Raw genomic sequence first — 55,591 nt, 5'->3', positions numbered from 1 at the left:
GCCGCTCATGCCTTCATCCACCCCGGCGTAGTCGCGGTATTCCTGGTAGCTCTTGGCGCGCGGGTCGGTGTCTTTCAGGTTCTGGCCGTCGTAGACCTTCATCTTGCTGTAGAGGCTGGAATTCTCGGGTTCGTGCAGGCGCGTGAGCACCGAGAACTGTGCCATCATTTTGAGCGTGCCCGGCGCGCACACCGCCTGCGCAAGCGACGATTCCCGTATCAATTTTTCGTAGATCTTGATCTCTTCGGAGACGCGCAGGCAGTAGGGCACCTTGACGATGTAGATGCGGTCGAGAAAGGCCTCGTTGTTCTTGTTGTTGCGAAACGCCTTCCACTCGCTCTCGTTGCTGTGCGCGAGCACGATGCCGTCGAACGGTATCGCGCCAAAGCCCTCGGTGCCCTTGTAGTTGCCTTCCTGCGTGGCGGTGAGCAGCGGGTGCAGCACCTTGATCGGGGCCTTGAACATCTCGACGAATTCGAGCAGCCCCTGGTTGGCCAGGCACAGGCCGCCGGAGTAGCTGTAGGCGTCGGTGTCGTCCTGGGCAAAATTTTCCAGCTGGCGGATATCGACCTTGCCCACCAGGCTGGAGATGTCCTGGTTGTTCTCGTCGCCCGGCTCGGTCTTGGCGATGCCGATCTGCTTGAGCACATTGGGGTAGCGCTTGACGACGCGAAACTTGCGGATGTCGCCGCCGAATTCTTCCAGGCGCTTGACGGCCCAGGGCGAGAGCACGCGTTGCAGGTAGCGCTGCGGAATGCCGAACTGCTCCTGCAGGATGGGCCCGTCTTCCTGCGGATCAAACAGGCCCAGCGGCGATTCGTTCACCGGCGAACCCTTGAGCGCGTAGAACGGCACCTTCTGCATCAGCGCCTTCAGGCGCTCGGCGATCGAGCTCTTGCCGCCGCCCACGGGACCCAGCAGGTAGAGGATCTGCTTGCGCTCTTCCAGCCCCTGCGCCGCGTGGCGAAAGAAGCTCACCACCTGTTCAATGGCATCTTCCATGCCGTAGAACTCGGCAAAGGCCGGGTAGCGGCGGATCACCTTGTTGGCGAACAGGCGCGAAAGCGTCGGATCGTCGCGCGTGTCGACCATCGTGGGCTCGCCGATCGCCGCCAGCATGCGCTCGGAAGCCGTGGCATGGGCGCCAGGATCGCGCCCGCACAGTTGCAGATAGTCGTCGATCGACATCTCCTCTTCACGTTCGCGTGCGTAGCGTGCGGCGAAGTTGCTGATGGCGTCCATATGACCTCCTGTGACAAACCCTTCTTTTGGGAGTCGGGCCGCGCTGCAAAGTTGCAGCGCCATGGGTGCGTTGTAGCACCAACTGCGTGCGCCCGACGGGGCAATAGCGCACTTCGCAACACTCTTTTTCCAGGATCGCCCAGGGTCGCCCAATGCGTGTTACGGTCTGTCCTTTCCCTGTTCCCATGCTTCAGACGTCGCCCGTACCCAGAGCCATCGACCGGATCACGCCGCGCCGCTGGCTGCAGGTCTCCGTCGTGGTCGCCGTGCTCACCATCGTCCTCAAGACGCTGGCGTGGTGGGTCACCGGTTCCGTCAGTCTGCTGTCGGATGCGCTGGAATCGTTCGTGAACCTGGCGGGCGCCATGTTCGCCCTCGCGATGGTTACCGTCGCTGCGCGCCCGGCCGATGCCGAGCATCCGTTCGGGCACCACAAGGCCGAATATTTTTCCTCGGGCTTTGAAGGCATTCTGGTGGTCGGCGCGGCGGTGGCCATCGTCTGGGCCGCCATCGTCCGGCTCATGCATCCGCAGCCGCTGGAGCAGCTTTCCTGGGGCCTGGGCCTGTCGGTGATCAGCTCGGTGTTCAATGGCCTGCTCGCCTGGGGCATGCTGCGTGCGGCGCGGTCGCGCCGCTCGGTCGCGCTGGAGGGTGATGCGCGCCATCTGTTCACCGATGTGTGGACCTCCGCCGGCGTGGTGCTGGGCCTGTTGCTCGCGGGTGCCACGGGATGGCACTGGCTGGACCCGGTGGTGGCGCTGGCCGTGGCGCTCAACATCCTGAAGGAAGGCGGCTCGCTGGTGTGGCAGGCCTCGCAGGGGCTGATGGACGAGGCGCTGTCGCCCGAATTGCTGGCGCGGGTTCAGGCGGCGCTGGAGCGGCATGCCCAGGCGAGCCAGGGTGCCGTCCGGTTTGACAACCTGGGGTCTCGTCGCGCAGGCAGCCGCAGTTTCGTGCAGCTGCACATGCATGTGCCCGAGGGCTGGACCCTGGGGCATGCCGCGGCGCAGCGCGCCGCGGTCGAGGCCGAGCTGATGGCCGCCGTGCCGGGACTGGTGGCGGTCATCGAGCTGCTGCCCGCAGGCGCCAGCACGGTATTCGAGCAAACAGAAGGCGAAGGCGCCCCTCCGGGGCTTGCGTCCCAAGGCTGACGCGGCTGCGGCGCGGTGCGCCGCGCAGGCTCATCCGCCGGCGGCATTGGCCGCGAACTCGGGCATGCCCTGCATCTGCGCATACAGCGGCGTGAAGTCCCGGGCTGTCATTTCGAACAGCTGCTCGAAGCTGTCGATCACGAAGTAGGTCTGCTGGTAGCTGTCGATCTTGTAGCGCGTGCGCATGGTGCGCAGAAGGTCGAGCGGCCGGCGCTGCGGCTCGGGGCTTTGCACCGAATAAGGCAGCTCGCCCGCCGAGCTCAGGATACCGGCGCCATAGGCCCGCAGATTCCCGGCTTCACGGATCAGGCCAAATTCAATCGTGTACCAGTACAGGCGCGAGAGCATCTCGCACGAACCCAGGCGAGCCGCCTTCAGACCGCCTTCGCCGTAGTTCTGCATGTAGTCCGCGATGTGCGGGTTGAACAGCATGGGCACGTGGCCGTAGAGGTCGTGGAACACGTCGGGCTCGACGATGTATTCGAACTCCTCGGGCTTGCGGATCCAGTCGGTGACCGGGAATTTGCGGTGGGCCAGCAGCGAGAAGAAGGGTTCTTCCGGAATCAGGCCGGGCACCGCGACGAGCTCCCAGCGCGTGGCCTTGTGGAGCTGTTCGTTGATGTCGTCAAAACGCGGGATGCGTTCCTTGGCGCCCAGACGCGGCAGGGCGTCGATGAAGGCCTGGCTGGCCAGCCCCGGCAATTGCGCGCTCTGGCGCTCGTACAGACGCCGGTAGGTGTCGTGATCCTGCTCGGTGTACGCAGCCCAGTCCTGCGCGCAGGTGTAGTCGTCATTGGCGCGGGCGTAGTCGCCGCGCGGCGGGCGCGTGCCCTCGCCATAGACCACGGGTTGGACGGCCATCTCAGGCCTCCTTGCCGCCGACCACGCCGCGCTGCACCTGGTCGCGCTCGATCGATTCGAACAGTGCCTTGAAATTGCCCTCGCCAAAGCCCTCGTCGCCCTTGCGCTGGATGAATTCGAAGAACACCGGGCCCATGATGGGGGTGGAGAAAATCTGCAGCAGCAGGCGCGGCTGGCCGTCGGCGGTGGTGCCGTCCAGCAGGATGCCGCGCGATTGCAGCTCGGCCACCGGCTGGCCATGGCCGGGCAGGCGCGTGGCCAGCATGTCGTAATAGGCCTGGTTGGGCGCGGGCGGCGTGGGCACGCCGGCCATCTGCAGGCGGTCCACCACCTCGATCAGGTTGTCGCAGCTCATCGCGATGTGCTGTATGCCTTCGCCGTTGAACTGCATCAGGAATTCTTCGATCTGGCCGCCGCCCTGGCGCGCTTCCTCGTTCAGCGGGATGCGGATTTTGCCGTCGGGCGCGGTCATGGCCTTCGATGTAAGGCCGGTGTATTCGCCCTTGATGTCGAAATAGCGGATTTCCCGGAAGTTGAACAAGTGCTCGTAGTACCTGGCCCAGAAGCCCATGCGCCCGCGATACACGTTGTGCGTGAGGTGGTCGATTTCCCTGAGGCCGTGGCCGCGTGGATGCGGGTCGGCGCCGGGCAGCCATTCAAAGTCGATGTCGTAAATCGTCTCGCCGTCGCGGAAGCGGTCAATCAGGTACAGCGGCGCGCCGCCTATGCCCTTGATCGCCGGCAGGCGCAGTTCCATCGGGCCGGTGGGGATGTCTATGGGCTGCGCGCCCAGCTCCAGCGCGCGCTTGTAGGCATACGGTGCGTTTTCCACCCGGAACGCCATGCCGCAGGGGGACGGCCCGTGCTCGGAGGCAAAGTAGGCGGCCTGGCTGCTCTTTTCGCGGTTCAGGATGAAGTTGATGCCGCCCTGGCGGTACAGCACCACGTCCTTGGAGCGGTGCCTGGCCACGGGGCTGAACCCGAGCTTTTCAAACAGGGGCTCGATGACGCCGGCGGTGGGTGAGGCGAACTCGACGAACTCGAAGCCCATCAGCCCCATGGGGTTTTCGCGGCTGGCGGTTTCGTGGATGGTGCTGGCGGGCATGGCGGCGGTCATGACGGGTGTCTCCTGTCTGCGTGAAGAAATGAATGCCGTGTACTGTAGGTGCGTGTTGGCTCAGGATTCAGGTGAATTTTTTATCAATCGTGCAGTTTTCCGCAGGAATCTTGTCCGGCAGGGCGTCCCGCAGATACTGCCGGAAGGCGCTCAGCGGCAGCGGCCGGGCGTAGAAATAGCCTTGGGCGTACTGCACACCGTGGGCGCGCAGCTGTTCCACCTGGCGCAGGTTCTCCACCCCTTCGGCGATCAGCTGCGCGCCTATGGCGTGGGCGATGCCCACGATCTCGGGGATCAGGCTGGAGCGGATGGAGGCATCCTCCATGTCATAGACGAAGGATTTATCGATCTTCAGGTAGTTCGGCGCGATGCGCTTGATGCTGCCCAGGTTGGAATATCCGGTGCCGAAATCGTCCACCGACACTTGGTAGCCCGCGGCGCGGCATTGGTCCACTTCGGCGATCACGTTGCGGTCGTAGTTGTATTCCGTCACTTCCAGGTCGATTTGGATGCCGGCCTCGGCGATCCGGTGCTGCAGTGGTGCCAGCAGCGCGTGGATCTCGGCGAAGCGGATGTTCTGCGGGAACAGGTTGAATGCCACCTTGAAGCCGCCCGGCGGCAGCGTGCAGGTCAGCAGCTCGGCCAGGCCCTGGCGCATCACGCTGGCGTCGAGCTGCCAGGTCAGGCCGCCCCGCATGATGGCGGGGATGGTGGTGTCGGGCATCAGCGTCTCGGCGCCGTCCTGGATGCGCATCAGCACCTCGCAGCCCACCGGCCTGCCGGTGTGGATGTCCACGATGGGCTGGTACACGCAGCGCAGGTGGGTCGGGTCGAGCAGCGTGCGGATGCGCGCGTTCAGCGAGCCCAGATGCAGCAGGCGCTGCAGTGCCACCACGCCCGACAGGACGCCCAGCAGCGCGGAAAATCCCAGCAGCATCAGCAGGGTCGGTGCCTGCTCGTGCAGCGCATGGGCCAGCGGGGTGTGGGTCTGCGCGGCGATCCGGCTGCGAAGCGAGAGGCTTGTGCCCACGAACGTCCCTTCGCGCCAGGCGTAGTAGGCCTGCGGCTGCCCGGTCGCTGCCAGTGCGTCGCGTTGCAGCAGCGTGCGCAGGGCCGCGGGCGGCTGCGGCTTCTCCGGGCCTACCGGGGTGACGCTGCCGTCAGTTTCGAGAAACCAGAGCATCTGGGCGCCCCGCCGGTAGAGATCGCCCAGGACAAAGGGGTCGATTACCACGTTGAAGCGGCCTTGCCAGGCGATCGTCGCTGGCAGCCGTTCGCCGCCGACACGGGTGGGCATGTCGAATATGAATTGGCGCGTGCGGCCGTCGGGCAGGCGCAGCGTGTGCAGCTTTTCAGGCGGCGGCAGATACGGGCGTTCCCAGCGTCCGAAGCCGGTGGTGCAGAAAACGGCGCCATGCTCGCTGAGCAGCCCGATGTCGCGCAGGAACCGGGTTTCGAACAACAGGTTGCGCAGCTCCACCAGGTGGGTGGTCGTGCAGTCGGGAGCGTACTTTTCGTTCAGCCGGTCGAGCAGGCTGCCGGCTTCCTCGGCGACGGCATCGAGGCGTTCCACCAGCGCGGCCTGAGACGTGGCGATGGCCTGCAGTTGCACCCGAGCCACGAGGGCCAGCGTTCCCAGCATGCCGAGCAGGAACACTCCCATGCCGATTCCGGTGGCGTAGGGCCTGGCGTGACCGCTCAGGTGCTTGCGAATCCGGTTCATTGCGTGAGCCGCCTCTGTGTCGGTGGTACGGTGCGGGAGCGGTCATCCCGGGCGTGGCTGCGACAGTGCATCTTGCGGCATTGTGCGCCAGACACCCCGGATTGCGCAGGATTGCGGTAGGCATGGATCGAGATTGCCGATTTTTCATAAAATCCTGCGCCATGATTGGCTCCGGCACACTCGACAAGCTTGATCTGGCCATCCTGCGCCGTTTGCAGGAGAACGGCCGCGAAACCTATGACCTGATAGGTGAGCAGGTAGGCCTGTCCCCCAGCGCCGTGCTGCGCCGTGTCAAGCGCCTGGAGGAGAGCGGCACGATTGCGCGCTACGTGGCGCTGGTGCGCCCCGAGGCCGTGGGCCTGGGACTCACGGCCTACCTCAACGTGCGGCTCGAAAAGAACACCGAGACGCACAAGCGCAATCCCATGGACGTCTTTCGCGCCGCGGTGCAGAGCTGGCCCGAGGTGGTGGAGTGCGCATCGCTCACCGGCGAGATGGACTACCTGCTGCGCGTGGTGGTGCGCGACATGGCGCACTACAGCCGCTTCGTGATGGAAACCCTGCTCAAGCACCCGAGCGTGCAGGATTGCAAGACCAGCTTCGTGCTCGATACCGTCAAGAGCACGACGGCGATGCCGGTGTAGCGTGCCGGCCGATCCGCTATCCTTGTCTTCCCATCGACTTTTGCACGCCCACGTGTCCGACCCCAACCCTGCGCAGGCTCCTGAAAAGGACGACAAGCGCACGCTGCTGCAGCGCCTGGTGGAATTTCTCCACCCCCGCCCCGAAACCACCGACGAGCTGATTGCCACGCTGGCCGAGGCGGAGGACAACGCGGTCATCCACACCGATTCGCGCGTCATGCTCGAACGCGTGCTGCAGATGGCGGAGATGACGGCGGCGGACATCCTCGTGGCCGCGCCGCGCATGGACGTGCTGGACATAGACACCGACCGCGAAGCCTTGGTGATGCAGGTCATCCGCACCGCGCATTCGCGCTTTCCGGTGGTGCAGGGCGCGCGCGACAACATCGTCGGCATTCTGCTGGCCAAGGACCTGCTCAAGCTGCAGCGCTCGCCCGATCTCAATCTGCGTACGCTGGTGCGCCCGGCGCTGTTCGTGCCCGAGAACAAGGATTTGCAGGCGCTGCTGCGCGAGTTCCGCGCCACGCGCAACCACATGGCCATCGTGGTGGACGAGTTTGGCCGCACCGCGGGTCTCGTCACTTTCGAGGATGTGATCGAGCAGATCGTCGGCGAGATCGAGGATGAGTTCGATACCGAGGACGAGCCCGAGGGCGACATCTTCGCGCTGGCCGACGACAGCTGGCGTGTGAGCGGCGACACGCCGATCGAACGCGTGGCCGAGAGTTTCGAGTGCGAGGTCAAGGGCTCCGATCCGGATGAGGCGTTCGACACCATCGGCGGCCTGATCGCGCACGAGCTCGGCCATATGCCGCGCCGGGGTGAATCGCTGCGGCTTGGCGGCCTGCTGTTCACCGTGCTGCACAACAAGGGTGGGGCGGTGCGCTGGTTCAAGGTCACGCGTGTCGCCGAGGACGCGGCAGCCGACGCAGCGCAGGACGGATGAAGGCGCTGCTCGCGGCGCTGCTGGCCGGATTGGCGCAGGCGGCATCGATCGCCCTCCCTGGCAGCGGCGCGCCCTCGTGGTGGCTGCAGATCGCCTCGCTGGCGCTGCTGGTACATCTGCTGCGCACGGCGCCGGGCTGGTGCGCCGCCGCCCTGCGCGGCTGGGTGTTTGCGACGGCCTGGCTGACGGGTGTGTTCTGGTGGCTGTTCATCTCCATGCACACCTACGGCGGCCTGGCGGCGCCGCTGGCGGCACTGGCGGTGCTGGGGCTGGCGATTTTTCTTGGCAGCTATTACGCCGTGGTTTCTGGCTATTTTCATGCTGTAGCGCCCGCCCATAAAGCGCTGGCAGCTCTTGTTTTTGCATTCTTGTGGCTGCTGGCGGAGCTGGCGCGGGGGCAGTGGTGGACGGGCTTTCCCTGGGGGGCGGGCGGCTATGCGCAGATTGATGGCCCGCTGGCCCGGCTGGCGCCCACGGTGGGGGTGTATGGCATCACCGCGGCGGCGGCGGGGCTGGCCGCACTGCTGGCACGGGTGCGGGCAGCCGATGCGCGCCGGCCGCGCTGGTGGGGCGGCGTCGCGGTCGTGGCGCTGCTCTGGCAGCTGGCCGGGTGGGTCCAGAACGCGATGGACGCGCGCATCGAGGTGCATGCACCGATCACGCTGGCACTGCTGCAGGGCAATATTCCGCAGGACGAAAAATTTCAGCCCGGCAGCGGGGTGCCGCTGGCGCTGGCCTGGTATGGCGAGCACATCCGTTCGGCCACGGCGCAGCTGGTGGTGGCGCCCGAGACCGCGATCCCGCTGCTGCCACAGGAACTGGAGCCCGGCTATCTGGAGGGTGTGACGGCGCGCTACCGTGAAGGCCAACAGGCCTTGCTCGTGGGCATTGCGCTCGGCAATCCGAATGCGGGCTACACCAATTCCGTGCTCGGCTTTGCCGCCGGCCGGCAGGCGCCGTATGAGTACGACAAGCACCATCTGGTGCCGTTCGGCGAGTTCATCCCGCCGTTCTTTCGCTGGTTCACCGAGCTCATGCACATTCCGCTCGGAGACTTCAACCGGGGGGCCGTGGGCCAGTCGCCGTTGGCGTGGGCGGGCGAGCGCATTGCTCCCAACATCTGCTACGAGGATCTTTTCGGCGAAGAACTGGCGCGGCGCTTTCTTGATCCGGCGCTGGCGCCGACGATCATGGTCAATTTCAGCAACATCGGCTGGTTTGGCGACACGGTGGCGATCGCGCAGCACCTGTCCATCAGCCGCATGCGCACGCTGGAATTCCAGCGGCCTATGGTGCGCGCGACCAACACGGGAGCGACGGCCGTCGTTGACCATCGCGGCCGTGTGACCGCGCGGTTGCCCTCCATGACACGGGCGGTGCTCGGCTCGGCGGTAGAGGGGGTGTCGGGTGGCGCCACGTTCTATGCCCGTTGGGCCGGGCGCTGGGGTCTGGCGCCGCTGTGGGCGCTGGGCCTGGTCGCGGCGCTGGCCGCCTGGGGTTCGCGCCGCCGCGGCAAGGCGCCGTAGTTCGCTTGCGCCAGCCGCACGCGGGCGCAGGTGTGAGGAAAAAACCACGCCCGGGATGCAGCTTGCATGTGATAGGCATCGGCTAATGGGCGGCGATCGTTATTCGGCAATAGAATAACCATTGATAATTTGTAACTGGAGAACCCGATGCAGTACCGTCATGCCCTGAGCACACTTGCCGTCTTGGCCGCAGCCATCACCAGCAGCGCGGCATTTGCCCAATCCAACGTCACGCTGTATGGCATTGCGGACGCAGCGATGGGCAAGGTCGCCGGTGGAAAGTTCGGCATGATCAGCGGCAGCGGCCTGATGGCCAACACCCCCAGCCGCGTCGGCGTGCGCGGAACCGAAGATCTGGGCGGCGGTCTGAAGGTAGGCTTCCAACTGGAGACCGGCATCAACCTGAAGGACGGTGCGCAGCAGAGCATAGGCCCGACATTCTGGGGTCGCCAGTCGCACATGTGGCTGTCCGGCGGCTGGGGTACCTTCGACATGGGCCGCACGTTCGCACCGACGTTCTCGGCGATCTCCGCGTGGGAGCTGACGAGCATGGCCAACTATTCGGCGGTTCGCAAAACCTATGGAGACATCGGCGGATCGCGCAACAGCAACCAGTTCAGCTACTCCACGCCCAATTTCAGCGGATTGACGGCAACCGGTGGGTACATCCTCAAGAACGACAATGCCGGCAAGGCCAAATGGGATGTCAACGTCATCTACCGCCAGGGGCCGTTGACCGCCTCGCTGGGTGTCAACAAGCAGCAGACCGAAAAAACCGGTTACGTCGTCGGCGGCCGTTACAACTTTGGCAACTATGCCATCGTGGCCTCTTACAGCGACAACCACGGCAAGCGCGCTGGACTCTCGATCGGCGGGCAAATGCGTCTGAACGCCTGGACCCTGACGGCCGACCTGGTTCGTGACACCAAGAACAACGTGGCCCCCAAGAAGTACACCAATGGCCTCTTGGAAGCCAAATACGCGTTGTCCAAGCGCACGTTCATGTACGCGGCCTACCTGCGTCTTGATGGCGGCAACAACTACGGCCTGGGCCTGCGCCACAACTTCTGACGGCAAGCGAGATCGATGGCATGGCGCCAGTACCGGGCCATGCGCCTGAAGGAGTGCGGGACGCAAGTGGCTTGGGTGGGGTGGCTACTACACTAGTGGCTCTGCGAGACGGATGCAAGCGCAGATAATCTGCGATTGACCATTGCACCGCGTATACGCCCCTCAGAATTACCATGGCCGAATCCTTCTCATACGACCAGCTCATCGCCTCGGGCGAAGGGCGTCTCTTTGGCCCCGATGCCGGACGCCTGCCGCTGCCGCCGATGCTGATGTTCGACCGCATCACGCATATCGACAACGAAGGCGGCGTGCACAACCAGGGGAAAATCGTGGCCGAGCTGGACGTGCGGCCCGACCTCTGGTTCTTCGACTGCCATTTCCGCGGCGATCCGGTGATGCCGGGCTGCCTCGGGCTGGACGCGATGTGGCAGCTCATTGGCTTCTACCTCACCTGGCTGCGACTGCCGGGGCGTGGCCGTGCGTTGGGCGCGGGCGAGGTGAAGTTCACCGGCGAGGTCGGTCCCGACGTGAAGCTGGTCACCTACGAGATCGACATCAAGCGGGTGATCAAGCGCAAGCTGAACATGGCGATCGGCGATGCGCGCCTGCTGGCCGACGGCAAGGAAATTTACGCCGCCCACGATCTGCGCGTCGGCTTGTTTCTGCGCAACGGAGGCGACAAGGACGCAGCATGAACAAAAAGCGCGTGGTGATCACCGGCGCGGGCATTGTCTCGTGCATTGGCAACGATCTGGCGACGGTCGAGGCCGCGCTGCGCGAGGGCCGCTCGGGTATCAAGGCGGCGCCCCAGTTCGCCGAACTGGGCCTGCGCAGCCAGGTCGCCGGCGCGCCCGAGATCGACCTCGAAGCGCGCATCGACCGCAAGCGGCTGCGCTTCATGGGCGATGCCGCGGCCTACGCCCAGATCGCGCTGGAAGACGCGATCAAGCAAGCAGGCCTCGCGCCCGGGCAGATCAGCCACCCGCGCACCGGCCTCATCATGGGCTCGGGCGGCGGCTCGCCGGCCAACCAGATCGAAGCCGCCGACACCCTGCGCAGCAAGGGCATTCGCCGCGTCGGGCCCTACCAGGTCACGCGCTGCATGGGCTCGACGGTGTCGGCCAACCTGGCGACCAACTTCCGCATCAAGGGCATCAACTACTCCATCACCTCGGCCTGCTCCACCTCGGCGCACTGCATCGGCGCGGCGGCGCAGCAGATCGCCTGGGGCACGCAGGATGTGATGTTCGCCGGTGGCGGCGAGGAGCTGTCCTGGGGCCTGGCGCTGCTGTTCGACGGCATGGGCGCCATGTCCAGCAAGTACAACGCCACGCCCGACAAGGCCTCGCGCCCGTATGACCTCAACCGCGACGGCTTCGTCATCGCCGGCGGCGGCGGCGCGCTGGTGCTGGAGAGCCTGGAGCACGCCGAGCAGCGCGGTGCGGCCATCCTGGCCGAGGTGGTGGGTTTCGGCATCTCTTCCGACGGCGAGGACATGGTGGCCCCGTCCGGCGACGGCGCCGTGGCCTGCATGCGCCAGGCCATCGAGGGCCTGGCCGAGCCGATCGACTACATCAACACCCACGGCACCTCCACCCCGGTGGGCGACGTGCCCGAACTGCACGCCATCCGCAAGGTGTTCGGCAGCCGCATCCCGCCGTTTTCCAGCACCAAGTCGCTGGCCGGCCACTCGCAGGGCGCCACCGGCGTGCAAGAAGCCATTTTCAGCCTGATCATGCTGATGAAGGGCTTCATCGCCGGCTCGGCCAACGTCGAGACGCCCGACCCGGCCGTCGGCGACATGCCGCTGGTGACCCAGGCGCGCGAGGCCACGCTGCGCCAGGTGCTGTCCAACAGCTTCGGCTTTGGCGGCACCAACGCCTGCCTGGTGCTGCGCCGCTGGGGCGGCTGAGCGGGGCCGGTTCAACCCTCGGTTTCGCCGAGGCCGATCGGGCTCGGCGCGATGCGTACGATGCGGTGAAACAGCCGCTCGTACTCGGGTGAGAGTTCGGCACCCTTCGCCAGTGGGTCGCGGTTCCTGGCAAACGCGGCATCGATGGCGACCCAGTCATCGGCGGTGAAGACCTTGAGCGCAGCGGGGATGATCAGGGTTTCTTCCAGCCGCATGTGTTCCAGGTAGAAAGTGATGTAGCTGGTGAGGTTCTTGGTGAACACCTCGCGCCGCCCCTCGCCCATCAACTCCCAGGCCAGCAGCTGGTGCTGCAGCTCGCGCACCGCGCGCTCGCCGTTGGCGTGCTCGCGTTCCAGATGCTGAAGCACCTGAGCATGCTCCGACATGCGCTCCAGCACCGGCTTGAACAGCAGCTCGGTTTCCTTGGGGTGGTGCTCTTTTTCCGGCACCTCGTCGATGTAGAACAGCATCGCCCGCATGGCGTCGAAAAACGGCTGCGGGTCATCTCCCGGGCCGCGCTGCAGCATCAGGCGCAGCGAGCGCAGTACGGCGGCGATGGAAAAGTGTTCTTCGCGAATGATGCGCAGGGCGGTCGATTCCATGGTCAGGCCCCAAAGGATTTTTACAGGCTGCGAGCGTGACAGCATCGATGGCCGGCGTCCATGATCCAGGTCAAGAAGCGCTTGCATTGCATTGGCTGCGACCGGATGCGCCAGCGCCTGGTGTCCGCGTCTGCATGCTGGGGCCGCCGCCGTCATGACGCTGTCACAAAGCGCTTCTAGAGTAGGCAGCGTTGTTCAACTCTGCACGCTTCGTGCTTTTCATGATGCAATCGATGCGACTGATTCTGGTTTGGGCCATGGCGACGGCCGGGATGGCTTCTCCGGCACTGGCACAGCAGGAGGCCACCGGCGCTGGCGCGAGTTTCCCGGCGCCGCTGTACGCCAAGTGGGCGGCGGATTACCACAAGGCCACGGGCGTGAAGATCAATTACCAATCCGTGGGCTCGGGCGCGGGCCTGCGCCAGATCGAGGCCAAGACGGTGGATTTTGGCGCGTCCGATGCGCCGCTCAAGGACGCAGACCTGGCCGCCAAGGGTCTGGTGCAATTTCCCACGGTGATTGGCGGCGTGGTACCCGTGGTCAACATCAAGGGCATTGCCCCGGGGCAACTCAAGCTCAGCGGCCCCGTGCTGGGGGACATCTATCTGGGCAAGATCACCAAGTGGAATGACGCGGCGATTACCGCGCTCAACCCCGGGGTCGCCCTGCCCGATGCCGATATCGCCCCCGTGCGCCGCGCCGATGGCTCGGGCACGAGTTTCATCTTCACCAATTACCTGAGCAAGGTGAATGCCGAGTGGAAAGCCAAGGTGGGTGAGGGCACGGCGGTGAACTGGCCGCTGGGCGCGGGCGGCAAGGGCAATGAAGGCGTGGCGGCGTTCGTGGGCCGCCTGGCGAATTCGATCGGCTACGTCGAGTACGCCTACGTCAAGCAGAACAGGATGACCTTCGTGCAGATGCAAAACGCCGAAGGCCAGTTCGTCGCGCCGGAGGACGAGGCATTCAAGGCCGCGGCTGCCGGTGCCGACTGGAACAAGAGCTTCTACCAGATTCTGACCAATCAAGGTGGCAAGGCCGCCTGGCCCATCACCGGCGCCACCTTCATCCTGATGCACAAGGTGCAGGACAAGCCGCAGCAGGCGGCCACCGCGCTTCAATTCTTCGAATGGGCCTACAAGGGCGGCGACAAGACGGCGGCCGATCTGGACTACGTGCCCATGCCCGAAACGGTAAAGGGGCAGATCGCCAAGTCCTGGGGGCAGATTGTGGACGGTGCGGGCAAGCCGATTGAACTGAAATAATCGAGCGCTTGTTGCTTCCCCGCCTCCACCCCCTCCCGCGCGCGGGAGAGGGCGGGGGCGGCTCCTCGCCATGCATCAAAGAAGCCCGACTGTGTCCACTACCTTGACTTCCGCGGCGCCGTCCCGGGTGCAGCCGGTGCGCCCGCCTGGGTCGCGCCCCTGGCTGCCCGCGCAGTGGGCGGATCGTTTGTTTGCGCTCTCGGCCCGTGGCGCCGCGCTGCTGACCCTGGCGCTGCTGCTGGGCGTGCTGGTCTCGCTCGTCATCGGCGCCTGGCCTTCCATCGCGCATTACGGCCTGGGCTTTTTGACCAGCGCCACCTGGGACCCGGTGCAGAACGATTACGGCGGCCTGGTGATGATCTACGGCACGCTGATGACCTCGGCCATCGCCCTGGTGATCGCGGTGCCGGTGAGCTTCGGCATCGCGCTGTTCCTGACCGAACTCTCGCCCGCCTGGCTCAAGCGTCCGCTGGGCACGGCCATCGAGCTGCTGGCCGCCGTGCCGTCCATCGTCTATGGCATGTGGGGGCTGATGGTGTTCGGCCCCATCCTGGCCGCCTGGGTGCAGCAGCCGCTGCAGGCGCTGTTCAAGGGCGTGCCCTTGCTGGGTGCGCTGGTGTCCGGCCCGCCGGTGGGCATCGGCATTTTGTCGGCGGGCATCATTCTGGCGATCATGGTGATCCCCTTCATCGCCTCGGTCATGCGCGACGTGTTCGAGGTCACGCCCGCGCTGCTCAAGGAATCGGCCTACGGCCTGGGGGCGACCACCTGGGAGGTGGTGTGGAAGGTGGTGCTGCCCTACACCAAGACGGGCGTGCTCGGCGGCGTGATGCTGGGCCTGGGCCGCGCGCTGGGCGAGACCATGGCCGTGACCTTCGTCATCGGCAACATGAACCAGCTGAACTCGCTCTCGTTGTTCGAGGCCGCCAACAGCATCACCTCGGCGCTGGCCAATGAATTCGCCGAGGCCGGCGAGGGCCTGCACCAGGCCTCGCTGATCTACCTGGGGTTGGTGCTGTTTGGCATCACCTTTATCGTGCTGTCGCTGTCCAAGCTGCTGCTGAGCCGCCTGCAAAAGGGCGAGGGAGCGCGCGCATGACGACCTCGCAAAAACTCATTTCGGCCGCCGAACTGGCGCGCACCCGCCAGGCCCGCTTTGCGGCGCGCAAGCGGATGAACCAGATCGCGCTGGCCCTGTCGCTCGCCGCCATGGCCTTCGGCGTGTTCTGGCTGGTGTGGATTTTGTGGGAGACGATACGCCTTGGCATCGGCGGCCTGTCGCTGTCGCTGTTCACCGAGATGACGCCGCCGCCCAACGACGCTGGCGGCTTGGCCAATGCGATCTGGGGCTCGTTCATCATGGTGCTGCTCGCGACCTTCGTCGGCACGCCGATCGGCATCCTCGCCGGCGTCTATCTGGCCGAATACGGGCGCCAGGGCGCTCTCGCGGCCAGCACGCGCTTTGTCAACGACATCCTGCTGTCCGCGCCCTCCATCGTGCTGGGCCTGTTCGTCTACACCGTGGTGGTGGCGCGTTTCAAGAGCTTCTCCGGCTGGGCGGGCGCTCTGGCGCTGGCGCTGATCGTCATTCCGGTGGTGATCCGCACGACGGAAAACATGCTGCTGCTGGTGCCCGCCAGCCTGCGCGAAGCCGCCTACGCCCTGGGAGCGCCCAAGTGGAAGGTCATCACCCTGGTGACGCTGCGGGCCGCGCGCGCCGGGGTCATCACCGGCGTGCTGCTGGCCGTGGCGCGCATTGCGGGCGAGACGGCACCGCTGTTGTTCACGTCGCTGAACAACCAGTTCTGGAACGGCGACCTGGACAAGCCCATGGCCAGTCTGCCGGTGACCATCTTCAAATTTGCCATGAGCCCGTACGAGAACTGGCAGCAGCTCGCCTGGGCCGCCGTCTTCCTCATCACCGCCGCGGTGCTGGGCCTGAACATCCTGGCGCGCGTGCTGACACGCCAAAAATGACACCATGACCACCGTATCACCCCCTCCCGCCATGCCTGCCAAGCTCGCCGTGCGCGACCTGAACTTCTACTATGGCAAGTTCCACGCCTTGAAGGGCATCAACCTCGACATTCCGGCCAACCAGGTCACGGCCTTCATCGGCCCCTCGGGTTGCGGCAAATCGACGCTGCTGCGCACCTTCAACCGCATGTTCGAGCTCTACCCGGAGCAGCGCGCCCAGGGGCAAATCCTGCTCGATGGCGACGACTTGCTCACCAGCCGCCAGGACGTGGCGCTGATCCGCGCCAAGGTCGGCATGGTGTTCCAGAAACCCACGCCGTTTCCCATGTCGATCTACGACAACATCGCCTTTGGCGTGAAGCTGTTCGAGCGCCTGAACGCCAGCGACATGGACGAGCGCGTGGAATGGGCGCTGCGCAAGGCCGCGCTGTGGGCCGAGGTCAAGGACAAGCTGCACCAAAGCGGCAGCGGCCTGTCGGGCGGGCAGCAGCAGCGCCTGTGCATTGCGCGCGGCATTGCCATCAAGCCCGAGGTGCTGCTGCTCGATGAGCCCTGCTCTGCGCTGGACCCCATCTCCACGGCAAAAATCGAAGAATTGATTGCCGAGCTCAAGAATGACTACACGGTGGTCATCGTCACGCACAACATGCAGCAGGCGGCGCGCTGCAGCGACTACACGGCGTACATGTACCTGGGCGATCTGGTGGAGTTTGGCGCCACGCAGACAATGTTCTTCAAGCCGCAGCGCAAGGAGACCGAGGACTACATCACCGGGAGATTCGGATGAGCGACAAACACCTTTCCACCCAATTCGACAGCGAACTCAACCAGGTATCGGCCCGTGTGATGGAGCTGGGCGGGCATGTGGAATCGCAGATCCGCCAGGCGATCGCCGCGCTCTCGCAGTTCAGCCTGGAGGCGGCGGCGCAGGTGGAGGCGATTGAAAACCGCGTCAACCAGATGGAGGTCGAGATCGACCACGAGCTGACCACCATCATCGCGCGGCGCCAGCCCACGGCGCGCGATCTGCGCCTGCTGATGGCGTTTTCCAAGGCGACCAACAACCTGGAGCGCATGGGCGACGAGGCCACGCGCATGGCGCGCATGGTGCGTTCCATCATCGAAAGCGGCGCGGCGCGCTCGCTGCCCAGCAACGAACTGCGGGTGGCCGCCGACCTGGCATCGGGCCTGCTGCGCAAGGCGCTGGACGCCTTTGCCCGGCTCGACACCCAGGCGGCGCTGGCCATTTTGAGGGAGGATGACCTGATTGACCAGGAGTTCGACGGCTTCGTGCGCAAACTCATCACCTACATGATGGAAGATGCGCGCACCATCTCGGCAAGTCTGGATCTGCTGTTCCTGGCCAAGGCGATCGAGCGCATCGGCGACCATTCCAAGAACATCGCCGAGCTCATCATCTACCTGGTCGAGGGCAAGGACGTACGCCACACGGCGCTGCAGGATATTGAAACCGCTCTGCGATGAACCACTGCCCCCACACTCCCTGGCTTCGCGCAGTCCGCTGCCCCCCGGAAGGACCGTTTTTTCATCTGGGGGCGGCCCGGCGATGAAGCATTTGCCACGTGTGCTGGTCGTTGAAGACGAATCGGCAATTGCCGAACTGATCGCCGTCAACCTGCGCCATAACGGGTTCAAGCCGGTGCTGGCCGAGGACGGTGCGGCCGCCCAGCGCGAACTGGACGCCGTGCTGCCCGACGTGGTGCTGCTCGACTGGATGCTGCCGGGCCAGAGCGGCCTGCAGCTGGCGCGCAAATGGCGTGCCGACCCGCGTACCAAACCCGTTCCCATCCTCATGCTGACCGCGCGTGGCGACGAGCCCGACAAGGTGGCGGGGCTGGACGCCGGCGCCGACGACTACATCACCAAGCCCTTTTCCCCCCAGGAACTGCTGGCGCGCATCCGTGCCGTTTTGCGCCGGCGCGCGCCCGAGCAGGTGGCCGATGGCGTGGTCCTGGGCGGGCTGGAACTGGATGCGGGCACCCGCCGCGCGAGCTGGCACGGCGAGCCGCTCAAGCTGGGGCCGGCCGAATTCAAGCTGCTGCACTACCTGATGAAGCACGCCGAACGCGTGCACAGCCGCGCGCAGCTGCTCGACAAACTCTGGGGCGACCACGTCTGCATCGAGGAGCGCACGGTGGACGTGCACGTCAAGCGCCTGCGCGAGGCACTGGGTGCCGCCAGCCCGATGCTGGAAACCGTGCGCGGCGTGGGCTACCGGCTCACGGCGCAGGGTGAACTATTAAAATAAATAGCATGCCGCGCTTTGCATGAAAGCGTTTCAGCCGCTTTTCTTTCAATAATCCGAATGTCCCCGTGATGTGGCCGTGGTTCGTTCTGCTGGGTCTGCTGCTGGCCGTAGGGGCGTGGCAAGCCCGGATCGCCTGGCAGGCCAGGCGCGTCATCCGCTGGCTGCGCCAGGGTGCCGACCCGGCGCAGGCGCCGGTGCTGCGCGGCGCCTGGGGCGAGGCGGCGCAGCGCCTGCGCCGCCTGCTGCGCCAGCACAATCAGCGTGCGGCAGCCAGCGAGGCGCGGTTGCAGGATTTCCTCGCCGCGCTGCAGGCATCGCCCAACGGCGTGGTGCTGCTGGATGCGCAGGGGCACATTGAATGGTTCAACCAGCAGGCGGCGCAGCACTTCGGCCTGGAGGCCGAGCGAGACCGGCAGCAGGCCATCGGCAACTTGCTGCGCGAGCCGGCCTTTGCCGCCTACTGCGCGCAGGGCGACTTCACGCAGGATCTGCTGCTGCCGGGGCGCGACAGCACGCCCACGCACCCGGTGCGGCTGGCGCTGCGCCTGCACCCCTATGGCGAGGGGCGGCGCCTGATGCTCGCGCGCGACGTCACCGCCATCGAGCAGGCCGATGCGATGCGGCGCGATTTCGTCGCCAACGTCTCGCATGAGATCCGCACGCCGCTCACCGTGCTCGCCGGCTTCGTGGAGACCCTGCAGACCCTCGAACTGACGCAGGACGAACGCGCGCGCTACCTGGGCCTGATGGCACGGCAGGCCGCGCGCATGCAGTACCTGGTGCAGGACCTGCTGACGCTTTCGCGCCTGGAAGGCAGCCCGTTGCCGGACAGGGCCGAATGGACGCCGGTGCGGCGACTGCTGCGGCATGTGGCGGATGAGGCGCGCACGCTGTCGGTGGCGCTGAGGCCGGAGAACGCAGCGCCCCAGACCCTGGAGTTTCCGGCGGACGCTGCGCTGCAGGCGGCCGGTGAGCTGGCCGGCAGTGCCTCCGAACTGCAGAGCGCACTGTCCAACCTGGTGACCAATGCCGTGCGCTATACCCCTGCGGGCGGCCGCATCAGCGTCCGGTGGCAGCCTTTGGCGCGCGGCGGTGCGCGCTTCGTGGTGCAGGACACCGGCCCCGGCATCGCCGCCGAACACCTGCCGCGTCTGACAGAGCGCTTCTATCGCGCCGACCCTGGCCGCTCGCGCGAAAACGGTGGTACCGGCCTGGGCCTGGCCATCGTCAAACATGTGCTGCAGCGCCACGGTGCGCAACTGCACGTCGCGAGCATCGTTGGTCAAGGTTCGACGTTTTCCGTGGATTTCCCGGCCGACCGGTGGCGCGCTGCCTGCTCGCCGTTACTCTAGAATCCGCCCGTCATTGGGGAGTAGCCGCTCTCGCGCCGCGAGAGGCCGACGTCAACATGCTTGGTCCGCTCCCGGGCCATGGCGTCGGCAGCAACCATGCCTGGCAAGACCTTTGGCCACCATGCCTGCCGTTCGGCTGGACGGGCGTGGTGGTCAATCGTCTTTTATCCGGCCCGGACTTTGCATATGGAAGCCCTCCTCGTCTCCACCGGCGTCGTCGCCCTGGCCGAAATCGGCGACAAGACGCAGCTGCTCGCCTTCATCCTCGCGGCGCGCTTCAAGAAGCCGCTGCCCATCATCCTGGGCATACTCGCCGCCACCTTGGTCAACCATGGCCTGGCCGGCGCGCTGGGTGCCTGGATCACCTCGGTGGTGCAGCCCCATGTGCTGCGCTGGGTGCTGGGCCTGTCCTTCATCGCCATGGCGATCTGGACGCTGATCCCCGACACGATGGACGAGGATGAGGCCAGGGTCACGCAGCACCTGGGGGTTTTCGGCGCCACGCTGGTCACCTTCTTCCTTGCCGAGATGGGCGACAAGACGCAGATCGCCACCGTGGCCATGGCCGCGCATTACGGCACGCCGCTCGTGGTGGTGATCGGCACCACGCTGGGGATGATGGTGGCCGACGTGCCGGCGGTGTTCCTTGGCGGCAAGCTGGCCGGACGCATCCCGATGAAGCTGGTGCACTCCATTGCCGCCGCCGTTTTTGTGGCGCTGGGCGTGGCGACGCTGCTGGGCGCGGGCGCGGACTTCGGCTTGTGAGGGTGCGGGCGCCGGGCAACGCCGTCAGCGCCGCAGCTCCAGCAGCAGCGGCAGCAGCACGCTGATCCCGCGCACCAGGCGCCTGGGTCCGGCCAGCACGGCAGCGCCCAGGCCCAGCGCCACCACCAGAGGGTGGCGGCGGGCGAACGACCAGAGCTGCTCCGGCAATGGGCCTTTCTCATCCATCACGCCGCGCGGCCGGCTGCGGTAAGCACGCAGCCGCTCGCGCTGCGCCGCGATGCGCTCCAGCAGTTGCTGCTGCCCGGGCGAAGGCGGGCGCGCCGGCATCAGAGCTGCCCCCGGAGCAGGCGCCAGTCCTCGGCCAGCTCGCGGCGGGTCAGCGCAAACAGGCCGCGGGCTTCGCGTGCCAGGCGCATCAGCCATGCGATGGCCACCGCGCTGGCCGCGCACCAGACCGCCGCCAGCGTCCAGGCGGCGGTGATGCGATACGGCGTATCCCAGAACTGCACCAGGACGGCGATGGACAGCAGCAGCAGCGCCACGAGCACCAGCGCACCGGAGAAGATCAGCAGCAGCGCGAGCTGGAACAGCCGGTGGCGGTGCTCTTCCCATTCCATGCGCGCCAGCGCCAGGCGGTCCTCGGCCGCCTGCGCGCCTTCCGCCACGGCGCTGCGCCAGCGTTCGCTGACGCCGCTCCAGCGCAGCAGGGACGAAAAATCCAGACGCGCCATGGCGTGCAGCGGCAGGCTCAGCGCCGCGCGAGCAGGAAGCCGACGAGGGCGCCGATGGCCAGCGCCGCGCCCGCCACGCGCCAGGGGTCGTCGTGTGCGTAGCTGTCGGCCGCGCGGGCGGCATCCCTGGCGCGCTGGGACGCGTCCTGGGCTGCGCGTGCAGCGGCGTCGCGCATGGTCTGCACGCCGCCGTCCAGGCGGTCGCGCAGCTGGCGGATTTCGGGAATGCTGTCCAGCTCCCGGTTGGCCAGCAGCTTGCGCAGATCGCCCACCAGGCGGTCGATTTCACCCGTTACGCCTGGAATGTCGGAGGATTCGGTCATCGGTTCGCCTTTCATCGAGAATTGCAGGGGCGCCGCGGTCGTTGCGTGCCGGGGCCAGTCATCTTAAGACAAGGCCGACGCACTGCGTCCTGGGGCGGCAGAGCCGTACCGCCAGATGCGCAGGGGACATCCGCTTCACAACGGCGCTGACCGTCCTAGAATGGGCCCAGGCGCGATCGCGTCCAAGGGCGGGTGCACCACGATCTGGTGCGTCCGCCCGCCACCAACCGCGCCAGACACCATCCGGCGCAAGGAGACTGTGGATGACTACCCCTGAAGCCCTCAGGCTGCATATACCTGAGCCCACGGGTCGGCCTGGCGGCACGACCGATTTTTCCTATCTTCTGCTCTCCAGGGCGGGCGAGGTTCCCCGGCCGTCGCCGGACGTGCCCGCATCGGCGACGGCCCCCATGGCCAAGAGTCTGGTGCGCGTGCTGGACGATGACGGCAAGGCGCAAGGCCCTTGGGCCCCTGCGTTGCATCCCGATCGATTGCGCCGCGGCCTGCGCGCCATGGTCAAGACGCGGCTGTTCGACGCCCGCATGCTGATCGCGCAGCGCCAGAAAAAGCTGTCGTTCTACATGCAGTGCCTGGGCGAGGAGGCGATCGCCATCGCCCATGCGGCGGCGCTGCGGGAAGGCGACATGAACTTCCCGACCTACCGCCAGCAGGGTCTGGTGCTGTGCCGCGACGACATCTCGCTGGTGGAGATCATCTGCCAGCTCATGAGCAATGCGCGCGATCCGCTCAAGGGGCGCCAGCTGCCGGTGCTCTATTCGTACAAGCGCGCGGGCTATTTTTCCACCTCGGGCAACCTGGCCACGCAGGTGCCGCAGGCGGTCGGCTGGGCCATGGCGTCGGCCATCAAGGGCGATACCAAAATCGCCTCGGCCTGGATCGGCGATGGCTCGACGGCGGAGGCGGACTTTCACACCGCGCTGACCTTCGCGCATGTGTACCGCGCGCCGGTCATCATCAATGTGGTGAACAACCAGTGGGCGATTTCCACCTTCCAGGCGATCGCCGGCGGCGAGGGCACCACGTTCGCGCAACGCGGCGTGGGCGTGGGCCTGGCGTCGCTGCGGGTCGATGGCAATGACTTCCTTGCGGTGTACGCGGCCTCGCAGTGGGCGGCCGAGCGCGCGCGCAGCAACCACGGCGCGACGCTGATCGAATGGGTCACCTACCGCGGCGGCGCGCATTCCACGTCGGACGACCCGTCCAAGTACCGTCCGGCCGACGACTGGCAGCGCTTTCCGCTGGGCGATCCGATCGCGCGGCTCAAACAGCACCTGATCGCCATCGGCGAGTGGAGCGATGCCCAGCACGAGGCCATGACCAAGGAGCTGGAGGCGCAGATCATCGCCGCGCAGAAGGAGGCCGAGAGCTACGGCACCCTGCTCGATGGCCGCGTGCCCAGTGCCGCGACCATGTTTGAAGACGTCTTCAAGGACATGCCGGAGCACCTGCGCCGGCAGCGCCAGCAACTGGGGGTCTGAGCCATGACAGAGCAAACGCAAAGCCAACAGACAGTGGCGATGACCATGGTGCAGTCGCTGCGATCGGGCCTGGACGTGATGATGGGCCGCGATGACGACGTGGTGGTCTACGGCGAGGATGTGGGTTATTTCGGCGGCGTGTTCCGCGTGACCGAGGGCCTGCAGGCCAGGTACGGCAAGACGCGCTGCTTTGATGCGCCGATTTCCGAATCCGGCATCGTGGCCACCGGCCTGGGTATGGCGGCCTACGGCCTCAAGCCCGTGGTCGAGATCCAGTTCGCCGACTATTTCTATCCGGCCATGGACCAGATCGTCTCCGAGCTGGCGCGGCTGCGCTTTCGCTCGGCCGGCGATTTTTCCGCGCCCATGGTGATCCGCATGCCCTGCGGCGGCGGCATCTACGGCGGGCAGACGCACAGCCAGAGCCCCGAGGCGGTGTTCGCCCACATCTGCGGCATCCGCACCGTGATGCCGAGCAACCCCTACGACGCCAAAGGCCTCTTGATCGCTTCGATTGAGTGCGAAGACCCGGTGGTGTTCCTGGAACCCAAGCGCCTGTACAACGGCCCGTTCGACGGCCGGCACGACCAGCCCGTGGTGCCCTGGTCCAAACACGATCTGGGCAAGGTGCCCGAGGGCTACTACAAGGTGCCGCTCGATAGCGCGGCCATCTTCCGCCCCGGCGCCGCCGTGACCGTGCTGACCTACGGCACCATGGTCTGGGTCAGCGAGCGTGCGGCGATCGACACCGGCATCGATGCCGAGATCATCGATCTGCGCTCCATCTGGCCGCTGGATCTGGAGACCATCGTCACCTCGGTGAAGAAGACCGGGCGCTGCGTGGTGGTGCACGAGGCCACGCGCACCGCAGGCTTCGGCGCCGAGCTCACCGCGCTGGTGCAGGAGCATTGCTTCTACCACCTGGAGGCGCCGATAGCGCGCGTGGCGGGCTGGGACACGCCCTATCCGCATGCCCAGGAATGGGCCTACTTCCCGGGGCCGGCGCGCGTCGGCGCCGCCCTCAAGCAAGTGATGGAGGGCTGAGCCATGGGTATCTACATCATCCGCGTGCCCGACATCGGAGAGGGCATCGCCGAAGTGGAAATCGCCGCCTGGCATGTGCAGGTGGGCGATACGGTGGCCGAAGACCAGGTCATCGCCGACATCATGACCGACAAGGCCACGGTGGAGGTGCCCTGCCATGTGCATGGCAAGGTGCTCGCCTTCGGCGGCAAGGTGGGCGACGTGCTGCCCGTGGGCGCCGAGCTGGTGCGCCTGGAGGTGGAGGGCGAGGGCAATCTGAAAGACTCCCCACCCCTTCCCCCTCTGGGGGAAGGCAGGGATGGGGGCGTGCGTGCGGGACAAGTGGCTCATGCGAATAGCCCCCACCCCAACCCTCCCCCGGAAGGGGAGGGAGTAAAGCCGGTGAGCGTGGCCGCATCCAAGGCAGCCCCCGTGGCAAAACCAGTAGCCCAACACGTCGTGCGCAAAGAGGGTGAGCGCCCACTGGCAGCGCCCTCGGTGCGCCAGCGTGCGCTGGAAATGGGCATCGAATTACGTCTGGTGCCAGGCAGTGGCCCGGCCGGGCGCATCCTGCACGAAGACCTCGATGCCTGGGCAGCGCGCGGCGGCGCACCCGCTGCGGGCGGCTCGATCTATGTGGAGCGCAATGGCGAAGCGGCCATACCGGTCATCGGCCTGCGCCGCAAGATCGCGCAGAAGATGCAGGAGGCCAAGCGCCGCATTCCGCATTTCAGCTATGTGGAAGAGGTGGACGTCACCGAGCTCGAAGCCCTGCGTGCCAGGCTCAACCAGCTGCACGGCAGCACGCGCGGCAAGCTCACGCTGCTGCCCTTGCTGATCCGTGCGATGGTCGTCGCGCTGCGCGATTTTCCGCAGATCAACGCGCGCTTTGACGACGACGCGGGCGTGGTCACGCGCTACGAGCCCGTGCACCTGGGCATCGCCACGCAGACCGAGGGCGGGCTGATGGTGCCGGTGCTGCGCCATGCCGAGGCGCTTGATCTGTGGCAATGCGCCGCCGGCGTGGCGCGCGTGGCCGAGGGCGCGCGCACGGGCAAGGCGCCGCGCGAGGAGCTTTCGGGCTCGACCATCACGCTCACGAGTCTGGGGCCGCTGGGCGGCATCGTGAGCACGCCGGTGATCAACCACCCCGAGGTGGCGATCGTGGGCGTGAACCGCATCATCGAGCGGCCCATGTTCCGCGAAGGCCAGGTCGTGGCGCGCCAGCTCATGAACCTGTCTTCTTCGTTTGACCACCGTGTGGTCGATGGCATGGATGCGGCGCGCTTCATCCAGGCCGTGCGCAGCCTGCTGGAAGCCCCGGCGCTGCTTTTCATTGAATGACCGCGGGAGGCAAGAACATGAAAGAAATTTCTACCCAACTGCTGGTGATCGGCGGCGGCCCCGGCGGCTACGTCGCGGCCATCCGCGCCGGGCAACTCGGTGTGCCCACGGTGCTCGCCGAGGGTGCAAGTCTGGGTGGCACGTGCCTGAACATCGGCTGCATTCCGTCGAAGGCGCTGATCCATGCAGCGCACGATTTTGAGCAGGCGCGCATGCAGGCGGCGGGCCATTCGCCCATGGGCATCCATGTGAAAGAGCCGACGCTCGATCTGGCGCAGACCGTGCGCTGGAAGGACGGCATCGTCAAGCGCCTGACCAGCGGCGTGGGCGTGCTGCTGCGCAAGGCGGGCGTGCAGGTGCTGCAAGGCTGGGCGACGGTGGAAGACGGCAAAACCGCCGTCGTGCAAGTGGGTGACGAAGCAGTGCGCGTGCGCTGCGAGCACTTGTTGATCGCCACCGGCTCCGAGCCCGTGGCACTGCCCAACATGCCCTTCGGCGGGGCGATCTGGTCCTCGACCGACGCGCTCTCGCCCGCCGAGCTGCCCAGGCGCCTGGTGGTCGTGGGCGCGGGCTACATCGGTCTGGAGCTGAGCTTCGCCTACCGCAAGCTGGGTACCGAGGTGACTGTGGTCGAGGCCGCGCCCGACATCCTGCCGCGCTACGACGAGGCGCTGACCAAGCCCGTGCTTTACAGCCTGAAGAAAGCCGGCGTGGTGCTGCACCTGGGCTGCAGCGTGGCGAGCTACGACGCGAAGAACGGCGTGCATGTGCGCAACGCCCGGGCCGACGAATTCGCGCTGCCGGCCGACAAGGTGCTCGTCGCCGTGGGCCGCCGCCCGCGCGCCACGGGCTTTGGCATCGAAAGCCTGCACCTGACGATGAACGGGCGGGCCATCGCTATCGATGCGCATTGCGCCACCTCCATGCGCAATGTCTGGGCGATCGGCGACGTGACGGGCGAGCCCGTGCTCGCCCACCGCGCGATGGCGCAGGGCGAATGCGTGGCCGAGCAGATCGCGGGCAAGCCGCGGCGCTTCGAGCCCATGGCGATCCCAGCGGTGTGCTTCACCGACCCCGAGGTCGTGGTCTGCGGCATGACGACGGCCGAGGCCAAGGCGGCGGGCATCGAGACCATCGAGGCGAGCTTTCCGTTCGCGGCCAATGGGCGCGCGATGACGCTGGGGGCCGAGGGCGGATTCGTGCGGGTGCTGGCGCGCAAGCAGGACCACGTCATCATCGGCTGGCATGCGGTGGGGCACAGCGTTTCCGAACTCTCGGCGGCGTTCGGGCAGTCGATAGAGATGGGGGCGCGGCTGGAGGATGTGGCGGGGACGATTCACGCGCATCCGACGCTGGGCGAGGCGGTGCAGGAGGCGGCGCTCAGGGCGCTGGGGCACGCGCTGCATATCTGACTTTTCCCCTCCCCCGCCGGGGGAGGATGGGTGGGGGCTTTGCTCCCTCGCCCCTTTGGGGAGAGGGTTGGGGTGAGGGGCTTGCGGCTTGTGCATTTCCAGAGGCTTGCTTTTTGCAAGCGTCGTCGGCCGGGATTTCGCCCCGGCGGGCGACTTACTTTCTTTTGCTTCGCCAAAAGAAAGTAAGCAAAGAAAAGGCGACCCCGCTGCCCGTGTCCCTTCGCTTCGCTCCGGGCAACCTGCGATGCTCGCGCCTGCAGTGGTGCTGCGGAACTCGCTTCGCGCTTGCGCGCTCCGCTCAGACAGCCGCAGCAAGTCAGATGACGATGCTTGGGCATGTTCCACTGCCCAAGCCCACTGCAGTCACTGCGCTTCTCGGCACGGGCAGAGGGGACCCCGAAGAGACCTGTGCGAGCATCGCGCTGAAAACGAAACGGTGCGCCTGTGCTGGCACTTTTCCCGTACCCGTACCCGTACCCGTACCCGTATCCGCCCCCACCCCCTTCGGCTGCGCCTGCGGCGCGAGGCTTGCGGTGTGGCGGCTGCACCGAAGGATGCAGACGCTTCGTGAACATGCTCGCCGCATTTGTCCGAGCGGAGCGCGCAAGCGTAAAGCGAGTTATGCGGCGCACCCCGCAAGCCTCGCGACGCAGGTTGCCCCGAAGCGAAGCGCGGGGGTCGCAGGCGTGGGGTCGCCTTTTCTTTGCTTACTTTCTTTTGGCGAAGCAAAAGAAAGTGAGTCGCCCGCCGGGGCGAGACCCGGCCCCCACTCCGTAATCAGACGCTGAACCTCAACAGAAACCCCTACCGCCTAAAATCGTTGATTCACGTGTGCGCCAAAGCCACACGATACAAGCGCCTTTCGCATGCAGACCTTCCAAAACATCATCCTCCAGCTCCAGACCTACTGGGCCGCGCAAGGCTGCGCGCTCCTGCAGCCCTACGACATGGAAGTCGGCGCCGGCACATCGCACACAGCTACTTTTCTGAGAGCGCTCGGCCCCGAGCCCTGGAAGGCCGCCTATGTGCAGCCCAGCCGCCGCCCCAAGGATGGCCGCTATGGCGACAACCCCAACCGCCTGCAGCACTACTACCAGTACCAGGTGGTGCTCAAGCCCGCCCCGGCCAATATCCTTGATCTGTATCTGGGCAGCCTCACCGCGCTGGGTTTTGACCTCAAGAAGAACGACATCCGCTTCGTCGAAGACGACTGGGAAAACCCCACGCTCGGCGCCTGGGGCCTGGGCTGGGAGGTCTGGCTCAACGGCATGGAAGTGACGCAGTTCACCTACTTCCAGCAGGTCGGTGGCATCGAATGCCGCCCCGCCACCGGCGAGATCACCTACGGGCTGGAGCGCCTGGCGATGTACCTGCAGGGCGTGGACAACGTCTACGACCTGGTCTGGACCGAGGGCCTGACCTACGGCGACGTCTACCACCAGAACGAGGTGGAGCAATCCACCTACAACTTCGAGCATTCGGACGCTGACTTTCTCTTCACCGCCTTTGGTGCGCATGAAAAGCAGGCGCAGCACCTGGTGGCCGAGCAGCTCGCGCTGCCCGCCTACGAGCAGGTGCTCAAGGCCGCGCACACCTTCAATCTGCTCGACGCGCGCGGCGCGATCAGCGTGACCGAGCGCGCCGCTTACATCGCGCGCATCCGCAACCTGGCGCGCGCCGTGGCCAAGAGCTATCTGGACAGCCGTGCACGTCTGGGCTTCCCGATGGCACCGAAAGCGCATGCCGAGGAAGTGCTGGCCGATCTGGAAAAGGCCGCAGAAAAGCAGCAGAAGAAGGCCGCCTGAGCGCAGGCAGACTCTGCTTGAAAATTTGAACGAAATACGGCTTCAGCGCTTATCCATCAAGCGCGAGCAGCTATCGAATGTGATATGACCACCGCCCATTTGCTTGTTGAGCTGTTTGTTGAAGAATTGCCGCCCAAGGCGTTGCGCCATCTGGGGAATGCGTTTGCCGACGTGTTCTTTCAGCAACTGGCGGCGCAGGGCCTGACCGAAGCAGGTTCGCAGGCCACGGCCTTTGCCACACCCCGGCGCCTGGCGGTGCAGGTGAGTGCGGTGCGCGCGCAGGCCGAGGACAAGGCGGTGTCGCACAAGCTCATGCCCGCGTCGGTCGGGCTTGCGGCGGATGGCCAGCCCACGCCCGCGCTGCTCAAGAAGCTCGCCGCGCTCGGGGCGGATGCCGCTGCCGTGCCGCAACTCGAACGCGTCGATGACGGCAAGGCGCAGGTGCTTTACCTGCACAGCACGGTGGCGGGCGTGGCGCTGGCGGTGGGCGTGCAGAAGGCGCTCTCAGAGGCCATCGCCAAGCTGCCCATTCCCAAGGTCATGCGCTACCAGCTTGCGGACGGCTGGAGCAGCGTGCACTTCGTGCGCCCGGCCCACGGCCTTGTTGCGCTGCATGGCGATGCGGTGCTGCCGGTTCAGGCGCTGGGCCTCACGGCAGGGCGCAGCACGCACGGCCATCGGTTCGAGGCGGCGCACGACCCCATTGAAATCAAGAACGCCGACAGCTACGCCCGGCAACTGCAGGATGAGGGCGCGGTGATCGCCAGCTTTGGCGAGCGCCGGGCCGAGATCGCACGCCAGCTCGCCGCTGCCGCGCAGGCTGTGGGCGGCGGCGCGCATGCGATCGAAGACGAAGCGCTGCTCGACGAAGTGACCGCGCTGGTCGAGCGCCCCAATGTCCTCACCTGCCAGTTCGATGCCGAATACCTCACGGTGCCGCAGGAATGCCTGATCCTCACGATGAAGGCCAACCAGAAGTACTTTCCGCTGCTCGATGCACAAGGCAAGCTCACCCACCGTTTCCTCGTCGTGAGCAACATTCATCCCGACGACCCCAGTGCCGTCATCGAAGGCAACGAGCGCGTGGTGCGCCCGCGCCTGGCGGATGCCAAATTCTTCTTCGACCAGGACCGCAAGAAGACGCTGGCGAGCCGCGTGCCGCAACTCGCCAAGGTGGTCTATCACCACCAGCTCGGCACCCAGGGCGAGCGCGTGCAGCGCGTGCGCGCCATCGCCAAGGCCATCGGCAGCCAGCTTTTTGCGCACCTCACGCACGCCAACGCGCTGCTGCAGACGCCCGAGGGCGAGATCGCCGAAGACTGGCTGCTCACCTGCATAGACAACGCCGCGCTGCTCGCCAAGACCGACCTCGTGACCGACATGGTGGGTGAATTCCCCGAGCTGCAGGGCACCATGGGCGCCTACTACGCGGTCAACGACGGGCTGCCCGACGAGGTGGCGCACGCCATCGAAGACCACTACAAGCCGCGCTTCGCGGGCGACGCGCTGCCGCGCGAGACCGTGGGTGTGGTGGTGGCGCTGGCCGACAAGCTCGAAACCCTGGTGGGCATGTTCGGCACCGGCAACCCGCCCACGGGCGACCGCGACCCATTCGCGCTGCGCCGCCATGCGCTGGGCGTGATCCGCATGCTGGTGGAAAAGAATCTGCCACTCTCATTACCAGAGCTGCTTGCGCATGCCCTGCCTGCGTTTGGGGCCAAAATAACCAACCCCACTGCAGAGCTCTCCACCTTCATCTACGAGCGCCTTGCAGGCAGCCTGCGCGAGCAGGGCTACAGCGCGCAGGAGGTCGATGCCGTGCTCGCGTTGCGCCCGCAACGGCTGGCCCAGGTGGCGCCGCAGCTTGAAGCGGTGCGCGCCTTCGCCCGCCTGCCCGAAGCCCCGGCGCTCGCCGCGGCCAACAAGCGCGTGACCAACATCCTGAAAAAAGCGGGCGATGTGGACGCCCACGTCAACCCGGAACTGCTGCGCGAGGCGGCGGAAAAAGACCTGCATGCGGCGCTGAAAGCCATCGCGCCAAAAGCCGATGCGCAGTATGGCCAGGGCGACTACACCGCCAGCCTCACGACCCTGGCCGCCCTGCGCGCGCCCGTCGATGCCTTCTTCGAGCATGTGATGGTCAATGCCGAAGAGGCGGACTTGCGTCTGAACCGCCTGGGCCTGCTCAAGACCCTGCACGACGCCATGAACCGCGTGGCCGATCTTTCGCGGCTGGCTGCTTGATGGCTTTGTCGCGCAAGCACCTCTCCCCTTACCGATATGACTTCCTCCCCCTCTGGGGGAGGGCAGGGGTGGGGGCGTGCGGCGACGGAACAAGCGCAGCGCCCACGGATGCGCCCCGTGCCCCCATCCCAGCCTTCCCCCAGAGGGGGAAGGAGCCTAAAACCACAATTCCCATGCGCACTCTTTACTCCCAGATGGGCGGGGTGGGGGCTTTCAGTCTTCACCACATCCCCTGAGCAATCCATGGCCCTGATCCGCTCCATCCTCTACATGCTGGTGCTCGTCATCACGGTGATCCCCTACACGCTCGCCGTGCTGCTGGCGCGTGCCTTCGGTGGCGGCCCGCAAGGCAGCTACATCCCGGCGCGTGCCTGGCTGGCGCTCGCCGCCGACGTCGCGCGCCCCTTGCTGGGCATCAAGCGCCACGTCACCGGCCTGGAAAACCTGCCCACCGACCCGGCCCAGGGCGTGGTGCTGCTGGTCAAGCACCAGTCGGCCTATGAGACCTTCATGATGCCCGCCATCCTGCCGCGGCGCGTGGCCTATGTGTTCAAGCGGGAACTGCTGCACATCCCGTTCTTCGGCTGGTCCATGGCCTGCATGGACATGATCCACATCGACCGCGGCCATCCCACGCGCGCCTTCGTGCGCGTCATCAAGCAGGGCCGGCGGCTGCTCTCCGAAGGCATCTGGGTGGTGATGTTCCCCGAAGGCACGCGCACGCCGCGCGGCAGCGTCGGCAAATACATGGTGAGCGGCGCGCGCCTGGCGATCGCGGCGGGCGTGCCCGTGGTGCCGGTGGCCGTCACCTCGGGGCGTGTCTGGCCCAAGAGCGGCTTCACCAAGCGGCCGGGCGTGGTGGAGGTTTCCATCGGCGCGCCGATTGCCAGCACTGGCCGCAAGGCCGAGGAACTCATGCACGAGGTGCAGGCGTGGATCGAGGCCGAGATGCGGCGCCTCGACCCCGACGCATACCAGTGACGTGAGCCAGCGCCAGCTGCTGCTTGCGGGCAGCGTCGTCCCCTACGAATTGCAGCGTGCGCGCAGGCGCAGCATTGGCTTCATCGTGGGTGCCAGCGGCCTCACGGTGCGCGCGCCCGCCTGGGCCACGCTGGCGACGATTGAATCCGCGCTGCAGGAAAAATCCGGCTGGATCACCCGCAAGCTGCACGACAGGCAGCTGCGCGAAGCACGCGAGAGCGCCGCCCGCATCCTCTGGGCGGATGGCGGTCACCTCCCCTGGCTCGGCGCCGCGTTGGTCCTGCGCACTGGCGAGCGCTGGCGCGCGCCCGAGCTGCGCGGCGGCGAATTGCACATCGGTCTTGGTTCTGACGCCGATGCCGCACTGATCCGCTCGCGCGTGCAGGCCTGGTTCCAGCACCAGGCGCGCACGCATTTCGCCGCCCGTGTCGCCCACTTCGCGCCCGCCATGGGCGTCGCACCCGCGCGGCTGATGCTGACCAGCGCCGCCACGCGCTGGGGCAGCGCATCAAGCAGCGGCACCATCCGCCTGAACTGGCGCCTGATGCACTGGCGCCCCGAGGTGATCGACTACGTGGTGGTGCACGAACTCGCCCACCTGCGCGAGATGAACCACGGCCCGCGCTTCTGGACCATCGTGCGGGGCGTGGTTCCCGACTGCCAGGCGCTGCGCCGCGAGTTGCGCAGCGCGATCGCGCCCGACTGGACATAAAAAAACTGCCGGTCCCCAGAAGCACCGGCAGTTTTCCCCACCAGGAAGCTCTTTACTTGGCCAGCGCCGGAATGCGCAGCTTCTGCCCCGGGTAGATCTTGTCCGGGTGCGTGAGCATGGGCTTGTTGGCCTCGAAAATCACCGGGTACTTGTTCGCGTCGCCATAGAACTTCTTGGCGATCGCGCTCAGCGTATCGCCGCGCACCACGTCGTGGTACTGCGCTTCGGGCTCGGGGTTGGTCACCGCCATCTGGTTGTCCACGCTGGTCACGCTGGAGACGTTGCCGCAGCACAGCGTCACCTTCTCCTTCGCGGTCTGCGTGGGCGCCGTGCCCGTCACCGTCACCGTGCCCTCGGGGCCGGCAAACGCCACCTTCACGTCGCTCACGCCCAGGTTCTGCGTGGCGATGTAGGCCTCGATCGCCTGGCCGGCCTTGGCATTCAGATCGGCCTGCGAGGGAGCGGCGGCCTCGGCGGCGTGCGCCGTGCCGAACAGCTTTTCTCCGGCTTCCTTGATGAAACTGAACAATCCCATGGTGCCTACCTCCTCTGGTTGCAAAGATTCCACTATAGCTGCGCCGGAGTCCTGAACGGCGGCGCGCCCGTCAAAGACACGATCCTTGACAATCCTGGGCAGACTGCCCGGGTTGAACCGATTTTTCTACATAATCCGCCCTATGAGCTTGCTAGCCATCGACGTCGGTAATACGCGCCTGAAGTGGGCTTTGTTCGATGCGCCGCGCGCCGGCGCGCAGATGCTGGCGCATGGCGTGGAGTTTCTCGACCACATCGACCGCCTCGCCGATGGCGCCTGGGCCGCGCTGGCCGCGCCCACGCGGGTACTGGGCTGCGTCGTCGCGGGAGACGCCATCAAGCGCCTGGTGCAGGAGCAGATGGACGCCTGGGATGTCTCGCCGCAATGGGTGGTGCCGGGCACGGAAGAGGCGGGCGTCGCCAACAGCTACGACCATCCCGCGCGCCTGGGCGCCGACCGCTGGGTGGCCATGATAGGCGCGCGCCACCACGTGCTGGCGCAGGGCGCGGCGCGGCCCATCGTGCTGGTGATGGTGGGCACGGCCGTGACGGTGGAGGCCATCGATACCGAGGGGCGCTTTCTCGGCGGCCTGATCCTGCCGGGCCACGGCATCATGCTGCGCGCGCTGGAGGCCGGCACCGCCGGCCTGAGCGTGCCCACCGGCGAAGTGCGGCCGTTCCCCACCAACACCAGCGATGCGCTGACCAGCGGCGGCACCTATGCGATTGCCGGCGCGGTGGAGCGCACCTGGCAGCATCTGCGCGAGCACACCGGGCTGGCGCCGGCCTGCATCATGACCGGCGGCGCCGGCTGGAAGATGATGCCCAGCATGACACGCCCCTTTGAGCTGGTGGAAAACCTGATCTTCGACGGCCTGCTGGAGATTGCTGCGCGGCGTCTGGGTGAGGCGTGAGGCGTGAGGCGGGATAATCGGCGCTTCTCCCACCGCCTTTGAATTCCCATGATTCTTGTCACCGGCGGCGCCGGCTTCATCGGCGCCAACTTCGTTCTCGACTGGCTTGGCAACAGCGACGAGCCTGTTCTCAACCTCGACAAGCTCACCTACGCCGGCAACCTGCACAACCTGCAAAGCCTGCAGGGCGATGCGCGCCACCATTTCGTGCAGGGCGACATCGGCGACCGCGCACTGCTGGACAAGCTGCTGGCCGAGCACCAGCCCCGCGCCATCGTCAACTTCGCCGCCGAGAGCCATGTCGATCGCTCCATCCACGGTCCCGAGGACTTCATCCAGACCAACGTCGTCGGCACGTTCAGGCTGTTGGAGGCCGCAAGGCACTACTGGAGCGCGCTGCCTGCTATTGAGAAGCAAGCATTCCGCTTCCTGCACGTCAGCACCGACGAGGTCTACGGCACGCTCTCGCCCAGTGATCCAGCCTTCACCGAAGACAACAAGATCGAACCCAACAGCCCGTATTCCGCCAGCAAGGCCGCGTCCGACCATCTGGTGCGCGCCTGGCACCACACCTACGGCCTGCCGGTGCTCACCACCAACTGCAGCAACAACTACGGCCCGCTGCACTTCCCTGAAAAACTGATTCCCCTGGTCATCGTCAACGCCCTGGCCGGCAAGCCGCTGCCGATTTACGGCGACGGCATGCAGGTGCGCGACTGGCTCTATGTGCGCGACCATTGCAGCGCCATCCGCCGCGTGCTCGACGCCGGCCGGCTGGGCGAGACCTACAACGTCGGCGGCTGGAACGAGATGCCCAACATCGAGATCGTGAAGCTCGTCTGCGCGCTGCTCGACGAACTGCGCCCGCGCGGCGATGGTCAGCCTTATGCCGCACAGATCACCTACGTCACCGACCGCCCCGGCCACGACCGGCGCTACGCCATCGACGCGCGCAAGCTGGAGCGCGAACTTGCCTGGCGCCCGGCCGAGACCTTCGCCACCGGCATCCGCAAGACCGTGCAGTGGTACCTGGACCACCCCGAATGGGTGGCGACGGTGCAGTCTGGTGCCTACCGCGAATGGGTGGCAAAACACTATGCAGGCTGAGTCCTGGTTTCACTCCCTCCCCCTCTGGGGGAGGGCAGGGGTGGGGGCTTCCGGCAATCGCGTTGTGACGCCCGCAGCCCCCATCCCCACCTTCCCCCAGCGGGGGAAGGAGCACATACCGAGTGGTCAAGCGAGCGTATGAATATCCTGCTTTTAGGCAAAAGCGGCCAGGTCGGCTGGGAGCTGCAACGCAGCCTGTCCGTGCTCGGACAGGTCACGGCGCTGGATTTTGACAGTAGCGACCATTGCGGTGATTTTTCCCAGCCGGAAGGCGTCGTTGCTGCGGTGCGCGCTATCCAACCGGATGTCATCGTCAACGCCGCCGCCCACACGGCAGTGGACAAAGCAGAGAGTGAGCCCGACTTCGCCCGCCTGCTCAACGCCACCACGCCCGGGCGTGTCGCCCAGGAGGCCAAGGCCATCGGCGCGCTGCTGGTGCACTACAGCACCGACTACGTGTTTGACGGCAGCGGCGATGCGCCGCGCGCGGAAGACGCCGCCACCGGCCCGCTGTCCGTCTATGGCGCCACCAAGCTGGAGGGCGAGCAACTCATCCAGCAGTCGGGCTGCCAGCATTTGATACTGCGCACCAGCTGGGTCTACGCCGCGCGCGGCGGCAACTTTGCCAAGACCATGCTGCGCCTGGCGCAGGAGCGCGAGAAGCTGACGGTGATTGACGACCAATGGGGCGCGCCCACCGGCGCCGACCTGCTGGCCGACGTCACCGCCCACGCCATCCGCCACCTGCGCCAGCGCCCGCAGGATGCTGGCCTGTACCACTGCGCGGCGGCGGGCGAGACCAATTGGCATGCCTATGCAAAATACGTGATAACGCAAGCCAGGCAAGCGCAGCCAGCTATTCAAATCAAAGCAACCGAGATGGCGCCGGTGCCTACCAGCAGCTTCCCCACGCCGGCCCGGCGCCCGCACAACTCGCGTCTGGATTGCACCAGGCTGCAAACCACCTTCGGCCTGACGCTGCCGCCGTGGCAGCAGGGCGTGGCGCGCATGCTGGCAGAGATTCTGTAAGGCGCGTGCCTTGGCTGCGGTTGGTACAATGCAACCAAAATGGTTCCATTGTGGAGTTGTCGCCATGTCCACCACCTTGACACTCAAAAACATCCCCGAGCCGGTCTACGAGCGGCTCAAACTCGCGGCCAAAACCAACCGCCGCAGCCTCAACAGCGAAGCCATCGTGTGCCTGGAGGCCATGCTGCTGCCTGCCGCCGTGCAGCCGACGGAGCGGCTTGCGCGTGCCCGTGCCCTGCGCCAAGGTCTTGCGCACCGGTTCAGCGCGCAAGACCTTGATGCCTTCAAGCGCGAAGGCCGTGCGTGATCGTTGTCGATACCAACGTGCTCGCCTATCTGTACCTGCCGGGCGAACATACGGCGGCTGCTGAAACGCTACTGCAACAGCAGTCCGAATGGGCCGCACCCTGGCTCTGGCGCAGTGAGCTGCGCAACGTGCTCGCGGGCTGCCTGCGCCGGCGCATGCTGACGCTGGAGCAGGCCATCGCCATCCAGGATGAGGCGCAGGCGCTGATGCGCGGCGCAGAATACGAAGTGCCGTCCGATGCGGTGCTGCGTCTGGTGCGGCAGAGCGACTGCTCCGCCTACGATTGTGAATTCGTCGCCCTGGCACAGCAACTGAACGCGCCCCTGATGACGATGGACAACAAGGTCTTGCGTGCCTTCCCCGATACCGCTTTTCCGCTGCCCGCGGCCTGAACCCTGAGAACCTCCATGACTCCACGCAAAGGCATCATCCTCGCCGGTGGCTCCGGCACCCGCCTGCACCCGGCCACGCTGGCCATCAGCAAGCAATTGCTGCCGGTGTACGACAAGCCCATGATCTACTACCCGCTCAGCACGCTGATGCTGGCGGGCATCCGCGACATCCTCGTCATCAGCACGCCGCAGGACACGCCGCGCTTCGAGCAGCTGCTGGGCGACGGCAGCCAGTGGGGCCTGCATCTGCAGTACGCGGTGCAGCCCAGCCCCGATGGGCTGGCGCAGGCCTTTCTGATCGGCGAGCGCTTCCTTGCGGGCGCGCCGAGCACGCTGGTGCTGGGCGACAACATCTTCCACGGCCACGACCTGCAGCCGCTGCTGGCGCGCGCAGACGGCCAGGCGCAAGGCGCCACCGTCTTTGCCTACCACGTGCTGGACCCGGAGCGCTACGGCGTCGCCGAGTTCGACGGCACCGGCCGGGTGCTCTCCATCGAGGAGAAGCCCAATGCGCCCAAATCCAACTACGCCGTCACCGGCCTGTACTTCTACGACGGGCAGGTGGTCGATCTGGCCAAATCCCTCAAGCCCTCGGCGCGCGGCGAGCTGGAAATCACCGACCTGAACCGCCTGTACCTGAATCAGCGCCAGCTCACCGTGCAGCTCATGGGCCGCGGCTACGCCTGGCTCGATACCGGCACCCACGAAAGCCTGCTCGACGCCAGCCAGTTCATCGCCACCATCGAGCGGCGCCAGGGCCTGAAAGTCGCCTGCCCCGAGGAAATCGCCTGGCGCCAGCGCTGGATCGATTCCGCGCAGCTGGAAAAATTGGCCCAGCCACTGCTGAAAAACGCTTACGGGCAGTATTTGCGCGGGCTGTATTCACTGGGTATTCGCGGCTGAAGCCGCTCCCACAGCCTCCAGCAAGCTCCCGCCCAACCCATGCACATCACCCCCACCGCCATCCCCGACGTCCTCTTGATCGCCCCCAGGGTCTTCGGCGACGCACGCGGCTTCTTCTACGAGAGCTTCAACCAGCAGGCCTTCGACGAAGCCACCGGCACCCGCCACCAGTTCGTGCAGGACAACCACAGCCGCTCCAGCCGCGGCGTGCTGCGCGGCCTGCACTACCAGCTGCCGCCGCACGCCCAGGGCAAGCTGGTGCGCGTGGTGCGCGGCCGCGTCTGGGATGTGGCCGTCGATATCCGCCAGGGTTCCCCCACCTTCGGCCGGTGGGTGGGCGAGGAGCTGTCCGAGGACAACCAGCGCCAGCTCTGGATTCCGCCCGGCCTCGCGCATGGTTTCCTGGTGCTCAGCGACAGCGCCGATTTCCTCTACAAGACCACCGCCTACTACCAGCCGCAGGCCGAGCGCTGCATCGCCTGGAACGATGCGCAGCTGGCCATCCGCTGGCCTGAAGGCATCACCCCCCTGCTCTCGGCCAAGGATGCGCAGGGCCTGTCCTTGGCGCGGGCCGAGCTTTCCCCCTCTCCCCCTGGGAGAGGGCAGGGGTGAGGGCCTGCGGCGCCCGCGCCGTCACTGCGCCGGCGCAGGCCCTAGGATCTCCTGCATGGCCCGGTACAGCTGCGCCGAGCCGAACTGCGGGTTGTGCGGGTCGAAGGAAAACGCGTACGGCACAGCCTGTACCGGCCGCTCTTCAAGGGGCGGTTCGAGGAAGAACGTGAGAAACCGGGCGCCGCGCATCGCATGCCGCTGCAGCGTGGTCTTCAATTCCTGGGTATCCATGGCGCGCATCGGGATGAACTCCGTGATGCCATACGCGTGCTGTCCCAGGCTGCCCAGCAGCTTGGCAAAGCCCTTGTCGTGGGTGACGCTGCCGTGCAGGTCCACGCCCAGGCGAATATCCCCTTGGGTCCTCAAGGTATCGTCGAGGGCGAATTTATTGGCATCCCAGCCCGGCACAACGCCCGGCAGCATTTGGTGGGTGTAGCGTGCAACGGTCCTGAGGCACGATTGCGCCACGATGCCATCGAATAGCCGCAGATAGTCCATCACCTGCTGCCTGCGAAAGGCATGCCAGAGCGGGACCAGCGGGTTGTAATGGAGCGACTGCCCCTCCGGCGGCATGTCCAGGCTGGCCTGCATGCCGGGGGGCGCCGGCACCGTGGCTGGCAGCTCGCGTTGAGGCGGCAGGCGCAGTATCTGTTTCTCCCTGCCCATCACGGCAATCTCTTTCGAGCCGATGTGGACCAGCTTGCCAGGGGCCAGCTCCAGCAAGGCACTGATACGGTGCAGGCCAGCGGGCAGGGAGCGGAAATCCATGTCCAGCCGCCAGCCGGTACTGGCGCTTCCCAGCTCGGGCTTGGCTTGCAATACATCCAGCCGCCCCTGGTTGACTGGCACGCGGCCGATCAGGCTGCCATCGCGGTAGACCTGCACCCACAATGCCTCGGCGCTGCCCGCTATCCATGACCAGCCGGAGATGGGTACGCTGCCCTGGGCAAATGAATCGATGTGCTCGGTGTAGCGGCTCAGGTGCTCCGTGCGCAGGTCGCGCGAGGGCGGCTGCACGTCGCCGAAACCCGGGTAACTCTCGCCCATCGCCGCGTTCAGTTCTTCTATCGTCGTGAACTTTTGCCGCAGATAGTCGCGAAACGCGACTTCCGAGGCAGGGCCGTAGTCGGTCACCCGGTAGAAAGGGGTAAAGCCCATGCCGCTTTCAAAGTGCGGCGCCAGCTGGTGCAGCTCGCCCAGCAAGGTGATTCCCTGGATCTTGGCGAGATCTTCCTGGGGCAGCGCGCACAGCGCCGCCAGCAAGGCCTGGATGGCCTGGATGCGTCTGGCGGTGATGGGCGTATCGGTGCGCGCCATGCTCCAGGGGTACAGCGTTTCGCCGCGGTAGGTGTCTGGCGGCAGAACCCCATCGCGCGTCCGGGCCAGGTTTCGCTGGTCCTCCAGCAGCACCTGTTCTATGGGCGCCTGCTGGGCAAAGTAGGAGGCCGACAAAAACAGGATCAGTGGCCGCGCGGTGTCGCGCACCGTGCGGACCACGCGTTGCACGCGCTCCTGGTCCACCACCCAATCGGCGCCCTCGGCGCGAAACAACCGCAGCAGCGGCACGGTGAGCGTGTAGCCCAGGGGAAACCCGGTTCCCGCCTGGGGGCTGTCGGGCTGCAAACGCTGCAGGGTGGATTCCACCAGTGCCGCAGCCGACCCTTCTTGGCCCATGCAGCCCGGCAGGGGCGCCTGCCGCGCGGGCGTGGGGTGGTCAGGCCTGGCAATGCAATCCGCAACCCCCCGCACCGCGGGCGCGATCAGCATGGCGCCCGTTGCGGTGTGGGTGTCATCCACCGGCTGGCCGAACCAGGCGGCGGCGATCGCGCCCGCGATGAGCACGGCGCTGCCCAGCAGCAGTGGCCAGGTGGAACGGCGCGCAGGCATGACCATCGGAATCCTGGAAACGCCCGGTCCTCGCTACCGGGAAACCTCGCCCTTGCCGAGAAGAGGAACCGGCAGGATGTAGCGCAGGAAATGCCGATCGCTGTACCCGCGAACCCCGGTGGAGGGAAATTCGTCGGGCCGTGGCACATAGCGCGTTTTGAACAGCCAGTCCCACAGCTGCAGGAAGGCGCCAAAATTCCTGTTCATGTGCTGCTCTTCGATGGAGTGGTGAATGCGGTGGTAGCGCGGCGTGATGAAAACGCGCTCCAGCGGGCCAAACCCTATTGGCGTGTTCCAGTGCATCAGGATCGCAAACGTCACGATGACCGAAACCACGGCGAACGGCACCTGCGGATTGCCCACGATCACCAGCAGCGGCACCGTCATGAAGGCATAGCGCCAGACCTCCTCCAGCCAGTGGTGGCGGGCAAAGGCCGCGGCCGAGATGTTCTCCTCGGAATGGTGCACGAAGTGGTAGCGCCAGAGCCATGGCACGATGTGCTGCAAGCGGTGAAACCAGTAGTACAGAAAGTCGTACAGCACCAGATAGCCGAGCCACAGCAGCACATCCCGCCAGGTCAACGCCGCATGCAGCTCGATGTGCCACAGGTTCTGCGGTATGAAGGCATTCAGCTTGAAAAGCCAGGGCAGCACCCATCCGTGGGCCAGTGCCATCGCGCACACCACGTAGATCAGGTTGATGGCGATGGTCTTGTTCGATACCGGGTATTTCGCCCAGAATTTTTCCGCCGCGATGCACAAAGCCAGCAGCGGCGCGAACGGCGCCAGGCTGCCCAGGGTGTTGAGCACGGCCTCCAGGATGGGGCGGAAAATGTCCATGACGATGATGAATTGATGCAATCCCAAAGCCGCGAGCGGCGCTGGCGGAATGTATTACATCCAGGAAAACCCCCATTCGCGGCTAAAGCCGCTCCCACAAAGTCGCCGCTCCCCCCACCCCTGTAGGAGCGGCTTTAGCCGCGAATGCCCGCCTCCCCCCACCCTTGTGGGAGCGGCTTCAGCCGCGAATAGCCGCTAAACTTCCCCATCTTCGCGCCGCGCACCCGTGCGCCCCGGCTGCTCATGGCAACTCCCCCTTTGACCGATCCCGTCCTGACCACGGCCATCGCCGAACCCCATCCGCGCCTGGGCGAGCTGCTCGTGCAGGCCGGCAAGCTCACCGAACGCGACCTGGAGCGCGCCCTCGCGGTACAGCAGGAGCTCGGCGGCCTGCTGGGTACCGTGCTCGCGCGCCTGGGGCTGGTGTCCGAGCTGGACATCGCCCGCGCGCTGGCGCCCCAGCTTGGCGTGCCGCTGGTGGCGGCCGACGATTTCCCCGATCTGCTGCCCGAAGTCGAAGGCCTGCTGCCCGAATTCCTGCGTGCCAACGCCGTCTGCCCGCTGGGTGTGGAAGGCAATGCACTGCACGTCGCCATGGCCGTGCCGCAGGACGCCTTCGTGCTCAAGGCGCTGCACCTCGTCACCGGCCGCGCCATCCGCCCGGCGCTGGCGCTCGAAGCCGACATCGCCAAGGCCCTGGCCGAGCCCGAGGCGCAGGAAGAACCTGCCGAAGAGGGCGCCTGGGACGACCTCGATGGCGGCGATTTCATCGAGCACCTCAAGGATCTGGCCAGCGAAGCCCCCGTCATCCGCCTCGTCAACGCCATCATCGGTCGCGTCATCGAGCTGCGCGCCTCCGACATCCACCTGGAGCCGTTCGACGATGGCCTGCACGTGCGCTACCGCGTCGATGGCGTCATCCACCAGGGCGAACTCGTGCCCGCGCGCCTCTCGGCGGCGGTCGGCTCGCGCGTCAAGCTGCTCGCCCACCTGGACATCGCCGAACGCCGCCTGCCGCAGGACGGCCGCATCAAGACCCGCGTCAAGGGCCACGAACTCGATCTGCGCGTCTCCACCGTGCCCACGGTCTACGGCGAAAGCATCGTGCTGCGCGTGCTCGACCGCGCCAGCGTGCGGCTTGACCTCGCCACCATGGGTTTCGCGCCCGACACGCTGGCGCGCTTTCGCGAGCTGCTGGCGCGCCCGCACGGCATCCTGCTGGCCACCGGCCCCACCGGCTCGGGCAAGACCACCACCTTGTACGCGGCGCTCGCCAGCATCGACGCGCTGGCCAACAAAATCATCACCGTCGAAGACCCGGTCGAATACCAGCTCGAAGGCATCAACCAGATCCAGGTGCACCCGCAGATCGACCTGACCTTCGCCAACGCGCTGCGCTCCATCCTGCGCCAGGACCCGGACATCATCATGATCGGCGAAATGCGCGACGGCGAAACCGCGCAGATCGCCGTGCAATCGGCCCTCACCGGCCACCTGGTGCTTTCCACGCTGCACACCAACACCGCCGCCGGCGCCATCACGCGCATGCAGGACATGGGGGTCGAGAGCTACCTCATCACCTCCTCGGTCAACGGCGTGCTCGCCCAGCGCCTGGTGCGTACCCTGTGCAAGGAGTGCAGGCAGGCGTATGTACCGGACGAGGCGCTGCTCGCCCGCACCGGCCTGGGGCGTTTTCTCCAGCCCGGCGAGGCGATCTACCGCGCCGTCGGCTGTCCCGCCTGCGGCCACACCGGCTACCGCGGGCGCACCGGCATCCACGAACTCTTCCTGCTCGACGAAGCCATGCGCCGCGCCATCCTCGAAGGGCAGGACGCCAACAGCCTGCACCAGATCGCCCAGCGCGCCGGCATGCACAGCCTGCACGAAGACGGCCTGCGCAAGGTCGCGGCGGGCGTGACCGCGCTCGACGAAGTCGCCCGCGTCACGCAGGACCAGCAGGAATAGCGATGCATCTTTGCCACCCGTGTAGGAGCGGCTTCGGCCGCGAAGGCAATTCGCGGCTGAAGCCGCTCCTACAAATTCAGGGAGCTCCCGGTATTTCCCCCTCGCCCCTCTGGGGAGAGGGAGGGGTGAGGGGCATGCTACGCAAGGTACCCCATGCCTGAATTCACCTGGCGCGCGGCCAGCCGCAGCGGCGCGCTCAGCGAAGGGCGGCTCACCGCGCCCAACAGCGCGGCCGCGCTGCGCCAGCTTGCGGCGCAGGGCCTTACGCCGCTGGAAATTGCCGACGCCGCAGGCGCCGCGCCTTCGCCGGTGGCTGGCATCGTCAAGGCGCCGCCGCACCGGGCCAGCAAAGGCCCGGTCAACAACGCCGACGTACTCGCGCTCACCTCCGAACTTGCCATCATGCTGCGCGCCGGCCTGGCGCTCGACAACGCCCTGCGCGTGCTCGTCGAAATGGCGCACAAGCCCAGCGTCGCCGCGCTGGTGCAGGACATCCTCGGCGCCGTCAAGGGCGGCACGCCGCTCTCGCGCGCGCTGGCTGCACACCCGCGGCATTTCGGCGATTTCTACGTCAACATGGTGCGCTCGGGCGAGGCGAGCGGCCAGATGTCCGCCGTGCTCGACCGGCTGGTGGAGCACCTGCAGCGCCAGCGCGCGCTGCGCGACAGCATCGTCTCGGCCACCATCTACCCCGCCATCCTGCTTACCGTCGCGGTGCTCTCGCTCGTCGCCATGCTCGGCTTCGTCGTGCCGCAGTTTGAAAAGCTCTTCACCGAAATGGGCGACGCGCTGCCCCTGCCCACGCGCATCGTCATGAATATGGGCCACGTCTTCCGCGCCTGGGGGCTGGAGATCGCCATCGCCGCCTTCGTGCTCGGCGCGCTGCTGGTGCGCTGGCTGCGCTCGCCCGCCGGGCGCCAGTGGTGGCAGACCCGCCTGCTGCGCCTGCCGCTCATCGGCCGCCTGGCGCTGCGCTACCAGCTCACGCTCTATGCGCGCTCGCTCGGTACGCTGCTGGCCAACGGCGTGCCGCTGCTCACCGCGCTGGCGATCGCCTCCGACACCGTCGGCAACGCCGTGTTACGTCCCTTGCTTGCCAAAGTGGCCCCCATCGTCAAGGAAGGCGGCAAAATGGTGCAGGCGGTCGGCAGCACCGGCCTGTTTGAACCTTTGGCCATCAACCTGATCCGAGTGGGCGAAGAAACCGGGCGCCTCGGCGCCATGATGCTCGAACTCTCGCTCATTCTGGAGCGTGAGGTCGAAAACGGCATCAAGCACTTGCTGGTGCTGCTCGAACCGCTCCTCATTTTGATACTTGGCGTGCTCATCGCCGCCATCATCGTCTCCATCCTCCTCGGGATACTTTCCATCAATGACCTCGCTGCCTGAATCTTTTGCCGCCCGCCGCCGCGCCCGCGGCTTCACCCTCATCGAGCTGCTCGTCGTGCTCGCCATCCTCACGCTGCTCGCCGGCATCGTCGGCCCGCGCGTGCTCAACCAGCTCGGCGGCGCCAAGTCCAAGACGGCGGCGGTGCAGATCGCCGACATCGACAAGGCGCTCGAAATCTACAAGCTCGACGTCGGCCGCTATCCCACCAACGAAGAAGGCCTGGCCGCGCTCATGAAGAACCCGGGCGGACAGCTGGGCTGGAACGGCCCCTACCTCAAGGGCGACGCCGTGCCCACCGACCCCTGGGGCCACGCCTTCCGCTACGCCAATCCCGGGCCCAACGGCGGCATCGAAATCCTCTCGCTGGGCGCCGATGGCGCCCCCGGGGGTGAAGGCGAGAACGCCGACATCCGCAACAGCCATTGAAACTGTGTTTCACCTTGCCTTTGTGGGAGCGGCTTCAGCCGCGAATGATTCTGCTTCGCGGCTGAAGCCGCTCCCACAAACACGGGTTGGGTCACGCGGCTTCACCCTCGTCGAGCTGCTCGTGGTCTTCGCCATCATGGCGCTCGTCACCGCCGTGGCGCCCGCCGCCTACGAGAAGATGCAAGACTCCCTGCGCTACCGCGACACCGTGCGCGGCATGGTCAGTGCCCTGCGCGCCGCGCGCCAGCAGGCCGTGCTGACGGGGCACGATGCGCTCTTCGAGCTTGATTTGCGCGATCGCCGCTACGGCCTGCAGGGCGCCGCGGCGCACGCCATCCCGCCCACGCTCACGGTGCATGCCACCGTGGCCGATACCGAGGCCACCGGCCAGCGCCTCGATATCCGCTTCCTGCCTTCCGGCGCCGCCAGCGGCGGCAGCGTGGACATCGTGCGCGCCTCGGGCGCGGGCGTGCGCCTGTGGGTGGACTGGTTCACCGGCCGGGTTGAACAGCGGCCCCTTGCGCCATGACCGCCCCGCGCGCCGTCCAGCGCGGCTTTTCCCTGCTCGAAATCCTCGTCGCCTTCGCCATCCTGGCGCTGTCCCTCGGCGCGCTCTACCGCGCCACCGGCGGCGCGGTGCGCAACGTCTCGCACATCGAAACCCAGCAACGCGTGCTCGCGCTGCTGCAATCGGTGCTCGCCGGCGTCGATGGCGTGCCCGAGCACGGCCTGGCCGAGCAGGGCGAAGCGCGCGATCTGCACTGGTCCCTGCGCAGCAGCCCCTACGCCGGCGGTGCTGGCGGTGCCGGCGGCGCCAGCACCCCCAGCGTACCTGCGCTGCACGAGGTACAGGCCACCGTCACCTGGAACGAGGATGGCCGGGAGCGGCAAATGCAGCTCGCCACCCTCAGGCCGCAGCTGGGCCCCATCACGCCGCGCCCGCAGCCATGACGCACCCATCCCGCCGCGGCTTCACCCTGGTCGAGATGCTGGTCGTCCTCGTCCTGCTCTCGCTCATCATGCTGGCCGTCGTCTCGGCGCTGCGCGGCGTCGCCCAGGGCAGTGACCGCGCCGATGCCCGCTTCGAGCGCATGGACGACGAGCGCATCACCCGCGACTTCCTGCGCGGCGTGCTCGCCCGCGTCTCGGCGCGCCGCGTCACCCGCCCCGGGCGCAGCGGCCCGCTGTTCGAGGGCGCGAGCGACCACGTCGCCTGGGTCGGCGTCATGCCCGCGCGCTACGGCGCCGGCGGGCGCACCTTTTTCCGCCTGGGCATCGAGCCGCTGGAGCAGGGCAGCGCCCTGGTGCTGCGCTACCTGCCCTGGGCCGACCAGCCGCGGTTCCCCGACTGGCAGCAGGCCGGCGCGCAGGTGCTCGTGCCCGGCGCGCAGGGCCTCGCGCTGCGCTACCGCGACGCGCGCCAGCCCGACGAATCGCTCGCCTGGAGCGACGCCTGGCAGCCCGTGGACGACCTGCCCTCGGCGCTCGCCCTCGTCGTCACCGGCGCGCAGGGCGTGCAGCTGCAATCCATGGAATTCCCCGTCTGGGGCCTGCCGCGCTCCGACCCGCGCCAGTCGGGCGATATCACTTCGGTGGGGGGCGGCTGATGCGGCGCCGCCAAGGGCTGGCCCTCGTCGCCGTGCTGTGGCTGGTGGCGGCGCTCTCCATCATCGTCGCCGGGCTGCTGCAGTCGGTGCGCACCGAGGCGCGCCTGGGCGCGCAGCTGCGCGGCGATGCGCAGGCCGCCGCCGCCGCCGAGGCGGCCATGCAGCTCGCCCTGCAATCGCTGCTGGCCGAGGCCAGGCCGCTCGATCGCCTCATTGCCGGCGATTTCGTCTGGCAGGATCAACCCATCGCGGTGCAGGTGATGCCCCTCAACGGCTACATCGACCTCAACGCCGCCCCGCCCGAGCTGCTGGCGCAGATGTTCCAGACCGCGGCCGGCCTGCCGCAAGACCAGGCCAACACACTCGCGCAGGCGCTGCTGCGCGAGCGCACCCAGCCCGGCGCCAGCGGCGCGCCGCCCGGTTTCGAGGCCGTCGAAGACCTGCTGCGCGTGCCCGGCATCGATTACCCCCTCTACGCCCGGGTCGCCCCGCTGCTCACCGCCGACCTCATGGCCGGCTCGGGCCGCGTCAACCCGCTGGCCGCGCCGCCCGCCGTGCTGCGCGTGCTCACCGGCGGCAACGATGCCGCCGCCGCCCAATACACCGCCGCGCGCGCCGCGGGCGATGCCGCCGCCAGCGCGCCGGGCATGAACACCGCCTGGCTCGATGCGGCCGCCGCGCGCGTGCTGGAACTGCAGGCGCTGGTGCCCCTGGCCGATGGCGCCCGCATCCGCGTCGTGCGGCGCTACGCGCTCGCCGCGCAGCGCCTCGACGGGTTACCATGGCGGGCTTTTTACGCCCGCTCCTTTGTCGATCCGGCCGCAGCGCCCGCACAATAACGCCCCCATGTCCATCGCCACCTCCGATCTCAGGCTGTTCGGCCTGCAGTTGCCCGCCCTGTGGCAGGACGTGCGGCAGGCCTGGGGCAAGCTGTTCGGCCTGCCTGCCTTCGCCTGGCTGGCGCCCCATCCCGCCGTTCTCGTATACGAGGCAGAAGGGTCGCAAGCCCTGTGGCAGGCGGCTGGCGCCGGGCTGTTTGGCCGCCAGCGCCACGCCTCGGCGCACCAGGCAGCCCCCTTCGCCGCCATCGAGCTGCCCGAGGCGCTGGTGCTGCGCCGCTTGCTGGCACTGCCGCGCCTGGCGCCGGCGCAGCGCCGCGCGGCGCTTGAACTGCAGGCCCGCGCCTTGAGCCCCTTTGCGCCGGACGACCTCGTCTGGGCGTTCGCCGAAGCAGGCGCTGGCGCAGGCGCCGCCCCGCGGGCCGAGCTGGTGCTCGCCTCCCGCCGCGCCATCGCCAGCCACGTGGCTGGCATGGTGCCTGCCCCGGCCGTCGCGCCCGAAATCTGGGTTCGCACCGGGCAAGACGCTGCCCGCGCCATGGTCTTGCCCGGCTTTGGCGAGGCGCGCCGCCGGCAGGCCGAGCGGCGCAGCGCCGGGTGGTGCGTGCTGCTTGCCGCCATCGCCTGCGCGCTCGCGCTCGCGCTCGCGCTCACCCCCACCCTGCAGCTGCGCCAGCGCGCGCTGGGCGCGGTGGCCGCCTGGGTCGGGCTGGTCGAAAAAGCCCGCCCCGCCGTGGCCGAGCGCGAGGCGCTGGTGGCCGTGGAAGGCCAGCTGCGGGCGCTGGGCCAGATCATGGGCGAGCGCGTCAGCCCCGTGCGCACGCTGCAAACCCTCACCCAGCTGCTGCCCGACGACACCGTGCTGCAGCGCCTGCAGATCGACGGCAGCCGCATCACCCTCGTCGGGCAGACGCCCGACACCGCCGCGCTGGTGCAAAAACTTGGCAGCCAGCCCGGCTTCAAGGACGTGCGCGCCCCCACCGCCGCCACCCGCACCGGCACCGGCAAGGAAGTCTTCCAGATCGAACTGACGCTGCAGCCCGAAGCACCCGCCGCGCCCGGGGGTGCCCGATGAGCGCCCTGACGCGCCGCGAGTGGCTGCTCGTCGCGCTCACCCTCGCCTTCGTCCTGCTGCCCCTGCTCGCGGGGGCCGACTATGTGTGGCGCAAGCACCAATGGGCCACCGGGCAATTGCAGACCCTGGCCCCGCGCTACGCCCGCCTGGCCGGGCTGCAGGAAAAAGCGCCCGAACTCACCCAGCGCCTTGCCGGCGCGCGCAAGCAGCTGGCCGCCTACGTCTATCTGGCCGACAGCGACCCCACCCAGGCCGGCAACGACGCCCTGCAGCGCGTGCGCGGCGTCTTCACCCAGGCCGGCCTCACCGTGGTCAGCACGCAGGTGCTGCCCAAGCAGGAGACCCAGGGTTTTGATCGCATCCCGCTGGCGCTGCGCGTGGAAGGCGAGTTGCTGCACCTGCAAAGCGCGCTCACCATCCTGCCCAGCCTTACCCCGGTGGTGCTGATCGACGGCATGAACGTGCAGCAGGCGCCCCAGCGCCGCGGCGACGATGCCCAGCGCCTCGCCGTGCAATTGACCCTCTCCGTGCTGCACGCCCGCGCGCCATGAACAACCTCGGCCTGCGCCTCTTCCTCGTGCTCGATGCGCTGCTGCTGGCGGCGCTGGCCTGGCTCTGGCTCGACCCCGCCAGCGCCGCGCCGCGCTCGCTCGCCTGGCAGCCGCCCGCCGCCGTGGCGCCCGAACTCGGCGCCGCCGCCACCGAGCTGCCCCGCGTGGCCGCCATGGACACCCGCGCCTTCGTCGCCACGCTCGACCGCCCGCTGTTCTCCCCCACCCGCCGCCCGCCGCCGCCCAAGGCCGCGGCGGACGAAACCCCCGCCGCCGACACCCTCAAGGACGTGAAGCTCATCGGCCTGTACACCGCCGCCGACGGCCGCGCCGGAGCACTCGTGCGCACCGGCGCCGGGGTGGTGCAGCGCGTCGCGCTCAAGGAGCAGGTCGGCGGCTGGACGCTGCACTCCGTGCAGGACCGCGCCGCCACGCTCACGCGCGCGGGCAAGAGCCGCGTGCTTGAGCTCGCCATCTCCCGCCCTGCAAACCCGGCCGCCCCCGCCGGCCGCAAACGCTGATGCCCATGCTTGCGCACATGGCCTCTTCGCGGCTGAAGCCGCTCCCACGGCGGAAGCATCCCCTTGCGATCTTCTTCCCCCGTGGGAGCGGCTTCAGCCGTGAACGCCTTGCCCGACCGACCCCATGATGACCCATCCCCCCTTCCTCGTCCGCCCCCTGCTTGCCGCCGGTGCGCTGCTGCTGGCCTCCTGCGCGCAGGTGCCGCCCGCCGTGCCCGTGGAGGATGCGCCCGCGGCCATTCCGGCAGCGTCGGCTGCCGCGGCAACGGCAGAGCCACCAGCCGCCAGCGAACCCGCCGCCAGCACCCCCCCCGCCGGCGAACCTGCCGCCGGCGAACCCCGCCTGCTGCGCGGCGACGACCACGTCATCGCCGCGCCCAAGGTGGTCCCCATGCCCAAAGGCAGCGCCAGCAGCTACCGCTTCGAAGACGCCCCCATCGTGGACGTCATCCACGTCTTCATGCGCGAAGTGCTCAAGACCGACTACGTGCTGCACCAGCCCATCGCCGGCACCGTCACGCTGGCCACGCGCGGCCCCGTCTCGGCGGATGACGCGCTGGCGCTGCTCGAAGGCGCGCTGCAGGCCAACGGCCTGGCCATGGCGCGCGATGCGCGTGGCGTGTATCACATCGGCAAGCCCGAGGCCCTGCGCGGCGTGGCCGCCAACCTGCGCCTGGCCGACGGCAAGCCGCTCGCCCCCGGCTACGGCGCCGTGCTCATTCCGCTGCGCTACATCGGCGCGCAGGAGATGGCCACCATCCTGCGCCCCATGGCCCCGGCGGATGCCATCGTGCGCGTCGATGGCCTGCGCAACCTGCTCGTCATGATCGGCACGCGCAACCAGGCCGAAGGCTGGCTTGAAGTGGTGCGCACCTTCGACGTGGACCTGCTCAAGGGCATGTCCGTCGGCCTCTTCCCGCTCAAGCACGCCAGCATCAAGGAGGTGGAAGCCGCGCTGCGCCTGGTGAGCGGCGGCGCGCCCGCCACCGCCCAGGCCGGCACGCGCGGCGCCCCGGCGCTGCCCCAGGCAGCGGCCGGGCTGCCCGCCGGCGCCGCCGCGCCAGCGGGTGCCGCCGCCGCGCCCGAAATGCTCGGCGCCGCCAACCCGGTCTTCGGCGCGCTGCGCGTCATGCCCGTGGAGCGACTGAACAGCATCCTCGTCGTCACCCCGCGCGCCGAATACCTCGACATCGCCCGCCGCTGGATAGAAAAGCTCGACCAGCCCGGCGACAACGCCAGCGAGCCGCAGCTCAACATCTACCGTGTGCAGAACGGCGACGCGCGCCACCTGGCCAGCGTGCTCAGCGGCATCTTTGGCGGCGCCGCGCCCGCGCCCGCGCAGGTAAGCCCGGTGGCCCCCGGCCTGGGCAGCACCAGCGGCGCCAGCTTTGGCGCGCAGGCGGGCTTTGGCGCTACCGCCGGCCAGCCCTTTGGCGGGGGCGCGGGCGGCGGCTTTGGCGGCGGCTTCGGCGGTGCCGGCGGCGGCACCATGGGCGGCGGTTTCGGCGCCGCCGGGTTGGCCGGGCAAAACCGCCTGGGCAGCGCCACGCAGGCCACACAGCCCGCCGTGGCCCAGCTCGGCAGCGTGCGCGTGATGGCCGACGACGCCAACAACTCCCTGCTGGTGTGGGCCACGCGCGCCGAATTCGACAAGATCGAATCCGCCTTGAAGCGCCTGGACCTGCCCCCCACCCAGGTGCTCATCGAAGCCAGCATCATCGAAGTCACCTTGAGCGACGACCTCAAATACGGCCTGCAATGGGCCTTCAGCGACAGCCACCGCCGCGGCCCCGGCGCCGGCATCGTCGGCCAGCTGCCGGCGGCGGCCACTGGCGGCTTCTCCTACACGCTGACCGATTCCCTGGGCAAGGTGCGCGCCACGCTCAACGCCCTGGCCGGCAAATCGCTCATCAAGGTCATCTCCAGCCCCTCGCTCATGGTGCTCGACAACCAGGTCGCCACCATGGCCGTGGGCACGCAGCAGCCCATACGCACCGGCGAGACGACCAACCTCAACACCATAGGCAACCAGACCACCACCACCTACCAGTACAAGGATACCGGCGTGCAGCTGCAGGTGCAGCCCTCGGTCAACTCGGGCGACCTCGTCACCATGAACATCAGCCAATCCGTCACCGACGTGGGCGACGAAGACGTCGTCACCGGCCAGCGCGCCTTCCTGCAGCGCCAGATCAACTCCAAGGTGGCCGTGCGCTCGGGCCAGGCCATCGTGCTGGGGGGCCTCATCAAGGACAACGCCACCACCGGCAAGTCCGGCGTGCCCATCCTGCATGAAATCCCCATCATCGGCGCGCTGTTCGGCGCCACCACCACCAGCAGCGCGCGCACCGAGCTGCTCGTCGTCATCACCCCGCGCGTGGTGCGCACCGACCCTGAAATCCGCGAAGTCGGCCGGGAACTGCGCGAGCGCCTGCAGGGCCTGCAAGGCCTGGAAGCCGCCAGCCATCCCGCGCCGCCGGCCGAAGGCCAGGTCCAATGATGCCCCCCGGCTGCCGGGAACATTCGCGGCTGAAGCCGCTCCCACAAAACCAGGCCGAGCCCTCTCCTGTGGGAGCGGCTTCAGCCGCGAATGCACCCCACCCCTTGACCCCAACCACCCCATGACCGCATTCAAAACCACCCCCCTGCGCCGTGCACGCCCCCTTGCCGCGCTGCTGGCCGCCGCCGTCCTCGCCGGCTGCGCCGCGCTGGCGCCCACGCCGCAAACCCCCGAACAGATCGTGGAGGCACGCGCCAATGCCTACTGGGCCGCCATGCTCAAGAAAGACGTGCCCACTGCGTATGGCTACCTTGCGCCGGGTGTGCGCAGCATCTTCCCGCAAGATGCGTTCGCCGGCAGTCGCGGCTCGGCCGTGCGCTGGAAAGCGGCAGAAGTCAGCCGCGTGCGTTGTCCCAGCGCAACCAAATGCCTGGCGACGGTGCGTATCGAGTCCAAATCCCTTGTCGGTCGCGGCGCAGGCAGTACAGTACCAACTTACTTTGATGAAACGTGGGTGCTGCAGGATGGGCAGTGGTGGTTGTACATCAATGTGTAAAACACTTTGTTGAATCTGTTGTGCGCATTGCATCGACGGTTGTGATGGATGGAGGGATGTTTATAGAGCGATTTCGTTGTGTTTCACCAACATTTGAGCAGCGCGGCTTTGTCTATAACGTGGCTAAGGCAGTCGCTGTGCTAGGATTCACAGGCGTAAACGATCCCCTTTTATTTTGGTTGCGCCAAACAACTTCTCAACTGGAGTCTCTATGAAGAAAAGTGTTCTTGCCCTGGGTGTTGCGGCAGCCTTGGGTGGTTTTGCCGGCAGTGCTCTCGCCATTACCGATGCAGCGCCTGTTCCTGGTACCGCCACGGCCCTGACGTTGAGCCCCACGGGTACCGGTCATATCCTGATCGTGCCTTACTACTCGGCGCAGAACGGCAATAAGACCCTGCTGTCCCTCACCAATACCGACAATACGAACGGCAAGATCGTCAAGATTCGTTTCCGTGGCGCCGCCAACTCGGACGACGTGAACGACTTCCAGGTCTTCCTTTCGCCCGGCGACGTCTGGACGGCCGACATTCACCAAGGCCCCAATGGCGTGGCCGCGTTGACGACCGCCGACAAGAGCTGCACCAAGCCTGCCGATGTCAATGGCGACTTCGGAACGGGTCGTTTCAAGAGCACCTGGGATGCGGATCGTCTGGCCTCCAACACCCGCGAAGGCTATATCGAGATCCTGAACATGGCCGACGTGCCCCCGGCTGCGGCTTTGTACAACGCCATCAAACACAAGGACGGCGTTGCAGCTTGCGCCAGCTCCTCCATCGCCAATGGCACTGCAGGATCGGCTGCAGCGTGGACGTATCTTGACGGCAACCCCAAGCAAGGTACGGGCCGTTTGACTGCTGATCTGACCGCCAATACTGGCATCACCACTCCGACGACGGGGTTGATGGCCAACTGGACCATTATCAACGTGCCGCGCGCCGTGGCATGGGCTGGCGCTGCGACCGCCGTCGAGGCGACCACGGGTCCTGGCACAGCTCCGACGGATGGGGCCATCGTGTATTTCCCGCAGGTTAACCAAGCCACGGGTGGCGACCTTGCGGGTATTGCCGGTGCCTACACCGCAGACCCGTTGCTGACCGGCGCCTTGGTAGTTGGCGACGCCCAATTCGACTTGCCCGACCTGTCCACGCCGTATGCTGGCGCGGCAAACCCGTCTCTCCAAGCGCAGGAATTGTCTACTGCGATTTCGACGTCGTCGGTCAGCAACGAATTCTGGACGCTGCAAGGGATCTTCGGCGCGACCGACTGGGTGTTCTCCATGCCCACCCGCCGCTATGCATTGGCTGTGGACTACACGCCGGCCACGAGCGTCAGGGTTTATAACGCCGCCAATGCGACTCAGTTTGCTGCTGCCAATACGGCGATGAATGGCGACCAGGCCTGCGTGACGGGCGTTACCTGGAACTACTGGAACCGTGAAGAAGCCACCCAAGCGGGCGACGTGACCAACACCACGCGTTCGCCGGGCGGTGGTGCTCCTGCCGGCGCCATGTTCTGCGGCGAAACCAGCGTGCTGAGCATCAACGACGTGGCCGCAGGCACTGCGCCGACCAAGGCCCTGGGCGCCGAAGTGGCCGTCACCAACTTCGAACAGAAGAGCGCCAGCGGTTCGCTGTTTGAAGAAGGCTGGATGAAGATCACCACGCCGGGCGCTGTGGCGACCAATCTGCCTATCCTCGGCTCTGCCTTCATGCTGGCGGTCAATCCCGATGTGGATTCCGGCACGTCGGGCAACTTCAACATGACCTTCCCGCACCGCACGGAGCGCTGATCGGTCAGGAACCAAACGGGTCGCAAGACCTCAAGAGAAAGGCGGGGGCGACCCCGCCTTTTTTTACGTCCATTTTCATTCGTATGACTATTTTTCGTTTTGCCCTCTGTGCCTGCTGCATGGCCGTCGCCATGACCGCCAACGCCGCACCCGACACCGTTCTGGTGCAGTCGGGCGCCGTCACCATTACCGAGGCCGATTTGCACGCCGAACTGCAGCGTGCGCCCGAACAGGCCCGTGAAGGAGCGCTGCGCAACAAGCAAACCATGCAGATGATTCTGCGCAATCTGCTCGCCCGCCGCCTGCTGAGCAACGAGGCGCGCGCCGCCGGGCTGGCGGATGCGTCGCCGCTGCGCGAACAATTGCGCCTGGCCGAGGAGCGCGTGCTCTCGGACGCGCAGATGCAAAAATTCAGTGCTGCCGAGCCACCGACGGACGCCGAATTGGAAGCCTACGCCAAGACCACCTATGTGGCCCAGCCCGAGCGCTTCGCCGTGCCCGCGCAGACGCACGCGCGCCACATCCTGATCGAAGGCGATTCCGAGGCTTCCAAGGCCGAGGCGCAGAAGCTGCTGGCGCAAATCCGCGGCGGCGCCAGCTTCGAAGAACTGGCCAAGGCGCATTCGCAGGACAAGGGCTCTGCCGTCCGTGGCGGCGATCTGGGCACTTTCCCGGAAGGCAAGATGGTGCCCGAGTTCGATGCGGCGCTCAAGGAACTGAAAAACCCGGGCGACATCAGCGAGCCGGTGAAGACCAAATACGGCTGGCACCTGATCGAACTGGTCGAACGCACCGCCGCGCACCAGCGCAGCTTTGACGAAGTGAAGAACCAGTTGATGCAGGACGGGCGCGTCGATGTGATGAACCGCCATCGCAAGCAAATGGTCGATGGCCTGCTGTCTGGCCTGCAGGTGCGCCAGGACGCAGTCGATGCCTTCGTGGCGCGCGAGAAGCCCTGAAAACCCGCTGATCCTCCCCTTGCCGTAGGAGCGGCTCAAGCCGCTCCCAGGGCACGTCAGAGCCAATTCACGAGGCCAGGGCGTGGCGGCAATCGGCAAGGTGTTTGGGCTTGTGGGCTGGCGCGAATGGATTGCGTCGTTGGCTAGGAGTCTGCGCGGCAGACGCCACGCGCTCGGAATGGTGAAAGAGAATGACGCGCATGACCGCGAGCTACATACCGTACGTTCCTGAGCAATCGCTCTTGTTGCCGCCGACGCTGCAGGAGTGGCTGCCGCAGGGGCATCTGGCCTACTTCATCAGCGATACGGTCGACGCGCTGGATCTGTCGGCGTTTCATGCGAGGTATGCCAAGGGTGGGCCGCGCAATCAGCCGTTCCATCCGGCGATGATGGTCAAGGTGGTGGTCTACGGTTATGCCACTGGGGTGTTCTC

56 protein-coding genes and 1 riboswitch (1 of these 57 cut by a window edge) are annotated in these 55,591 nt (G+C 67.0%); of the genes, 45 read left to right on the top strand and 11 right to left on the bottom strand.

The genetic code is table 11. The features are described 5' to 3' along the window. Nucleotides 1-1,242, bottom strand: partial view of a PrkA family serine protein kinase gene (locus tag K320_RS0107155; protein WP_024538151.1) — the 5' portion only. It extends 681 nt beyond the left edge of the window; only the first 1,242 of its 1,923 coding nucleotides appear in the window; its start codon is at nt 1,240-1,242; its stop codon lies off the left edge, out of view. 185 nt (nt 1,243-1,427) lie between these two features. Here K320_RS0107155 and K320_RS0107150 point away from each other — a divergent pair, with 185 nt between their 5' ends. Continuing rightward, entirely contained in the window at nt 1,428-2,393 is a 966-nt protein-coding gene (locus K320_RS0107150; protein WP_024538150.1) for a cation diffusion facilitator family transporter, read from the top strand. Nucleotides 2,394-2,423: 30 nt separating this feature from the next. Here K320_RS0107150 and phhA read toward each other — a convergent pair whose 3' ends face one another. From phhA to K320_RS0107135, 3 genes are all read right to left on the bottom strand, one after another. Beyond that, nucleotides 2,424-3,254 (bottom strand): phenylalanine 4-monooxygenase, encoded by an 831-nt coding sequence (gene phhA, locus K320_RS0107145; protein WP_024538149.1) that lies wholly within the window; start codon nt 3,252-3,254, stop codon nt 2,424-2,426. A 1-nt stretch (nt 3,255) separates the two neighbouring features. Further along, nucleotides 3,256-4,371, bottom strand: a complete 1,116-nt coding sequence (gene hppD / locus K320_RS0107140) for a 4-hydroxyphenylpyruvate dioxygenase (protein WP_024538148.1) — start codon at nt 4,369-4,371, stop codon at nt 3,256-3,258. 67 nt (nt 4,372-4,438) lie between these two features. Next, nucleotides 4,439-6,094, bottom strand: a complete 1,656-nt coding sequence (locus K320_RS0107135) for an EAL domain-containing protein (RefSeq protein ID WP_084301194.1) — start codon at nt 6,092-6,094, stop codon at nt 4,439-4,441. A gap of 161 nt (nt 6,095-6,255) precedes the next feature. Here K320_RS0107135 and K320_RS0107130 point away from each other — a divergent pair, with 161 nt between their 5' ends. The 6 genes from K320_RS0107130 to fabB all read left to right on the top strand — a co-directional run bounded on the left by K320_RS0107130 (nt 6,256) and on the right by fabB (nt 12,193). Then, nucleotides 6,256-6,738, top strand: a complete 483-nt coding sequence (locus K320_RS0107130; protein ID WP_024538146.1) for an Lrp/AsnC family transcriptional regulator — start codon at nt 6,256-6,258, stop codon at nt 6,736-6,738. A 52-nt stretch (nt 6,739-6,790) separates the two neighbouring features. Next, nucleotides 6,791-7,684 carry an HlyC/CorC family transporter gene (locus K320_RS0107125; RefSeq protein ID WP_024538145.1) on the top strand — a complete coding sequence of 298 codons (894 nt, stop codon included), beginning with the start codon at nt 6,791-6,793 and terminating at the stop codon, nt 7,682-7,684. After that, the gene (gene lnt / locus K320_RS0107120; protein ID WP_024538144.1) at nt 7,681-9,210 is read left to right on the top strand and encodes an apolipoprotein N-acyltransferase; all 1,530 of its coding nucleotides are present in this window, start codon (nt 7,681-7,683) and stop codon (nt 9,208-9,210) included. The genes K320_RS0107125 and lnt overlap by 4 nt, the downstream gene beginning before the upstream one ends. Nucleotides 9,211-9,393: 183 nt before the next feature. Continuing rightward, nucleotides 9,394-10,281, top strand: coding sequence for a porin (locus tag K320_RS18365; RefSeq protein ID WP_169730040.1), 888 nt, complete (start codon nt 9,394-9,396; stop codon nt 10,279-10,281). A 173-nt stretch (nt 10,282-10,454) separates the two neighbouring features. Next, nucleotides 10,455-10,976 (top strand): 3-hydroxyacyl-[acyl-carrier-protein] dehydratase FabA, encoded by a 522-nt coding sequence (fabA, locus tag K320_RS0107110; RefSeq protein WP_024538142.1) that lies wholly within the window; start codon nt 10,455-10,457, stop codon nt 10,974-10,976. Beyond that, nucleotides 10,973-12,193, top strand: a complete 1,221-nt coding sequence (fabB, locus tag K320_RS0107105) for a beta-ketoacyl-ACP synthase I (protein WP_024538141.1) — start codon at nt 10,973-10,975, stop codon at nt 12,191-12,193. The genes fabA and fabB overlap by 4 nt, the downstream gene beginning before the upstream one ends. 11 nt (nt 12,194-12,204) lie before the next feature. Here the strand turns inward: fabB and K320_RS0107100 are convergent, their stop codons facing one another. Further along, nucleotides 12,205-12,795, bottom strand: a complete 591-nt coding sequence (locus K320_RS0107100) for a hemerythrin domain-containing protein (protein WP_024538140.1) — start codon at nt 12,793-12,795, stop codon at nt 12,205-12,207. Nucleotides 12,796-13,028: 233 nt separating this feature from the next. Between K320_RS0107100 and pstS the strand changes: the two genes are divergently transcribed. From pstS to K320_RS0107055, 8 genes are all read left to right on the top strand, one after another. Continuing rightward, nucleotides 13,029-14,057 (top strand): phosphate ABC transporter substrate-binding protein PstS, encoded by a 1,029-nt coding sequence (pstS, locus tag K320_RS0107095; protein ID WP_245593841.1) that lies wholly within the window; start codon nt 13,029-13,031, stop codon nt 14,055-14,057. Nucleotides 14,058-14,184: 127 nt separating this feature from the next. Then, nucleotides 14,185-15,156, top strand: coding sequence for a phosphate ABC transporter permease subunit PstC (gene pstC, locus K320_RS0107090; RefSeq protein WP_024538138.1), 972 nt, complete (start codon nt 14,185-14,187; stop codon nt 15,154-15,156). Then, a complete protein-coding gene (gene pstA / locus K320_RS0107085) occupies nt 15,153-16,034 on the top strand; it encodes a phosphate ABC transporter permease PstA (protein ID WP_024538137.1) in 882 nt (293 codons plus the stop codon). The genes pstC and pstA overlap by 4 nt, the downstream gene beginning before the upstream one ends. 4 nt (nt 16,035-16,038) lie before the next feature. Next, nucleotides 16,039-16,821, top strand: a complete 783-nt coding sequence (pstB, locus tag K320_RS0107080; RefSeq protein ID WP_024538136.1) for a phosphate ABC transporter ATP-binding protein PstB — start codon at nt 16,039-16,041, stop codon at nt 16,819-16,821. Then, nucleotides 16,818-17,519 carry a phosphate signaling complex protein PhoU gene (gene phoU / locus K320_RS0107075; RefSeq protein WP_024538135.1) on the top strand — a complete coding sequence of 234 codons (702 nt, stop codon included), beginning with the start codon at nt 16,818-16,820 and terminating at the stop codon, nt 17,517-17,519. Before pstB ends, phoU begins: the two co-directional genes overlap by 4 nt. Nucleotides 17,520-17,601: 82 nt before the next feature. Beyond that, nucleotides 17,602-18,303, top strand: coding sequence for a phosphate regulon transcriptional regulator PhoB (phoB, locus tag K320_RS0107070; protein ID WP_024538134.1), 702 nt, complete (start codon nt 17,602-17,604; stop codon nt 18,301-18,303). Between the two features lie 68 nt (nt 18,304-18,371). Continuing rightward, nucleotides 18,372-19,655: a phosphate regulon sensor histidine kinase PhoR gene (phoR, locus tag K320_RS0107065; RefSeq protein ID WP_024538133.1), complete on the top strand. Its 1,284-nt coding sequence runs from the start codon at nt 18,372-18,374 to the stop codon at nt 19,653-19,655. 3 nt (nt 19,656-19,658) lie between these two features. Further along, a riboswitch (yybP-ykoY riboswitch) is annotated at nt 19,659-19,833 on the top strand. An 8-nt stretch (nt 19,834-19,841) separates the two neighbouring features. After that, nucleotides 19,842-20,420, top strand: coding sequence for a TMEM165/GDT1 family protein (locus K320_RS0107055; protein WP_024538132.1), 579 nt, complete (start codon nt 19,842-19,844; stop codon nt 20,418-20,420). 24 nt (nt 20,421-20,444) lie between these two features. Here the strand turns inward: K320_RS0107055 and K320_RS0107050 are convergent, their stop codons facing one another. From K320_RS0107050 to K320_RS0107040, 3 genes are read right to left on the bottom strand one after another with little or no spacing between them, the layout of a single operon-like run. Next, complete coding sequence (locus tag K320_RS0107050) at nt 20,445-20,708, bottom strand: hypothetical protein (RefSeq protein ID WP_029695897.1); 264 nt, start codon at nt 20,706-20,708, stop codon at nt 20,445-20,447. Further along, nucleotides 20,708-21,112: a phage holin family protein gene (locus tag K320_RS0107045; RefSeq protein ID WP_051384865.1), complete on the bottom strand. Its 405-nt coding sequence runs from the start codon at nt 21,110-21,112 to the stop codon at nt 20,708-20,710. The genes K320_RS0107050 and K320_RS0107045 overlap by 1 nt, the downstream gene beginning before the upstream one ends. 17 nt (nt 21,113-21,129) lie before the next feature. Further along, nucleotides 21,130-21,435 (bottom strand): glycine zipper domain-containing protein, encoded by a 306-nt coding sequence (locus K320_RS0107040; RefSeq protein WP_024538130.1) that lies wholly within the window; start codon nt 21,433-21,435, stop codon nt 21,130-21,132. Nucleotides 21,436-21,698: 263 nt separating this feature from the next. Here K320_RS0107040 and K320_RS0107035 point away from each other — a divergent pair, with 263 nt between their 5' ends. The 8 genes from K320_RS0107035 (at nt 21,699) to K320_RS0107000 (ending at nt 32,455) form a co-directional block, all read left to right on the top strand. Next, nucleotides 21,699-22,934, top strand: coding sequence for a thiamine pyrophosphate-dependent enzyme (locus tag K320_RS0107035; RefSeq protein WP_024538129.1), 1,236 nt, complete (start codon nt 21,699-21,701; stop codon nt 22,932-22,934). A gap of 3 nt (nt 22,935-22,937) precedes the next feature. Then, entirely contained in the window at nt 22,938-23,978 is a 1,041-nt protein-coding gene (locus K320_RS0107030; RefSeq protein WP_024538128.1) for an alpha-ketoacid dehydrogenase subunit beta, read from the top strand. Nucleotides 23,979-23,981: 3 nt separating this feature from the next. After that, nucleotides 23,982-25,301, top strand: a complete 1,320-nt coding sequence (locus K320_RS0107025) for a dihydrolipoamide acetyltransferase family protein (RefSeq protein ID WP_024538127.1) — start codon at nt 23,982-23,984, stop codon at nt 25,299-25,301. Between the two features lie 17 nt (nt 25,302-25,318). Beyond that, nucleotides 25,319-26,713, top strand: a complete 1,395-nt coding sequence (gene lpdA / locus K320_RS0107020; protein ID WP_024538126.1) for a dihydrolipoyl dehydrogenase — start codon at nt 25,319-25,321, stop codon at nt 26,711-26,713. Nucleotides 26,714-27,579: 866 nt separating this feature from the next. Continuing rightward, the gene (gene glyQ / locus K320_RS0107015) at nt 27,580-28,518 is read left to right on the top strand and encodes a glycine--tRNA ligase subunit alpha (RefSeq protein ID WP_024538125.1); all 939 of its coding nucleotides are present in this window, start codon (nt 27,580-27,582) and stop codon (nt 28,516-28,518) included. Nucleotides 28,519-28,602: 84 nt separating this feature from the next. Beyond that, a complete protein-coding gene (gene glyS, locus K320_RS0107010; RefSeq protein ID WP_024538124.1) occupies nt 28,603-30,762 on the top strand; it encodes a glycine--tRNA ligase subunit beta in 2,160 nt (719 codons plus the stop codon). Between the two features lie 243 nt (nt 30,763-31,005). Beyond that, nucleotides 31,006-31,743, top strand: coding sequence for a lysophospholipid acyltransferase family protein (locus tag K320_RS0107005; RefSeq protein ID WP_024538123.1), 738 nt, complete (start codon nt 31,006-31,008; stop codon nt 31,741-31,743). 1 nt (nt 31,744) lies between these two features. Further along, entirely contained in the window at nt 31,745-32,455 is a 711-nt protein-coding gene (locus K320_RS0107000; protein ID WP_024538122.1) for a M48 family metallopeptidase, read from the top strand. Between the two features lie 52 nt (nt 32,456-32,507). On the opposite strand, the gene lysM is transcribed toward K320_RS0107000, so the two are convergent. After that, complete coding sequence (lysM, locus tag K320_RS0106995) at nt 32,508-32,990, bottom strand: peptidoglycan-binding protein LysM (RefSeq protein ID WP_024538121.1); 483 nt, start codon at nt 32,988-32,990, stop codon at nt 32,508-32,510. Between the two features lie 142 nt (nt 32,991-33,132). On the opposite strand from lysM, the gene K320_RS0106990 reads away from it, so the two are divergent. From K320_RS0106990 to rfbC, 7 genes are all read left to right on the top strand, one after another. Next, nucleotides 33,133-33,903 carry a type III pantothenate kinase gene (locus tag K320_RS0106990; RefSeq protein WP_024538120.1) on the top strand — a complete coding sequence of 257 codons (771 nt, stop codon included), beginning with the start codon at nt 33,133-33,135 and terminating at the stop codon, nt 33,901-33,903. A 48-nt stretch (nt 33,904-33,951) separates the two neighbouring features. Further along, nucleotides 33,952-35,010, top strand: a complete 1,059-nt coding sequence (gene rfbB, locus K320_RS0106985; protein WP_024538119.1) for a dTDP-glucose 4,6-dehydratase — start codon at nt 33,952-33,954, stop codon at nt 35,008-35,010. Between the two features lie 138 nt (nt 35,011-35,148). Beyond that, entirely contained in the window at nt 35,149-36,039 is an 891-nt protein-coding gene (rfbD, locus tag K320_RS0106980; protein WP_024538118.1) for a dTDP-4-dehydrorhamnose reductase, read from the top strand. A gap of 64 nt (nt 36,040-36,103) precedes the next feature. Then, entirely contained in the window at nt 36,104-36,346 is a 243-nt protein-coding gene (locus tag K320_RS0106975; RefSeq protein WP_024538117.1) for a FitA-like ribbon-helix-helix domain-containing protein, read from the top strand. Then, nucleotides 36,343-36,738, top strand: a complete 396-nt coding sequence (locus K320_RS0106970) for a type II toxin-antitoxin system VapC family toxin (RefSeq protein ID WP_024538116.1) — start codon at nt 36,343-36,345, stop codon at nt 36,736-36,738. The genes K320_RS0106975 and K320_RS0106970 overlap by 4 nt, the downstream gene beginning before the upstream one ends. Before the next feature lie 15 nt (nt 36,739-36,753). Continuing rightward, nucleotides 36,754-37,641, top strand: coding sequence for a glucose-1-phosphate thymidylyltransferase RfbA (gene rfbA, locus K320_RS0106965; protein WP_024538115.1), 888 nt, complete (start codon nt 36,754-36,756; stop codon nt 37,639-37,641). A gap of 39 nt (nt 37,642-37,680) precedes the next feature. After that, nucleotides 37,681-38,253 carry a dTDP-4-dehydrorhamnose 3,5-epimerase gene (gene rfbC, locus K320_RS0106960; RefSeq protein ID WP_024538114.1) on the top strand — a complete coding sequence of 191 codons (573 nt, stop codon included), beginning with the start codon at nt 37,681-37,683 and terminating at the stop codon, nt 38,251-38,253. 21 nt (nt 38,254-38,274) lie between these two features. Here the strand turns inward: rfbC and K320_RS0106955 are convergent, their stop codons facing one another. Beyond that, nucleotides 38,275-40,140 carry a hypothetical protein gene (locus tag K320_RS0106955; RefSeq protein WP_051384876.1) on the bottom strand — a complete coding sequence of 622 codons (1,866 nt, stop codon included), beginning with the start codon at nt 40,138-40,140 and terminating at the stop codon, nt 38,275-38,277. A 33-nt stretch (nt 40,141-40,173) separates the two neighbouring features. Next, entirely contained in the window at nt 40,174-40,980 is an 807-nt protein-coding gene (locus K320_RS18360; RefSeq protein WP_156913888.1) for a sterol desaturase family protein, read from the bottom strand. Between the two features lie 258 nt (nt 40,981-41,238). Between K320_RS18360 and K320_RS0106945 the strand changes: the two genes are divergently transcribed. The 15 genes from K320_RS0106945 to K320_RS0106875 all read left to right on the top strand — a co-directional run. Further along, nucleotides 41,239-42,945: a GspE/PulE family protein gene (locus K320_RS0106945; protein ID WP_407059758.1), complete on the top strand. Its 1,707-nt coding sequence runs from the start codon at nt 41,239-41,241 to the stop codon at nt 42,943-42,945. 153 nt (nt 42,946-43,098) lie between these two features. Next, on the top strand, nt 43,099-44,334 hold the full coding sequence (locus K320_RS0106940; RefSeq protein ID WP_024538110.1) for a type II secretion system F family protein: 1,236 nt from the start codon (nt 43,099-43,101) through the stop codon (nt 44,332-44,334). Beyond that, complete coding sequence (gene gspG / locus K320_RS0106935) at nt 44,318-44,761, top strand: type II secretion system major pseudopilin GspG (RefSeq protein ID WP_024538109.1); 444 nt, start codon at nt 44,318-44,320, stop codon at nt 44,759-44,761. The genes K320_RS0106940 and gspG overlap by 17 nt, the downstream gene beginning before the upstream one ends. A gap of 61 nt (nt 44,762-44,822) precedes the next feature. Next, nucleotides 44,823-45,290 carry a GspH/FimT family pseudopilin gene (locus K320_RS0106930; protein WP_029695893.1) on the top strand — a complete coding sequence of 156 codons (468 nt, stop codon included), beginning with the start codon at nt 44,823-44,825 and terminating at the stop codon, nt 45,288-45,290. After that, on the top strand, nt 45,287-45,712 hold the full coding sequence (locus K320_RS0106925) for a PulJ/GspJ family protein (protein WP_024538107.1): 426 nt from the start codon (nt 45,287-45,289) through the stop codon (nt 45,710-45,712). Before K320_RS0106930 ends, K320_RS0106925 begins: the two co-directional genes overlap by 4 nt. Next, the gene (locus tag K320_RS0106920; protein ID WP_024538106.1) at nt 45,709-46,368 is read left to right on the top strand and encodes a prepilin-type N-terminal cleavage/methylation domain-containing protein; all 660 of its coding nucleotides are present in this window, start codon (nt 45,709-45,711) and stop codon (nt 46,366-46,368) included. Before K320_RS0106925 ends, K320_RS0106920 begins: the two co-directional genes overlap by 4 nt. After that, nucleotides 46,368-47,207 carry a hypothetical protein gene (locus K320_RS0106915; protein WP_024538105.1) on the top strand — a complete coding sequence of 280 codons (840 nt, stop codon included), beginning with the start codon at nt 46,368-46,370 and terminating at the stop codon, nt 47,205-47,207. Before K320_RS0106920 ends, K320_RS0106915 begins: the two co-directional genes overlap by 1 nt. A 7-nt stretch (nt 47,208-47,214) precedes the next feature. Continuing rightward, nucleotides 47,215-48,282: a PilN domain-containing protein gene (locus K320_RS0106910; protein ID WP_024538104.1), complete on the top strand. Its 1,068-nt coding sequence runs from the start codon at nt 47,215-47,217 to the stop codon at nt 48,280-48,282. Then, the gene (gene gspM, locus K320_RS0106905; protein WP_024538103.1) at nt 48,279-48,833 is read left to right on the top strand and encodes a type II secretion system protein GspM; all 555 of its coding nucleotides are present in this window, start codon (nt 48,279-48,281) and stop codon (nt 48,831-48,833) included. The genes K320_RS0106910 and gspM overlap by 4 nt, the downstream gene beginning before the upstream one ends. Next, nucleotides 48,830-49,354 (top strand): hypothetical protein, encoded by a 525-nt coding sequence (locus K320_RS0106900; RefSeq protein WP_024538102.1) that lies wholly within the window; start codon nt 48,830-48,832, stop codon nt 49,352-49,354. The genes gspM and K320_RS0106900 overlap by 4 nt, the downstream gene beginning before the upstream one ends. Nucleotides 49,355-49,478: 124 nt before the next feature. Next, complete coding sequence (gene gspD, locus K320_RS0106895; protein ID WP_024538101.1) at nt 49,479-51,854, top strand: type II secretion system secretin GspD; 2,376 nt, start codon at nt 49,479-49,481, stop codon at nt 51,852-51,854. A 121-nt stretch (nt 51,855-51,975) separates the two neighbouring features. Then, the gene (locus K320_RS0106890; RefSeq protein ID WP_024538100.1) at nt 51,976-52,410 is read left to right on the top strand and encodes a nuclear transport factor 2 family protein; all 435 of its coding nucleotides are present in this window, start codon (nt 51,976-51,978) and stop codon (nt 52,408-52,410) included. Nucleotides 52,411-52,621: 211 nt separating this feature from the next. Further along, complete coding sequence (locus K320_RS0106885; RefSeq protein ID WP_029695889.1) at nt 52,622-54,199, top strand: hypothetical protein; 1,578 nt, start codon at nt 52,622-52,624, stop codon at nt 54,197-54,199. A 119-nt stretch (nt 54,200-54,318) separates the two neighbouring features. Further along, complete coding sequence (locus K320_RS0106880; RefSeq protein WP_051384863.1) at nt 54,319-55,158, top strand: peptidylprolyl isomerase; 840 nt, start codon at nt 54,319-54,321, stop codon at nt 55,156-55,158. A gap of 200 nt (nt 55,159-55,358) precedes the next feature. Further along, a partial coding sequence (locus K320_RS0106875) for a transposase (protein WP_407059757.1) occupies nt 55,359-55,591 on the top strand: 233 nt, incomplete at its 3' end.

The sequence above is a fragment of the Comamonas badia DSM 17552 genome, assembly GCF_000484635.1.
In the GTDB taxonomy this organism is placed as follows: domain Bacteria; phylum Pseudomonadota; class Gammaproteobacteria; order Burkholderiales; family Burkholderiaceae_C; genus Comamonas_C; species Comamonas_C badia.
Note: the sequence above shows the minus strand (reverse complement) of the source record. Positions and strands in the feature narration are given on the sequence as shown.

What these genes read in the sequence shown, in the direction of transcription:
- K320_RS0107150 (WP_024538150.1), top strand. Translation starts at nt 1,428, where the DNA reads ATGCTTCAGACGTCGCCCGTACCCAGAGCCATCGACCGGATCACGCCG.
- phhA (WP_024538149.1), bottom strand. Translation starts at nt 3,254, where the DNA reads ATGGCCGTCCAACCCGTGGTCTATGGCGAGGGCACGCGCCCGCCGCGC.
- hppD (WP_024538148.1), bottom strand. Translation starts at nt 4,371, where the DNA reads ATGACCGCCGCCATGCCCGCCAGCACCATCCACGAAACCGCCAGCCGC.
- K320_RS0107135 (WP_084301194.1), bottom strand. Translation starts at nt 6,094, where the DNA reads ATGAACCGGATTCGCAAGCACCTGAGCGGTCACGCCAGGCCCTACGCC.
- K320_RS0107130 (WP_024538146.1), top strand. Translation starts at nt 6,256, where the DNA reads ATGATTGGCTCCGGCACACTCGACAAGCTTGATCTGGCCATCCTGCGC.
- lnt (WP_024538144.1), top strand. Translation starts at nt 7,681, where the DNA reads ATGAAGGCGCTGCTCGCGGCGCTGCTGGCCGGATTGGCGCAGGCGGCA.
- fabA (WP_024538142.1), top strand. Translation starts at nt 10,455, where the DNA reads ATGGCCGAATCCTTCTCATACGACCAGCTCATCGCCTCGGGCGAAGGG.
- fabB (WP_024538141.1), top strand. Translation starts at nt 10,973, where the DNA reads ATGAACAAAAAGCGCGTGGTGATCACCGGCGCGGGCATTGTCTCGTGC.
- K320_RS0107100 (WP_024538140.1), bottom strand. Translation starts at nt 12,795, where the DNA reads ATGGAATCGACCGCCCTGCGCATCATTCGCGAAGAACACTTTTCCATC.
- pstS (WP_245593841.1), top strand. Translation starts at nt 13,029, where the DNA reads ATGCGACTGATTCTGGTTTGGGCCATGGCGACGGCCGGGATGGCTTCT.
- pstA (WP_024538137.1), top strand. Translation starts at nt 15,153, where the DNA reads ATGACGACCTCGCAAAAACTCATTTCGGCCGCCGAACTGGCGCGCACC.
- pstB (WP_024538136.1), top strand. Translation starts at nt 16,039, where the DNA reads ATGACCACCGTATCACCCCCTCCCGCCATGCCTGCCAAGCTCGCCGTG.
- phoU (WP_024538135.1), top strand. Translation starts at nt 16,818, where the DNA reads ATGAGCGACAAACACCTTTCCACCCAATTCGACAGCGAACTCAACCAG.
- phoB (WP_024538134.1), top strand. Translation starts at nt 17,602, where the DNA reads ATGAAGCATTTGCCACGTGTGCTGGTCGTTGAAGACGAATCGGCAATT.
- phoR (WP_024538133.1), top strand. Translation starts at nt 18,372, where the DNA reads ATGTGGCCGTGGTTCGTTCTGCTGGGTCTGCTGCTGGCCGTAGGGGCG.
- K320_RS0107055 (WP_024538132.1), top strand. Translation starts at nt 19,842, where the DNA reads ATGGAAGCCCTCCTCGTCTCCACCGGCGTCGTCGCCCTGGCCGAAATC.
- K320_RS0107050 (WP_029695897.1), bottom strand. Translation starts at nt 20,708, where the DNA reads ATGCCGGCGCGCCCGCCTTCGCCCGGGCAGCAGCAACTGCTGGAGCGC.
- K320_RS0107045 (WP_051384865.1), bottom strand. Translation starts at nt 21,112, where the DNA reads ATGGCGCGTCTGGATTTTTCGTCCCTGCTGCGCTGGAGCGGCGTCAGC.
- K320_RS0107040 (WP_024538130.1), bottom strand. Translation starts at nt 21,435, where the DNA reads ATGACCGAATCCTCCGACATTCCAGGCGTAACGGGTGAAATCGACCGC.
- K320_RS0107035 (WP_024538129.1), top strand. Translation starts at nt 21,699, where the DNA reads ATGACTACCCCTGAAGCCCTCAGGCTGCATATACCTGAGCCCACGGGT.
- K320_RS0107030 (WP_024538128.1), top strand. Translation starts at nt 22,938, where the DNA reads ATGACAGAGCAAACGCAAAGCCAACAGACAGTGGCGATGACCATGGTG.
- K320_RS0107025 (WP_024538127.1), top strand. Translation starts at nt 23,982, where the DNA reads ATGGGTATCTACATCATCCGCGTGCCCGACATCGGAGAGGGCATCGCC.
- lpdA (WP_024538126.1), top strand. Translation starts at nt 25,319, where the DNA reads ATGAAAGAAATTTCTACCCAACTGCTGGTGATCGGCGGCGGCCCCGGC.
- glyQ (WP_024538125.1), top strand. Translation starts at nt 27,580, where the DNA reads ATGCAGACCTTCCAAAACATCATCCTCCAGCTCCAGACCTACTGGGCC.
- glyS (WP_024538124.1), top strand. Translation starts at nt 28,603, where the DNA reads ATGACCACCGCCCATTTGCTTGTTGAGCTGTTTGTTGAAGAATTGCCG.
- K320_RS0107005 (WP_024538123.1), top strand. Translation starts at nt 31,006, where the DNA reads ATGGCCCTGATCCGCTCCATCCTCTACATGCTGGTGCTCGTCATCACG.
- lysM (WP_024538121.1), bottom strand. Translation starts at nt 32,990, where the DNA reads ATGGGATTGTTCAGTTTCATCAAGGAAGCCGGAGAAAAGCTGTTCGGC.
- K320_RS0106990 (WP_024538120.1), top strand. Translation starts at nt 33,133, where the DNA reads ATGAGCTTGCTAGCCATCGACGTCGGTAATACGCGCCTGAAGTGGGCT.
- rfbB (WP_024538119.1), top strand. Translation starts at nt 33,952, where the DNA reads ATGATTCTTGTCACCGGCGGCGCCGGCTTCATCGGCGCCAACTTCGTT.
- rfbD (WP_024538118.1), top strand. Translation starts at nt 35,149, where the DNA reads ATGAATATCCTGCTTTTAGGCAAAAGCGGCCAGGTCGGCTGGGAGCTG.
- K320_RS0106975 (WP_024538117.1), top strand. Translation starts at nt 36,104, where the DNA reads ATGTCCACCACCTTGACACTCAAAAACATCCCCGAGCCGGTCTACGAG.
- rfbA (WP_024538115.1), top strand. Translation starts at nt 36,754, where the DNA reads ATGACTCCACGCAAAGGCATCATCCTCGCCGGTGGCTCCGGCACCCGC.
- rfbC (WP_024538114.1), top strand. Translation starts at nt 37,681, where the DNA reads ATGCACATCACCCCCACCGCCATCCCCGACGTCCTCTTGATCGCCCCC.
- K320_RS0106955 (WP_051384876.1), bottom strand. Translation starts at nt 40,140, where the DNA reads ATGCCTGCGCGCCGTTCCACCTGGCCACTGCTGCTGGGCAGCGCCGTG.
- K320_RS18360 (WP_156913888.1), bottom strand. Translation starts at nt 40,980, where the DNA reads ATGGACATTTTCCGCCCCATCCTGGAGGCCGTGCTCAACACCCTGGGC.
- K320_RS0106940 (WP_024538110.1), top strand. Translation starts at nt 43,099, where the DNA reads ATGCCTGAATTCACCTGGCGCGCGGCCAGCCGCAGCGGCGCGCTCAGC.
- gspG (WP_024538109.1), top strand. Translation starts at nt 44,318, where the DNA reads ATGACCTCGCTGCCTGAATCTTTTGCCGCCCGCCGCCGCGCCCGCGGC.
- K320_RS0106925 (WP_024538107.1), top strand. Translation starts at nt 45,287, where the DNA reads ATGACCGCCCCGCGCGCCGTCCAGCGCGGCTTTTCCCTGCTCGAAATC.
- K320_RS0106920 (WP_024538106.1), top strand. Translation starts at nt 45,709, where the DNA reads ATGACGCACCCATCCCGCCGCGGCTTCACCCTGGTCGAGATGCTGGTC.
- K320_RS0106915 (WP_024538105.1), top strand. Translation starts at nt 46,368, where the DNA reads ATGCGGCGCCGCCAAGGGCTGGCCCTCGTCGCCGTGCTGTGGCTGGTG.
- K320_RS0106910 (WP_024538104.1), top strand. Translation starts at nt 47,215, where the DNA reads ATGTCCATCGCCACCTCCGATCTCAGGCTGTTCGGCCTGCAGTTGCCC.
- gspM (WP_024538103.1), top strand. Translation starts at nt 48,279, where the DNA reads ATGAGCGCCCTGACGCGCCGCGAGTGGCTGCTCGTCGCGCTCACCCTC.
- K320_RS0106900 (WP_024538102.1), top strand. Translation starts at nt 48,830, where the DNA reads ATGAACAACCTCGGCCTGCGCCTCTTCCTCGTGCTCGATGCGCTGCTG.
- gspD (WP_024538101.1), top strand. Translation starts at nt 49,479, where the DNA reads ATGATGACCCATCCCCCCTTCCTCGTCCGCCCCCTGCTTGCCGCCGGT.
- K320_RS0106890 (WP_024538100.1), top strand. Translation starts at nt 51,976, where the DNA reads ATGACCGCATTCAAAACCACCCCCCTGCGCCGTGCACGCCCCCTTGCC.
- K320_RS0106885 (WP_029695889.1), top strand. Translation starts at nt 52,622, where the DNA reads ATGAAGAAAAGTGTTCTTGCCCTGGGTGTTGCGGCAGCCTTGGGTGGT.
- K320_RS0106880 (WP_051384863.1), top strand. Translation starts at nt 54,319, where the DNA reads ATGGCCGTCGCCATGACCGCCAACGCCGCACCCGACACCGTTCTGGTG.